The sequence below is a fragment of the Paenibacillus thalictri genome, from assembly GCF_004307995.1.
GTDB lineage: Bacteria > Bacillota > Bacilli > Paenibacillales > NBRC-103111 > Paenibacillus_AF > Paenibacillus_AF thalictri.
Window position 1 is genome coordinate 57,672 of record NZ_SIRE01000005.1, and the last position, 57,671, is coordinate 115,342.

The following is a 57,671-nucleotide window of genomic DNA, read 5'->3' on the forward strand; positions in this document are numbered from 1 at the left end:
CAAACAAACGTCCAAAGAAATCCGCAGCTGGTTTGAAGAAACGTTGTTTCCGCTGTATTCCTGGCTGACCCGCAAAGACAGGGAAGCGGCGTCGGACACCGCGGTCCAGCAGGTGTGCCAGTATATCCGCGCGAACTGCGGCAATGATCTGTCGCTGGTGCAATGCGCCGAAATTGCAGGCGTCAGCCCATCTTATTTAAGCCGTATTTTCAAGAAGAAAACGGGCACCAATTTTTTGGAATATGTGGTTGAAACGAAGATGCTTGAAGCCAAACGGCTGCTCAAAGAAACCGACCACGGGATCAGTGAAATTGCCGCGGCGGTCGGCTATTCGGAGCGCAACTTTATTCGCATTTTTCAGCGCAATGCACAGATGACCCCCGGCACATTCCGAACGCAGCACCGATAGAGGAGGGGGGGAGGCCCGCTTCGCCAATTTTGCAAAAACCAACTGTAGCCTGTACCGCGTATTTACTTCATCACATATATTAACCTGGCGAAACTGAGGAGGTTGAAGGTGTGAAGAAAGTAAAGTACAGAATGGGCAAATTAGGAAAGTATAATTTTATGAAAAAGTTCAGCCAAATCAATACATTCCTCCCCGATACCCGGCTGGCCACCAAATCCAATATCAAAGCGATGCTGGAATTGTATGATTCGCTTTATGTCAAACCGGACGAAGGTACGGGCGGTCACGGCATATTGAAAATAACGAAACTCCAGAACGGCTATTCGCTAAAAGGCGGGAAATCCACCAGAACGTTTCATTCCATCGACGCGTTATACGGTTCGCTGCGAACCGTCTTATCCAAACATAAGTTTGTCGCTCAACGGGGCATCGATTTGTTGAAACATAACAAACGGGCGTTTGATATCAGGGTTATGGTGCAGAAGAATCGCAACAAACAATTGGTTCCCACGGGGATTATCGGAAGATTGGGGAAGGCAAACAAGATCGTAACCAATTATCATTCCGGGGGGACCCCGCTGCCCTTGGATACGCTGCTCAAATCTCACCTGCAAGGAGAAGCTAGGAAGGAATATATTCGCAGGATGAAGGAGCTGGGGAAAAAAGCAAGCAGCGTCTTGCGGAAAAGCTATAAAAGCAAGCCGGCCTTTGGCGTCGATATCGCCATCGATTCCAACATGAAACCGTGGATTCTGGAAATCAACACCGGACCCGATATGTCGATTTTTAACACGTTAAAAGATAAAACGATGTATAGAAGGATTCTAAGGTATGCCAAATTAAAAAGATAGTTTCATGCTGCATGACGATCAAAATCTTGGCTGCGCCCTGCCAAGGTTTTTTCTTTTTGCTGGGGTATGGTAAACTTGAATTCAGCCATATGTTCAGATTGATTTAAGAAGGGAGTTTTGCCTGATGCAAATATGCGATTTTTTGTTCCCCAAGGAAAAGGTGTCTTACATCAATTCATCCGCCAACATGCTGGAGGCAATGAATAAGTTGGAGCAGACCCAATACACGGCTATTCCCGTTATTGACGGCGAAGGCAGATACGTGGGTACGCTCTCTGAAGGCGATTTATTGTGGAAGATGAAATGCACCCCCGGATTAACTTTTCAGAACTTGGATACGGTGAAGGTTTGCGAAATCAAACGCCGCATTCATAACGAATGTGTATCTGTGAATGCCCACTTGGAAGATATGCTTGAACTCGCTGCCGATCAAAACTTCGTTCCTGTTGTAGACGATCAACGCATATTTATCGGAATTATCCGCCGCAAAGATATCATCGAGTATTACACGGACAATATTACCGACTGACCGCTGCGGCATGAACATGGTATGATTCCGGCCTCCATTCTCACCCAATCTTGAACCGAACATCCGCGCAGCGCCATAACGCGCTCGGGACGGACGGCGGCAAGCCGTCCATCGCTGTCTCGGTTCCAACCGTACGCCCCGTACACCCGCTGCTTTACTTTTCATTTTCATAAGCCCCGCTTATCGGTTCGATGATTGCCCGTCTTTAATGATCACACGGAGTTCACGACGGGCATGATGAGTCGACTTCCATTCCTTCACAAACATTTGGTTCCGCTTACACCGATGGTCTACGCTATTTACGGTTGTAATCCCATGCTAACATTTGCGATATTTGTATTACATATATTTTGATATATTGATTTTATCTGCGGATTATTGACTGTTTTTTTTTGTTATGCAATAATTTGTATAACAACTTTGAGTGAGTATGGCGATAATCTGGAGATGAACTATGGCTGAGAAAGAAAAAGTATCACAAACGATTTCCCGCGAGCTGCTGCAAAGAATTGAATCCGGCGAATTTCCTCCCGGCTCCAAGCTCCCTACGGAAATGGAACTCACGGCACAGTTTGGCGTAAGCCGGGTGCCGATCCGCGAGGCGCTTAGCGTGCTGCGGGCAGCTGGTGTGATCAGCTCGCGCCAGGGCGGGGGAAGTTACGTCGAGGAGCGGTCGGGAGGTTCGGCTTTGCTGCATCAGATTCGCATTGAAAGCGACGATGTGGAAGCCATCAAACATTTGTTTGAAATGAGGAAAATTTTGGAGCCGGAAGCGGCTTATTTGGCTGCGCTCAGACGCACGCCGGAGCAGCTGGAGATGATGAACCGGGCGCTGCAATGGCTGGAAAGCGAATCCGCCGATACCGGCAAGTTAGGATCGGAGGCCGACATCGAATTCCACCGTCTCATCATGCTGGCGACCCAAAACCCGATTATGATTCAAATGGCGGAGAGCTTATCCGCCTTATATGAACGGGCGCTGAAGATTACGCTCCGGCCCAATCTGGGATTAATCGAAAAACGCAAAGCGGTGCATCAAGAACACCGGGACATTTTATCCGCAATCGAAAGGGAAGAGCCGGAGCTCGCCAAAATTCAATGCGCCATTCATTTGAAAAATGCGGAGAAAAAATTAAGCTTATATTTCTAAGCGTCTTGTATTAGCGAACGAAGGGGAGGAACGGAACCCGTGACGAAGATGACAACATCCCATATTCAAGAAATGAAAACGATCGTCAAAACCGGCCGTGTGTTGACCGATGAAAGCGACCGTTACAGCTATTCGTTTGACGCTTCGTTTGGCACTTATTTGCCGGATGTGGTGATTCAGACGAAAAACGCGGAAGAGCTGGCTACGCTTGTGAAAATGGCCAACCGCGAGCGTATCCCGGTATACCCGCGTGGTCAAGCGACCAGCTTAAGCGGCGGGCCGCTTCCGGTTCACGGCGGCATAGTTTTGGATTTGTCGGTGATGAACGACGTGCTTGAGATTCACGACGATGATCTGGTTGCCGTCGTGTCCCCCGGAGTGCTCACTTCAAACATACATAAAGCGGCCGAGCAAAAAGGGCTGATGTACCCTCCCGATCCGAGCAGCTCCCACGTATCTACGATCGGCGGCAATTTGGCGGAAAATTCCGGAGGCCCGCGCGGCCTGAAATATGGAGTGACCAAAGATTACGTGATCGGGCTGGAAGTCATTACGCCGCAAGGAGAGCTGATCCGCACGGGCGGCCGCACCGTAAAAAACGTCACCGGCTACGATTTGACCAAGCTGATCGTTGGTTCCGAAGGCACGCTGGGCATCATTACGAAGGCGATTTTACGTCTGATCCCTAAGCCTCCGGCGGCGGAAACGGTAATGGCGGTTTTCGACAGTCTTGTCGATGCGGGAACGGCGATTTCGAAAATATTAACGTCCGGCATTTTGCCTGCCAAAATGGAGCTGATGGATCAGGCTTCCATCGTCGCTGTGGAGAATTACGAGCCTTCAGGATTGCCACGCGATGCGGCAGCGATGATAATGATCGAGCTGGACGGGCATCCCTTGGCCGTCAAAGACGAAGCCGAGCAAGTATCGCGGGTATGCAAAGAAGCGGGAGCACGAGAAGTCCGCGTGCCGCGGACACAAGCGGAAAAAGACGAAGTATGGAAAGCGCGCAAGCTTGTATCTCCCGCCATCGTGCGGATCAAACCGACCAAAATATCCGAAGACGCGACCGTGCCGCGCAGCCAAATTCCCGAAATGTGCCGCCGCTTGCAGGAAATCAAAGCCAAATACAACCTCGAGCTTGTCGTTTTTGGCCATGCCGGCGACGGGAATTTGCATCCGAACATTTTGGCCGACAAATCGGATAAAGAGGAAATGCGGCGTGTGGAGCAGGCGGTTGCGGAAATTTTCGAAACGGCCGTGCAGTTGGGGGGGACGTTGTCCGGCGAGCATGGCATCGGCACGATGAAGGCGCCGTTTATGGAAATGGAGCTTGGAGCGGAAGGGCTGGATATGATGAAACGCATCAAGGACGCTTGGGATCCGAACCATATTATGAACCCCGGAAAAATTTTTCCCGAGCCGGGCCAAAAGTTGGTGCTTAGCGAATGAACGACAAGCTGAAAGCGCTGCGCGAAGAACTGAAATATGACAAAACCGATTCGTGTGTGCAATGCGGATATTGTTTGCCGGCCTGTCCGACATATGCCACGATGGGCAAGGAAACGCATTCGCCGCGCGGCCGGATCAATCTGGTGAAGATGGTCGGCGAAGGGAAAATTACGGATCTTTCCGTGTTGGAAGAACCGATGGATCTGTGTCTCGGCTGCCGGGCTTGCGAAACGGTCTGCCCCACGGGGGTGGAATACGGCTCCATCTTGGAGGCGGCACGCGCCGCTATTACGCGCAGAAAGACTTATTCCGCTCCGGTGAGGATTTTACGCCATACGTTATTCAAGAGAGTATTTCCCAGCCGTCAAGCGATGAATCTGATCGGCAACGCCAAGTGGTTTTATGAAAAAAGCGGCGTGCAAAAGCTGGCGCGCAAAAGTGGCGTCATTGCCAAGTTGCCTTCGCACTTGGGCGATTTCGAAGTGATCGCGCCGCCGGCGGTATCTCCGCTGGAACGTTCCAGGCTGCCGCGGTTCACGGCGGCCCGGGGAGCGAAGAAGTACACGGTCGCTTTTTTCACAGGTTGTGTTATGGATGCGATGTTCAGACGCATCAATCATTTGTCCGTGAAGCTGCTTGCCGCCGCCGGCTGCGACGTTGTCGTGATCGATAATCAGACATGCTGCGGAGCGCTGCATGCCCATTCCGGCGAACTGGACGAAAGCAAGCGGCTGGCCAAACGAAATATCGCCGCTTTTGAACAGGTCGAAGCGGATTTCATCGTTAATAACGCCGGAGGCTGCGGGGCGCTGCTGGTTGAATACGGCCATCTGTTGGCGGACGAACCGGAGTGGAAGGAGCGTGCCAAACGGTTTGCGGAGAAATCGAAGGACATTTCTCAAGTGCTTGTATGGTGCGGCGGCGTTTCGGTTGCCAAGCATTCGGCGGAGCGGGTGACGTACCAGCGTTCCTGCCATATGACCAACGTTCAGAAGGTGAACAAAGAACCGCTCCAGCTCATTCGCAGCATCCCAAACGTCGAATTCGTCGAGATGAAGGAAGCCGAGATGTGCTGCGGTTCGGCGGGCATTTACAATATCGTCAACTTTGATGCTTCCATGGACATTTTGGACCGGAAGATGGAGTATGTAAACGATACGTTGGCGGCTACGATTATCACCACTAACCCCGGATGTTTGCTGCAGATGAAATTGGGCGTAGAAAGGGAACAGAAATCGGGGCAAGTTCGGGTGCTTCATCTTGTGGAATTTTTGGCGGAAGCAGCGGGGATCGAATAAGACGCAGAGGAACGTAACCGGTATTCGATATCGTTGACAAGCGGGCCTGATGTAAATTATATTTACGTGGCAGGCAGCGGGATTTATGAATTTCAATATGTGAGATCTTCTACGAAACCGTTGAGATAATGCAGACGGAAAAGCATCCGAGAGGATGCTTTTTTTGTTCATTTTTTTCAAAGCGATGTGACGTAAACTTATGTTCTCTGACGGGTTGCATACAAATGCGACAAATTAAGTTGCAAACGGTCAACGCTAAAGTGACAAGCTTCTCGTGCGAATTTGTGTACAATCAGGTTAACTTGTCTTCTACTTCGTTTTTTGTGGAATAAACAGGGTACTAACGTTATATATTACTAGGGTGGTATGACAAGCAAATACAAGGATGTGTAAAAAAATCAACAAACGAAAGGGTGCCCTACATGCGTAATCCACTTAAACAGTACATATTCGTTTATCTGCTATGCGTGACGCTACTCTTTACCATGGGATTTGATATGGATACTTGGACGAACAGTCATACGAAGACAGCTGCCCGTAACATCTTGGATCACGACTCGAAGCAACACACCTCAATGGTTAACAAATCGTTCATAGATCAGCCGGAACCGCTTGCTTTTGTCACATATGAAGAACCGGCAGCGCTTTCCGAAGTAAAAGACGAAAACCCACTCATGGCCGAACTTGCGAAGGAACCGGAGAATACGGATCCGGTCGAATCTCAATCAGCGCATATCGCCCCCACTGAAGCCCAATCTGCGAGTATTGACCCCATCGAAGCCAAATACGAAGTAACGGCGTATTATTTAAATGTGCGTGAACAAGCGGATAGTACGTCCAAAATTATCAATGTCGTGCAGAAAGGCAGCATTCTTGATGTGCTAAGCGAAACCGGCAACGGGTGGCTCCAATTAAAAAACGAAGGATACATCCATGGTAGCTATGCCAAAAAGCTCAGCGAAGACGCCAACAGGCCTCCTGTGCAAGTCGCTCAGACAGCCGATAAACAGGCCGCAGAGCAAGCAGTCGCTGCCATACCATCCCCTCCACAGCCTGCCCTGCAAGCAGAGCTGCAAGTCAAATCCACCGAACCCAAAAAACCAAATGCTACGGTAAAATCCGATTCCGGCCTGACTGAAGAACAAATTTCCAAAATTATCCAAAACACTGCTCTGGAAGGCGAAGGGCTGGAACAAGCGATTTTGGAAATCGAAAAAACGTACGGAATCAACTCGTATTTTACGATTGCGGTGATGAAACTGGAAAGCGGCCACGGAAAAAGCCAATTGGCCCGAAATAAAAACAATTTGTTTGGTCTTAACGCGATCGACAACGATTCGTACAATAGCGCGCTCAGCTTCACAACAAAAGGGGAGAGCGTCAAGGAATTCGGCCACATCATCTCCGAGTTTTATATCGAACAAGGTTTTACAAGCATTGAGAAGATTGCACGTAAATATTGCGGGGCCAATTCCAATTGGCCGTCTCTGGTGATGAGCATTATGAACGGCGATTATAAGAAGGTCATTTGACCAGACGTCTTTGATGCCATTTGCGGAAAACCACACCATGTGTCGGTGAGAAGAGCAAGGCGATGAGGAAGAAACCGCCTGCTGCGCAAATCATGCTTCCGGCAATCGAAGCGTCCAGTACGCGAGCTGCAAAATAACCGGCCACGGAGCTGAGACAGCCAATGGCGACACTTAACAAGATCATCCGGCTTAATCTCTCTGTGAGCAGATAAGCTGTGGCGGGCGGAACGACAAGCATGCCAACGACCAGAATGGCCCCGACGCTTTCGAAAGAAGCGACCGTACTGACGGAAACAAGCCCCATCAGCAAGTAATGAAACAAAGCGACAGGAATGCCGGCCGCAGCAGCCATAGCCGGATCGAACGAGCAAATTTTAAATTGCTTGTAAAACGCGGAAATCACAACGACACACAACAGCAGCGCCATACCGACACCCCAGACCGCTTTTGGTCCGATATCCATGCCGGCTACATGAAGCGTATTCCAGGGAACATAAGCAATTTCGCCGTACAGCACGCAATCCAGATCCAAATCGATATTTCTCGTATACATACTGATCAGGACAACGCCAACCGCAAACAGGGCGGTGAATACGACGCCGATTGACGCATCCGACTGGACGCCGCTTTGGTGGAACAGTTGTATCAAGAACACGGTAATAAGGCCGATGGCGGCTGCGCCAAGCAGCATAAACAAGGAATCTCGCGACCCGCTGATCAGAAAAGCGATGACGATGCCCGGCAACACGGAGTGGCTTATGGCATCTCCGATCATCGCCATTTTGCGCAAGACAAGAAAGCAGCCCACAATGCCGCAGGCGCTCGCCACGAGTGCACCGGTTAAGATGATCCATAGTGTGCTCATAGCGCATTCTCCTTTTGTTCCGCTTGGAGCACGGATTTTTCCATGCGTATTTTATGGCGGACGGAAGCGTGCAGCAGTACTTTGGATAAAATGCCCCGGCGGGGAGCGGCGATGACCGATACAACAAACAAGCAAGTAGCGACAAGTACGGTCAAGGGTCCGGTTGGCAAATTATTGCCGCTTGCGCTGATCAACGTACCGATAGAGCCGCTGAGAGCGCCGAACAATCCGGAAAGCACGACCATAAGTCCCAGTTTATCCGTCCAATATCGGGCCGACACGGCAGGGGTGATCAGCAGAGCCGCCATTAACACGACGCCGACCGCTTGAATGCCGGCGACAACGGCTATGACGATGAGAAACATCATGAGCTGGTCCATGACAGCAACGGGATAACCTATTCCGCGCGCAAAACCGGGATCGAAGCTGAGCAGCTTGAATTCCTTGAACAGCAGACTGCAAATGCCAACCAGCACGATGGAAATGACAGCCATGATCATGACGTCGGATTGCATCATGGAAGCGGCTTGCCCAAAAAGGAACTTATCCAGCCCGCTCTGATTGCCGCTGCCGGAATGCTGGATTTGGGTAAGCAGTACGATGCCGAGACCAAAAAATACGGTGAGAACGATGGCCAACGCGGAATCCTGCTTGATTCTTGTATGGCGCGTAATGAAGCCGATTCCAAAGGTGGCCGTTATGCCTGCGGCAGCAGCTCCGAGCAGAAACAGAAAGATCGATTTTGAACCGCTGAGCATAAAGGCGATGCAAACACCAGGCAGAGCGGCATGCGACAATGCGTCGCCCATCAAGGACTGCTTGCGCAAATAGGCGAAGCTGCCGATCACTCCACTGCTTAAACCTAGGAGCATGCAGCCGAAAAGTATCCACCGCGCATTGGGGTCATGGAGAACGTTAAACCATTCGAGCATCTGTGTCACCTCCCGTTGGTGATAAGGGCTGACGGATGATCCCGATCCAGAATCGTTAATCTGCCGCCATACGTTTGCTGCAGTTTGTAGGTCGTGAATGTTTGCTCCGTTGGTCCGAAATCGATAAGCTCTATGTTCAGCAGCATCAGCCAATCAAAATATTCTTTGACCGTGGCGAGGTCATGATGAACGACCAGCACGGTTTTGCCTTGCTTTTTCAGTTCGTTAAGCAGTGTGATGATCGCTTTTTCGGTAGCGGCATCGACGCCGACAAACGGTTCATCCATAAAATACAGCTTGGCGTCCTGCGCCAGCGCTCTTGCCAAAAAAATCCGCTGCTGCTGTCCGCCGGACAGCTGGCTGATCTGCCTGCCGGCAAAATCCGCCATGCCGACCTTCGCCAGGCACTCCATGGCGATTCTTTTTTCGGCGTTCCCTGGGCGTTTGAACCAGCCCAAATGTCCGTACCGTCCCATCATCACCACATCCAGCGCATTGGTGGGAAAATCCCAATCGACGGATTCCCGCTGCGGCACGTAACCAACCAGTTTACGCTGCTCGGTGTATGGTTTTCCATAGATGGTTACATTGCCGGATAACCGGGGAATGAGGCCTAACGCCGCTTTAATTAAAGTGGATTTTCCGGCTCCGTTCGGACCGACGATACCAATCAGCTGTCCTTCCGGCACCTGAAACGTAATGTCTCGCAGCACCGGTTTTTTCTGATAAGCAACGGACAGATCTTGGATAATCAAAGGATATTTGTGCATGATGTACATCTCCTCTTGTTTACTTAAGGGCATTTACAATCGTATCGACATTATGGCGAACCATCCCGATATACGTACCTTCCGGCGTTCCTTCTTCGCCCATGGCATCGGAGAACAATTCGCCGCCGATCTGCATCATATGGCCTTTTTCCTTGGCGCCTCCGATGACGGCATCAATGGCTTTACGGGGAACGCTGGACTCGATAAACACCGCTTTGATTTTGTTTTCAACCAGAAAATCGCGCAAATCCGTGACATCTTTTGTACCCGCTTCGGAAGCGGTGCTGATGCCCTGCAAACCCATAACCTTGAGACCGTACGCATCGCCGAAATAACCAAAAGCATCGTGCGCCGTCACCAATACCCGGCTTTTCTCTGGAATGGTCTTAACTTTCTGTGCCACTTCTTCATCAAGCTGCTGCAATTGCTTCAGGTAGGCGTCGGCATTTTTACGGTAATCTTCAGCGTGGTTCGGATCATGTTGGACAAGCGTGTCTCTAATTGACTCCGCAGCCTTCATCCAATGCTTAACATTAAACCAAATATGCGGATCGTATTCGGTGTCCATCCCGTTTTGGGCTCCGGATCTCAGCGTGTTATGGGGAATGTTGTCCGATACGGCGACAGTTGTCTTCTTTTTGGCCATTTTTTCAAAAATTTCAACCATTTTTCCTTCCAGATGAAGCCCGTTGTAAAAAATAATATCCGCCTTATCCAGCTTAGCGATATCTCCTTGTGAAGCTTTATATAGATGAGGGTCAACGCCCGCTTTCATAAGCCCCGTTACTTCTACGTGTTCTCCGCCAATGTGCTTGACCACATCGGTGATCATTCCGACTGTAGTTGTCACTTTAATTTTTCCCGATTCGCTTGGTGAAGCGTTTGGGCTGCCGCCGCATGCGGACATAACGGCAAGACTGCCGACAATTAGGATCATAAAAAGCAACCGTTGAACCCGACTTGTTAATCTTAAAGATGATTGGACACGCATCGTTTATCTCTCCTCTTTTTAAATAGTTAGCCTTGCTCAAGTCTTACAACGGGTTCTTGACATCTATCAACTCTCTTTCCTTAGAGTAAGAATGTTTCCTTAAGGAAACATTCGGGGCAAAAAAATAAGCGGCCCTTGTATCGCCTACTACCACATTATTATCCTACACCAAAATAATTGCCTGTACAACAAAAAATTTACCCTATGCAAAATTGTTCTTCGGTTTAACAACGCCGCAGCAAGTCTTAAACAGCTTGTTTCCTCATATGATGACAACAACCATGTCCTAATCGAGGAGGCGTTCATGAATACCATTCTGCTTGGAGCCGCAGCCTCATCGCTGTGTACGGTGCTAGGCGCTCTGCCTGCGATGTTATTTACCCATGTAACGCACCGCGGAAGAGACATTCTTTTAGCATTTACAGCGGGAGTTATGGTGTCGGCATCTACGTATGGACTCATTCCATCGGCTTTAAAAATTTCCAACCTCGTTGTATTAACGATCGGCATTTTATTAGGGACGATCATACTGACTTTAATGGAACTGATTGTGCCTCATGAGGATCCCGAACACGCGAAAACAAAATCTCCCCATGCGGCAAGCACATTTCTGTTTCTGTCTGCGATGGCGCTTCATAATCTTCCAGAAGGGCTGTCCGTAGGCGTCAGTTATGGAAGCGCGGATCAGGATTTAGGCGCTATCGTTGCGTTAAGTATCGGACTGCAGAACATTCCCGAAGGGTTTCTGATCGCGTTATTTCTCATTACACATCGTGTAAATAAATGGGTGGCCGTCTTGTTGGCAACGATCACCGGCATGCTGGAATTGCTTTTTTGCTGGATTGGTTATCTTTTTACCGGACTCTTCTCGGGTGTTGTTCCGTATGGCCTAGCGTTTGCCGCAGGAGCGATGCTTTTTGTCGTTTACAAGGAGCTGATCCCGGAAAGTCATGGGGACGGAAACGAGAGGGCGTCGACCTTTTCGTTTATTTTTGGGTTGTTGACGATGATCTGCTTGACGCATTTGTTGAGGTAGGGTGGGGGTAAAGTAAATCGGTCAGAAAAGGGGAGCTTCAATCAATTGCTTGGCGCTTGAATACATACCGGCATTGGTGATGTCGAAGTGATCTGGCGGAAGAGAGGCTTCTGCCGCCGCCGATATTGCGAGAGTCGGTTGATAGATTTGGTGCGAACCTGAAGCTCACATGCAAACCCCAAGGGATTCGCACCTTGCTTCTTTTCAGGAACTGTTACATAATTAAATGCATAAACTGGTCGTTTTTGGAAGTATAGTATCGATTCGCACTTTTGGGGCTTGCATGCCTTGATATATAAGGCTTGGAACCACCCGCCGTCGCTCCTTACGTAGGAGCGTGGATTGAAATCAGGCAATCGAACTTATAACGATCGACATTATAAAGTCGCTCTTTACGTAGGAGCGTGGATTGAAATATCGAGTACATTCAGATGTTTGCCTTCTTTATCTCGGTCGCTCTTTACGTAGGAGCGTGGATTGAAATGTTGAGGAGGTGAACAAAATGTTGAGTCGCCAGAGTCGCTCTTTACGTAGGGGCGTGGATTGAAATTACCGATGAGCAGCCCATATGGTCACAATTATGCGTCGCTCCTTACGTAGGAGCGTGGATTGAAATAAAGGATCGAATGCAGTAAAACAACTGGCTTAGATAAGTCGCCCCTTACACAGGGGCGCGAATTAAAATAAATGATATTACGACGGAAGGGCAGACGACCTTGACGATGTCTCTCCTCACGTAAATGCTGTGAGCAATGTTGTCCCAAGGAGGCACTTTATGACACAATTCAATTTAAACGGCATTCCATCTCCTATTTTACTCCAGGGCAATGAACGTATTGCGTATCGCGACCCTGCGGTTATTTACCATGACGGAGTGTTTCGACTCTACTGTACATTGACCGAAACGGAGCCTGACGGAACTGTATATATGTATACGGCGATGTGTGAAAGCCATAATCTGATCCAATGGACCTCACCCAAAAAATTGACACCCAGGGATCGTAGCCTGAACTTCTCCAGTCCGGGAAACATTATCCGTTTTAGGGACAAATGGGTGATGTGTCTTCAGACTTATCCGCGGCCAAACGAAGAGAAATACGGTAACCAGACCTCACGTATTTGGACGATGGAAAGCACTGACCTTGATTGTTGGTCGGCGCCCGAACTGCTTAAGGTAAAGGGGGATGACGTGCCTGTGGAGCAGATGGGCCGCATGATCGACCCTTATCTAATTGAAAGCAAGGAAGAGCCAGGGAAATGGTATTGTTTCTACAAGCAGAATGGAGTCAGCGTGTCGTGCTCTTACGATTTAAAGAAATGGACGTTTTGTGGAAACGAAAATGCTGGTGAAAACGTTTGTATTCTGAACATCGAGGATCAATACGTCATGTTTCATTCGCCAGAAAACGGAATTGGGATCATGAGGTCATCCGATCTGCGCCATTGGACGCATGATGATGTGCTGCTGACATTTGGCCAGCGGGAATGGGATTGGGCGAGAGGCAGAATAACTGCAAGTTTTGTGTTGGATTGCAGACAAGTACAGGGCATCGAGAAGTTCCTGATGTTTTTCCACGGAAGCGGCCCGGAAGATGAGCATGTTATATTTGATACACATGCTTGCATCGGCTTAGCATGGAGCGACGATCTTCGCGAGTGGAGTTGGCCGAAATGACGATAACAAATCGATGCATAGCGTCCGTATGCATTGTGAGCTAGTTGAATCTTAAGGTGACGGAAGGCTGTCCTGGCTGTCCGGTATTTTCGAACCTATCTTGATCATGGTACCGGAAATTAGTCTCCGCGAATTCCAGTTGAGGCGTATGTTTTGGATGACATGGTAACAATTCCCATAACAATGCCGTGAAGTGCGAACCCCAAGCTCACATGAATTTTCTGGGAGATTCGCACCAAGCGTCATATGTGGAAATCTGCCTGTTTGTTCGGGTAAAATGAGATAAGATTAGGACCTTTTTATCCGGTTCGCACTTTTGAGGCTCGCAAGCCTTACGCAGCAAGGCCTGCCGAGACTCGCTGTCGCTCCTCACGTAGGAGCGTGGATTGAAATCCGATTGATCGGGGCATTTATCGCTAAGGAAAAAGTCGCTCCTCACGTAGGAGCGTGGATTGAAATAGCCTTGCAGTCGCAGATAGCGACGCTGGAAATGACGTCGCTCCTCACGTAGGAGCGTGGATTGAAATTTTTGCCGGAGACAGCGGCCGCGTGTCCCAATTGGCGTCGCTCCTCACGTAGGAGCGTGGATTGAAATTCGTTGTAAACATGTAGCCACTCTCCCATGGCTACAGTCGCTCCTCACGTAGGAGCGTGGATTGAAATAATGAATGGATATCCAAAAGGTATAATTGTGCCCGTCGCTCCTCACGTAGGAGCGTGGATTGAAATCAGTCTGCGAAGTAATTTGCAAATCGCCGACAGTGTCGCTCCTCACGTAGGAGCGTGGATTGAAATTAGCAGGGCTCAAAAACAATTATTCCGATAACGGTCGCTCCTCACGTAGGAGCGTGGATTGAAATTGAATTTGCAGTATCCGAGCCCGGCCAGCGATCGGTGTCGCTCCTCACGTAGGAGCGCGGATTGAAATTGTTATATACGTCGGCTTCGGGTGTTGGTAAAAGTGTCGCTCCTCACGTAGGAGCGTGGATTGAAATCGCTAGAACGTCCTTGATTTGTGTCAATAGATTGTCGCTCCTCACGTAGGAGCGTGGATTGAAATGTTTTCTGAAATCTCAAGGCGCAGTTGATGTTCAGTCGCTCCTCACGTAGGAGCGTGGATTGAAATCTGGTACATCTTCAATAGATCGCCCGGAAAATCTTGTCGCTCCTCACGTAGGAGCGTGGATTGAAATCGCAAACGACGGGTATTCTTGTTGAAATTGCTTCGTCGCTCCTCACGTAGGAGCGTGGATTGAAATAAGCATATGGCAAATAGCGGTACGATGCAAATTAAGTCGCTCCTCACGTAGGAGCGTGGATTGAAATTTTTCTGGGGGTTTCAGTCAGCACTCTTAAGAGATGTCGCTCCTCACGTAAGAGCGTCCGGTTCCCGTTTTCCCGGATGTCGTTTGATGTAAATTTCTGGAAGTACCCCCTCCTGTTTGACTCCCCATTCCCAGGACAACTCAGGAAACAGCACATACTCGAACAATTCTCCGAGCATAGCAGACCTCATACAACTGGCCTATAAAAAAACTACGACTGACCAATTAACTAACAAGGATTTCCATATGCCTCTGTCGAAGTAGTAACTACCCACTTTGATGGAGGTTTCTTTTTTATGCCACTGCCGAAAAATCGAATTGTTCCAAAAGATAAGATGTACTTCAGACCCGAGTTTGAACATTGCCTGCACTGTGGTGCAAAACTAAAGAGAAGCCATACAGCTTGGAAAAAGAACATCTCTACTCTCCACGGAGTTATCCAGGCTTGGAGCATGGCTTATGTCTGTTCCAATGTAAATTGCGAATTTCCCAACACCTATTACAAGTCCGCAGAAGCGGATCTGCTCGCTATGAAACATACTTCTTACGGTTTCGACGTGCTCGCCCTTGTTGGTCAACTCCGTTTCAAGCAACATATGACCATTGCCGAAATAACCGAGGAGCTTTCAGGCCGCGGTGTTGCTACATCCGAACGTAATTCCCAACGTTTGTATGAGCGGTATTTAACATTGTTGCGTTCTAGCGTAACGGATTATGTGAAAGAAGAACTCAAGCAAGTGGTAAACTCGCACGGAGGAATCATGATCTCCATGGACGGTGTTCAACCCGAGAAAGGAAATGAGACGCTTTATGTTGTCCGAGAGGTGTTTAGTGGCACTATTTTGGTTGCTAAAAGCCTAAAGAGCAGCGGGGCAGAAGAACTGAAAGAGCTCATCCAACCCGTCATCGATCTCGGTTTCCCCGTCATCGGCATTGTTACGGATGGTCAGCAATCTATCCGTATGGCCATGGAGTCGTTGCTTCCCGATGTCCCGTATCAGTACTGCCAGTATCACTACTTAAAGGATATCGCTAAGCCCATCGTCGATCTGGACCGTAAACTCAAAACCGGCATAAAGAAAAGTCTGCGCGGCATTCGAGAGATCGAAAGGAAACTCGACAAGAGTGCTTTCGAAGAATCCGAAGTTGTGCAGGATTATTTGGCAGCCGTTCGTTCTGTGCTCCTCGAGGATGGTAACCCACCATTGGACTTGCCCGGAATTCAGATTTACGAAACCGCCGAAGTCATTCAGGCATCTCTACAAACATGCCTGGATAAAAAAGGGGCCCTCGCAACTTCAAAACGTTTTCAGAATATTCAACAAACTGACTGAATTTCGCGGGCTCTACGAAGAAGTAAAGCGCTGGTCACAACCTTTACATCACGTAGCTAACATCTTGAATCCAGCACTCGATCAATCTAGTGAGTCTGTGCAGTTACAAATGAATTACCTTTTGAAGTGGTTAGAGCAAACGTACAATGAAGAGGCTGACCAGCCGATGGTTAAAAATTTCATGAGCTACACAAAAGGCTTTTGGAAAGGGCTCTTCACTTGTTACGACCACCCACACGTTCCTCGTACCAACAACGACCACGAGCGATTTTTCCGTAAAACCAAAACACGTCATCGACGAATGACAGGACTGAGAAGCTGGAACGAATGCATCATTCGGTCTGGGGAGTTTGTTGTGTTCGTCGATGATGCTCTTCGCCAAAATGATCTCCTTAGACGACTCCAGAGTGTTAGTTACGAAGCGTTTCGCGAAGAACGCTCCAGATGGTCTAACCGTTTGGAAGAAACAACAAAACGTCGTCGATTCCGCCGCGACCCGCAAAAGTACCTACAAGAGACTGAATCTAAGTATTGTGCGTTAATTGGCCAGTCGTAGAAAAAAAACATCATGCGACGTGCTTCTGCGGGCGGAATAAGCAAAGGAAACCGGTCGTGGACCCGGTTTCTGTGTAGTGAAATCATTTTCTCCACATCTCCCGGATCGATGATACGCTCCCAATTTCATCCTGCACACTGAGTAAAAGGGTCCAGTCCGTTCGCCTCCGCAGTAAACAACATTCCCGGATGCAAATGAATGAACGCCATGCTTGTGTAGCCCTTAAGAGATTGTATGATCTGAAAATACGAGCCGGATACAAGGGGACAGAATCTTGGAAGGACATTGATAAGCAATTTCTGCTATAATAGTTGCAAGTTTGAAATGTACGTACAATTCTTGTATCGTGCAGGGAAGCTTGAGTCCGGAGCAAACAAACGGTGTTTTGATTCGAAGTTTGCGTGAATCGGGATAGTTTCAGCGACTTTAGTTGGAGGCGTTGCAGAGTGGAGCGGCGTATATTCAGGTTGTTTTCATCAAAATATTTGGTACGGTTATTGCTGTTGACTTTGTTGATAGGGACGATTCCCGTAGTCACCTTAGGCAGCTTGTCGTTTATTCGCGCAAAAAACAGCGTGCAGGAAAAAGTGAATGACAGCAACATGCAGCTATTGCAGCAAACCCAGTTAAATGTGGAACAGGTTCTGCAACTGTTCGAAAACTTGATGACTCAGTACATTTCAACGTCAACTGTTAATGAAGCTTTACAGACGCCATTTTCGCCCAAAAACTTTGTATTGATGAACGAGCTTGCCGTCGGTCTGAACAAAATGCAGCCCTATGAGCTCGGCATCCAAAACGTATATTTGGCGAATCTGGAGCATGGATGGGTATTGTCCAATCAGGGGTACGGAGTTTTGGATGAATCACAAATGAAAGACATCATTCGGGAATACGCCAAATCGGATAAACCTTCATTTTGGGCGACGATCTCCTCGGAGCCCGGTGACACCGGGGCGGCCTCCGGAGTCCGTCTTGTCAAAAGGCTGCCGTTATACAGAATCTCCGGCTCCGGGCTTATTATAGGCGTAATTTCTCACAACAAATTGGAAAAGCTCGTATTTAACGAGGGAGAGAAGCGGGAGACGGTCATTTTGGATGCCCAATATAACCCGCTTACCCAGCCGTTCGGCAGCGTGATGAAGTCTGCCGACGAACTTGCGCAAGCGGTCGAACGGATTCAGCAGTCTCCAGATATGCAGAGTGGATATTTTACATTTAACGCCAATCATGAAACGGTCAGTGTGATTTTTTCCAAATCAAGTTATAACGGTTGGTATTATTTATCCTTTTCTTCCTTGAACGATATTACCCGGGATTCCCGCTCGATCGGATGGTACACACTATATATTTCGGCAGGGACGTTTACTTTCATTTTGCTCATGGCTTGGATTGGTTCCAAGAGGATGTACCTGCCGATTCGTCGCGTCGTTTCCGTGGCGATAGGTGGCGATTCGGAGAATCAACGTGAGCATAAGGACGAATTTCAGGTCATCGGAGAACAAATTAACCGGCTCAGGACTTCTCAGACTCATATGAAAGACCAGCTTCGCATCCACTCCAAGCAATTGGAAGCGTTTTTTATACGCAGGTTGCTGCAGGGGGAAATCAGGCCCAGCGAAACGAGGGAACGTTGGAGCCAATTCGCTTACGATCCGGGCCCCGCCATGTTTGCCGTCCTCACCGTTCAAATCGATACCTTAGAGCATACGAGATATGGCGATCAGGATATCGATCTGCTGATGTTTGCTATCAATAATATTGCCGGCGAGCTGATTCAGCCCGAGCGGAGGCTGGAACCGGTGGTCATGGTGGACAACCAGGTAACGATATGCCGCGGCGAAGAACAGTTGGCTCCGAATTTCGAAGCAATGCTGTTCGAATATGCCGAGCAAGTACAACAAACGGTTGATGACCTGCTCGGATTAAAAATCAGCATTGGCATAAGCCGTCTTTATTCCGATATTAACCAGACGCATCAAGCTTACAAGGAGAGCTTGGAATCATTGAAGTACCGGGTGCGCTTCGGAGAGCAAGCGATATTGCCGTTCATGCATGTATTGCCGGCTACCTCCATTACGGCCGCTTACCCGGATTGGCTGGAAAAGGAACTACTTGATGCCGTCAAAATGGAAGACCGGGCCCGCTCCAAGGAGTTGCTAAATGAGTTTATCCAGAAGGTCATCGCAGATTATCCGCGTTATGATGATCTTCAAATGGTATTGACGCGATTCCTGATCGACCTGCTGAGAGAATGGCAGGAGGCTGGGGAGAGAGGCAATTCCCTGCGAGTGATGGATAAACCTATTCACGAACATCTGCTGGGATTGCGAACCGCTGAAGACATCGAGATGTGGTTTTTCCGAAATGTCATTGAACCGATGATCGACTCGCTTCATCACAAGTGGGAAAGCCAAAATAAGACAATATCCAACCGGATGCTGGACATGATTCATGATGAGTTTGCTTCGAATTTAACGCTGGAGCTTTGCGCGTCGCGATTGAATTACCACCCGAATTATATCAAGACCGTCTTCCGTAAAGAGACCGGCGTCAATTTCAGCGACTATTTATCTCAGTATCGGCTCACCATAGCCAAGAAGTGGCTGGTGGAGAGCGACATGAAGATCAATGAAATCGCCGAGAGGCTGCAGTACCAGAATTCGCAAAATTTCATAAGGTACTTCCGCAAAATGGAAAATATGACTCCGGGGCAATACCGCGAAAAGCACCGGTAATTCAACGAACAAAAGCCTGGCTCAAGGGCTTTTTTTTCCGAGAAGATGCTCACGCCTCGATAAGCGGGCCTTGAATCAGGTGGGGGAGAGTCCCTATCCGATGTTCAGCAAAGCTGAAGCGAGTTCACTCGGCGATCCATCGCATAGGCAACGAAAAAGCTTGGGAAACCAGGCTTTTTTGCTTATATGCCACAATGATTATCCGGATATGCCCTTTGGATTATCCCCTGTCGAAAGACGGGGGTTTTCCTCTATGAAGCCATCATCTGCTATGGAGATTATCGACAGGAATCCGCAATATAAGTACATTGGAGTCACCCGAATAAATACCGGAACAAAGGGGACAAAAGATAAGGAGGAGAATCGCCCTGGAGATGACATTTACAAATAAAACGTTCGCCCGCCGGTTGAAGCGTCACCGCTGGTTGTATATCATGCTTTTACCGGGTCTGCTTTATTTTCTCGTTTACAAATATTTGCCCATGTGGGGAATATTGATTGCTTTTCAAGATTACCAGCCGTTTCAGGGGTTTTTCGGAAGCAGTTGGGTCGGTTTCAAGCATTTTGAAACGTTTTTTACGAACGATGCGTTTTGGATGCTGTTTCGCAACACGTTTATACTTGCGGTGTACAACATCGTGTTTTTTTTCCCGCTTCCTATCGTCATATCGCTGCTGCTGAATGAAGTACGCAAAGAGTTTTTCAAACGTTTTGTCCAAACGCTGATCTATATTCCGCATTTCGTATCCTGGGTTGTTGTCGTTGGGATCAGCTTTCTGTTTTTCTCCACGGAAGGCGGCATCGTCAACACGATGCTGAACAGCGTGGGCAAAGAGCCGGTCAACTTTCTGCTTAGCCGCGATTGGTTCCGGACGATCGTTACGTCGCAGGTTATTTGGAAGGAGACCGGTTGGGGTACGATCATTTTTCTCGCTGCATTGGCCGGGGTTGACCCGCAGTTATACGAGGCCGCACGAATTGACGGGGCAGGGCGCTGGAGACAAATGTGGCATATTACGTTGCCGGCCATCCGCAGCACGATCATTATTTTGTTGATTTTACGGATCGGACATTTTCTGGATTCCGGCTTCGAACAGATTTTCCTGATGGTGAATCCGATGAACCGGGAGGTAGGGGAAGTGTTTGATACTTATGTATACAGCACGGGCATTACCCAGGGAAAATTCAGCTACAGCACCGCGGTCGGCATGTTTAAATCGGTCGTCGGACTTGTGCTTGTCGTTTTCGCCAACAAGCTGGCCAAAAAATTCGGCGAAGAAGGCATTTATTAAGGAAGGAGGGAGCCATGTTATGCCGGATAGAACTTTATCCAGCCGGTTGCTGGATGGAATCAACTACTTGCTATTGTCGCTTGTTGCCGCAGCTTGCGTATTGCCGTTCATCTATATTTTGGCGGCATCTGTCACGGAACCGACGGAGCTGATCAAAAAAGGGTTTCTTTTATTTCCTACCCGGTTTTCGTTGATCGGGTATGAGTATATTTTGTCCACAGATACGATTTTGTCCAGCTTGGGCGTGTCCATTTTCATTACGGTAGCCGGAACGCTGGCGAATTTGTTATTTACCGCCTTGATGGCTTACCCGCTTGCGCAAAGGGATTTAATGGGCGTCAGCTTCGTTATGAGGCTTGTTGTATTCTCGATGCTGTTTAGCGGCGGAATGATCCCGACGTATCTGGTCGTCAAGGAGACGGGACTGCTTGACAGCCCGGCTTCCCTGATCGTGCCGGGCCTGATCAGCGCCTTTAACCTGATTATTATGCGAAGCTTTTTTCAGCAGCTCCCCGATGGGCTGGAGGAAGCGGCAAGGATTGACGGCTGCAGCGATGTAGGCATTCTTTTTCGTATCGTGCTCCCGCTGTCGGCGCCGGTTCTTGCTTCGCTTGCTTTGTTTTATGCGGTAGGGCACTGGAATACTTATTTTAACGCGATTCTTTATATCAACGACAGCACTTACTGGCCTATCCAGGTTTGGTTGAGGCAAATTGTGATATTAGCGCAAGGGGGGATCGGCGATTCAACGCAATTCAGCGAGGACTTTGTTCCGCCGCCGGCGGAAACGATCAAGATGGCGGTCATTGTCATTTCGACGCTGCCCATATTGATTGTGTATCCGTTTTTGCAAAAGCACTTTGCCAAAGGTGCGCTTTTGGGGTCAGTGAAAGGCTAAATGAACTAAAGAAGAGGAGATTGAATATGAAAAATCATGCATCCCGCAAGTCTATCCAACTGCTCAGCGTTATTTGCATCACTTGTTTATCCGCTTCTCTGCTTGCAGCGTGCACATCGTCCAAGAAAGAACCTTCGGCTGCACAGCAGCCCGGGGGGACTCCGGCCGCAGCGGCCAAGCCGCTTGAACTGAAAGTGATGATGATCCAGCAACTCGCGGAGCCGCCGAAAAAAGACAGCCCGTTTTTGAAAAAAATCGAAGAATATACGAATACAAAGCTGGATATTACTTGGGTTCCGGGAGCGGGAACCGCTTATGACGACAAGGTCAGCGCAACCGTCGCTTCCGGCAATATGCCGGATGTGATTCTGATTCGGAAAACAAAAGAGTCGCCTAACTTGAACGCACAGCAGTCCGGTGTGTTTTGGGAGCTCACCCCATACCTTAAGGATTACAAAAATTTAAGCAAAATGAGTCCGGTTGCCGTCCAAAATGCAAGTATCAGCGGGAAGCTGTACGGCCTTCCGCGCGAGCGCGTATTGTCCCGTTACGGCATGATTATCCGCCAGGACTGGCTGGACAATCTGGGGCTGCAGACGCCGAAAACAGCCGACGATATTTACAAGGCGGCTAAAGCGTTTACCGAAAACGACCCGGATAAAGACGGCAAAAAAAATACGTTTGGCATTCAGGAAGACGCTACGATGGAGCTGCTCAAGCAGTTGACGATCTACAATGGCGGCCCGAACGTCTGGGGACTTAAGGATGGCAAGGTAACTCCGGATTTCATGTATCCGGAATTCAAGTCCGCCCTTGACCTGTACAAGAAAATGGTCAGCGAAAAAATAATTAGCCCGGACTTCGCGATTGCCAAAAAATATGATTACTTTAACCAAGGCAAGGCCGGCATGTATTTCTCCGTCATCGATGACGGGACTACCCGCCATGCGGATATGATGAAGCAGGACCCGAAAGTGAAGATCGATGTCGCGGAAAACTTCGACGGCCCTCAAGGTCAACGTGTAAGAGGAACGACTGGATATGACTCGCTGATTGCCATTCCCAAGTCGAGTGTCAAAGATGAAGCGAAGCTGAAGCAAATTCTCACGTTTCTGGATAAAATGGGCGACGATCCGATGTTGAGCCTGATCAATGCGGGGATCGAAGGCACAGACTACAAGGCGGAAAACGGCAAAGCTCAGAAAATCGCCGGTTCGAAAGGCTCCGAAGATTGGCAAAACTTGAGATGGGGCAGTCAGTTCGGCGGAATCCAAATCGAGAAAACGCCGCTTGAGCAGAAGGTGGATAAGTTGTTCATCGACAATACGAAGATTGGTGTCGTGGATCTGAGCGCTTCTCTCCTGTCGGATACCAACTCGCAAAAAGGCGCTGAGCTGAAGAAGGCCGTTACCGACGCGCAAGTGAAATACGTGCTCGGCGAGTTGGATGAAAAAGGCTGGAACGATGTCGTTGCCAAATGGCGCACGAGCGGCGGCGACAAAATCATCGAAGAATTCACTGCAGATTACAACAAGAGCAAGGGCAAATAATGGGGGACTTATCGGAATCCGCCGAGACTTCGGCGGAATTCCTGCTTTTTGCACACTACCTACGATGGAAGGATATGAACACGATGAACAAAAATCCTGAATTGCCGGCGCATTTTAAGCCGTTATTCGATTACCCGCTGCGCGACACGTCGATTTGTCTGGGACATGACGGATATTACTACATGACCGGAACGACCGGTTTTCCCGATTGGTGGGCGGTGACCGGAGATATTCAAATATGGAAATCGGCCGACCTGCAGGAATGGACGCCAATCATTACCGAGCCGCGCAAGCGAACTGTCGTCTGGAACATTGACCGCGACGGTACGTGGGAGAAGGAAATTACGCTTCGGGACGGAGCTCCGTTTCGTCCGTTGTGGGCGCCTGAAATTCATTACTTGAAAGGCACTTATTGGCTGACGTATTGCATTCCCCGGCTTGGCAGCGGCCTGCTGCGAAGCGTTAGCGGCCGCGCGGAAGGGCCTTATGTCGATCACATTTCGATGAAATCGCCAATTAGCCCGTATATTGACGCCTCGCTTTTTCAAGACGACGATGGCAGCGTCTATTACTTGTGCGACAACGGCAAAATCGCCCGAATGACCGAAGACATGACGGCGCTGGCGGAGGAGCTGCGGCTGTTAAGTCCGTCGAACGCAGAACATGTCGGCTTCGAGGGAACGTTTTTGTTCAAGACGCAGGGGCGATATTATTTGGCCGGCGCGGAATTCGTAGACGGCGATTACCACTGTTTGGTCGCAAGCTCGGATCATCTGTACGGCCCTTACGGTGATAGGTATCTCGTTATACCGCATGGCGGGCACAATATGTTTTTCCGGGATCGGGACGGACAGTGGTGGAGCACGTTTTTCGGCAATAACGCAAATGCTCCTTTTCGTGAAAGACCGGGGATACTCAAGGTGGAGTTCGATGATGAACTGCGAATCCGGCCTAAGGAGGAGAATCTTATTGACTCGCTTCAAACTAAGTGACATTCCGTCGCCCATTCTGCTTCAAGGCAACGAACGTATCGCTTATCGAGATCCCGCGGTCATTTACCAAGATGGAGTATTTCGGCTTTACTGTACATTGACCGAGACGGAGCCGGACGGAACTGTATATATGTATACGGCGATGAGCCAGAGCCGCGATCTGTTGCGGTGGACCGAACCGAAAAAACTGACGCCGCGGGATCGTAGTCTGAACTTCTCCAGTCCGGGAAACATTATCCGTTTTAGGGACAAATGGGTGATGTGTCTTCAGACTTATCCGCGGCCAAACGGGGAGAAATACGGTAACCGGACCTCACGTATTTGGATGATGGAAAGCACTGACCTTGATCGTTGGTCGGCGCCCGAACTGCTTAAGGTAAAGGGGGATGACGTGCCTGTGGAGCAGATGGGCCGCATGATCGACCCTTACCTAATTGAAAGCAATGACGAGCCAGGAAAATGGTATTGTTTTTACAAGCAGAATGGAGTCAGCGTGTCGTGCTCTTACGATTTAGAGAAATGGACGTTTTGTGGAAACGAAAATGCCGGTGAAAACGTTTGTATTCTGAATTTAGAGGATCAATATGTCATGTTTCACTCGCCTGAAAACGGAATTGGGATCATGAGGTCGTCCGATCTGCGTCATTGGACGCATGATGATGTGCTGCTGACATTTGGCCAGCGGGAATGGGATTGGGCGAGAGGCAGAATAACTGCCGGTTTTGTATTGGATTGCAGACAAGTACAGGGCATCGAGAAGTTTCTGATGTTTTTCCACGGAAGCGGTCCGGAAGATGAGCATATTATATTTGATACACATGCTTGCATCGGCTTGGCATGGAGCGACGATCTTCGCGAGTGGAGTTGGCCGAGATAACGATAACAAATCGATGCATAGCGTCTGTATGCATTGAGAACAAGTTGAATCTAAAGATGACGGAAGGCTGTCCTGGTTGTCCGGTATTTTCGAAACTATCTTGATCATTGTACCGGAAATTGGTCTCCGCGAATTCCAGAATCCAACCGGCTATAATCGACTTGCTTTCGGCATCAAGCAAGTCGATTATAGGATGTTCTATTCCAGTTAAGACGTATGTTTGACATGGTAACAAGTGCCATAACAATGCCGTGAAGTGCGAACCCCAAGCTCACATGAATTTCCTGGGAGATTCGCACCAAACGTCATATGTGGAAATCTGCCTGATTGTTCGGTAAAATGAGATTAAGATTAGGACCTTTTTATCCGGTTCGCACTTTTGAGGCTCACAAGTCTTACGCAGCAAGGCCTACCGATGTTCGCTGTCGCTCCTCACGCAGGAGCGTGGATTGAAATCGCATCTCCTTGCGCATTCGACGCTTGAAATCAGGTCGCTCCTTACGCAGGAACGTGATTGAAGTAACCGTGTAGCCCGATAACCGGGCGTGTAAACGAAAATGCCGGTGAAAACGTTGGTATTCTGAACATTGAGGATCAATTAAACAACTGGATGGCGGTACCAGAAATCCGTCTGGCCGTGAGAAACGATGGTAGAAGCGCTAACGAGGCGTTTTATTGAAGGTAAAGATAAATGCATTCAAACAAAAATAAGCAATAACAAACGATAATTTTGCGAAATTTCGCTTTTCAATTCTCACTTATATAATAAGTTTGTGTAAATTTGTGCTTTTTTTGAACTTGCATATTGACGCGGATTTCGATTTGGCACTAGAATAGTGGTGTTGAGAGCTTGGGGATAGCGTGATGAGGATTGTCTGGATTTTCTGTGTTTGAATTTGCTCATTTTTGAAAATGGTTTGCCGAAGCGTTATCATCACTTGTTTCGGAGAATTGAAGTTGTATTAAATGCGAGTGTATGCGCTATCATGAAAGGAGGTTCATTCGTGACCATTGAGCGATTAGCCAATCTTGAGAAGTTGTTTGTGGTCGGGCACCGGGGCTACAAAGAGAAGTATCTTGAAAATACGCTGTTGTCCTTCCAAAAGTCGCTGGACATCGGGGTTGATGTCATTGAATTCGATCTTCGTCTGTCTCGTGATCATCAGCTTGTCATCATTCATGACGAGACGGTGGATAGGACAACAAACGGCAGCGGACCGGTCAGCGAGTATACGCTCCATGAGCTGCAGCAGCTTGATGCCGGAGGATGGTTCGGCAGCGTATTTGCCGGGCTGAAAATCCCGACGCTGGAGCAGCTTTGCGAATTGCTGAAGAACAGTCCCGATGTGCTGTTGAATGTAGAAATCAAACCCGGCTTTCAAGCGCTAAAGGCTGCAGATATGGCTGTTGCTGAGCTGGGGCGGCATGGATATTTGCCCAGATGTGTGTTTACTTCATTTGATGCCGATGTGGTCGCGCATATTTATGATACGTACGGATTGAAGACACAAGGTTTCCCCAGTGAAAAAATGAAAAATTTCATCCCAGAAGAGCACGGGACATATTCCAAAATGTGGTCCGTAGGCATCGCGATAAAAGACTTGACCCCGGAGCGTGTCAAGCAGTTCCGCGAGCTGGGACTGCTTGTCGGCACGTATTGCCCCGATAGCGAGGAGCAGGCCAGGTATGCGGTCAGCTGTGGCATCAACCGGATGACCTGCAACAATCCCCTGGCCGCCCTCAGCATTCGGAGCGAGCTGGAGAAGCGTGCCTAACGAAGGGGCATTTGTGAAAAAGCCGGATATTTTGTTCATACAAGCGATCAGCGGCATTGACCGGATTTCTAGATCACTCAAGAGCTGCTTCCCGACTTTTCAGTTTGGAAGGAAGCGAATGGAAGTTGGAGCTGCTGCTCAGGCTGCAATAGGCCGAACGGGGTAGAGAACCGACGCGATGCTGCGGATTTGGAAAGCTTGACCGGGCCGTATAATTGGGAGACAGGAGCATAACATGAGCAAAATCCGATTGGTAGTCAGCGATTTGGACGGCACTTTATTGACGGAGGATAGCAAGCTGACGGGTGAGGTGATTGCCGCGGTCGAGCGATTTCGTTCGTCCGGCGGATTGTTCACAATCGCTACAGGCAGATATTTAGGAAACGCAATCCGGTTTGCCGATGAACTGGATATCGATCTTCCCCTTATATTATGCAATGGCAGCGTAATGGCGAAGCGCGATCGCATTGTGGAAGCGGCTTTGCTGCCGATCGGGCCATTTGCGGCGCTGCTCAAGGATGCGGATGCTGCCGGGCTCACGGTATTGATGTATCCGGAAAGCGGCGGCATCCGCGCACTGAGCCGGACCTTGGAGGTAGAAGAGTTTGAGGCGTGCGAAAATCACCCATGTTTGCCGCCGGACGATGAATGGGAGCGGCAGCGGGTGCAAAAGCTGCTGCTGATTGGCGATATGCGGCAATTGATGGGCATCTGGAACGGCTATAGGCCGCAATTGCAGGATCAGTGCTCGATCGTACAGTCCGGGGATCATTCGCTGGAAATGATCCCTATCGGACAGAACAAAGGCAACGCACTTCAGCGGCTGATGGCACAGCTGAATGTGCATCCCGATGAGGTTATGGCGATCGGTAACCATTTGAACGATGTGGAAATGATCGAAACCGCGGGAATTGGAGTTGCTGTGGCGAACAGTCATCCCGGTTTAATCGCCAAAGCTTCCTATGTATGCCGGCAATCCTACGGAGAGGGTGTTGTCGAGGCGATGGGGCTTTTTTGCAACAACACATAATCCGAAAATCCGGACGTGGATGGATGCGTCTGGATTTTCCTTTTAACTAGGAAGTGAAAAGATTGCATATATTTGCATTGCGCAAGCAAATAAATTAAGATAAACTTATAACATCGACAATGATACTGAGGTGATGGCCGTTTTGACCAAAAACACCGGGGAACTCCGCAAACTGGCTGAAGCAACATTAAAGCTGGTCAAGGAGTTTAAACATGCACAGGACCGAAGAGCTGATCTGGATCGGGTAACGTTTGAAGTGCTTATTTTGATTAAAACGCGGCAAGAAATTCGTTTAACGGATATTGCTCAAGAGCTGCAAATGAATCCTTCTTCGATTACTAGACGTATCCAGCAATTAAAGCAATCCGGGTATATTGCTATCCATTCGGATCCGAAAGATCTACGTTCAAGTCTTATTGGTTTAACGGACTATGGAGAGCAGGCACTGTTGCAATTTTTGGAAAGAAGCGTGGAAGGATTGGCCCGTATTCTTGAAGGATGGGACGACAAAGAAGTCAAGTCGCTTGCCGACAAGTTAACCGGTTATGCCGAGGCGATGGAACAATGGAGGATTAAATCGGAGGCAGGGAGTGTGGAGCATGGAGAATAAGGGGAAACTTCAGCAAGCGCAATATGCTGATCCAGGAAAATTTAATGCGCGCATTTATTTGCACAGGAAGTTCAGCACAAATCCGTATCCATGGCCATGTTGGGTATTCGATCAATTCATGAAGAAGGAACAAGCAAGCGTTCTTGAGCTTGGGGGAGGCAACGGGCTCCTGTGGACCGTTAATGCTCAGCGCATTCCTGCCTTGTGGGATATTACGGTAACCGACCTGTCTGCGGGCATGCTTGAGGATGCCAAGTCCAATCTGCAAAGCGCAAGCGATAGATTTCGCTTCGAGGCGATGGATGCCGGGAACATTCCTTATCCTGATGGCGCCTTCGATATCGTTATTGCCAATCATATGCTGTATCATGTGGGGGACAGGGGGCGCGCTTTAGCGGAAATCAGGCGTGTGCTCAAACCCGGAGGCGTTTTCTATGCAAGTACGGTAGGTAGCCGGAACATGATGGAGATGAAGGAATGGGTCCAAGACTTTAATCCCGAATCTAATTACACTGACGCGCTGGGCTCGATCGAAAACCGTTTTTCGCTTGATAATGGGCAAGAACAACTGTCGCCTTTTTTTGAACAAGTGCAGTTGAGGCTGTATGAGGATTCGCTGCTGGTGACGGAGCCCGAGGCCATTGTGAACTATGTGTTGTCACTAAACGGCTTGGTGTCGGAACGGCTTGTCATGGATCCGCGTTTGGCCGACCGCTTTAAGGAATACATAGAAGAGAAGATGACTCTTTCCGGAGGGAAGCTCCATATACAGAAATCGTCGGGCATGTTTGTCAGCATGTAGTTCTGAGAAATGGCTTGGAGATCGAAGTCCCAATAGGTCATTATAAACTTGATACACCACCCTGAAGAGACGGAGGAGAGTATGGGTTTATTAAAAATTTGCTTATAAAACTGGGATTAGAACAACTGCAGCTGTGTACTTTGCAAGACTTAACTTATGAAATATCCGAGCTGAAGCCGATTCAGGGCTATATTCAGGTTGTCAGAATTTTGCTATTTATCATTGGAGCATTGTCGTTATCGCTAATCTGAGTGCGAATTTTAAGTTCACATGAATTTCCTGGGGGCTTCGTACCCTGCGTCTTATCCGGGAATGGGCTACAGATACTCCTTTCCCCCCGAATATACTACCATCGTGTCATAGAACCACTTCCCTTCGTCATGTTACGATTGCTTTCGGGCATTACGATAAATGATGACGAGGAGTGCATGATAAATGAGTTCGATACAGCTGCATGGGAAAGTAGCTTTGGTTTCCGGAGGGGCAAGAGGGATCGGTGCTGCGGCAGCGAAGCTGCTGGCCCAACAAGGGGCCAAAGTTGTGGTCAACTTTGCCGAGAGGGAAGACGCTGCGTTAGACGTGGTCGATCAAATCGCCCAACAAGGGGGAGACGCTGTTGCCGTACGAGCGGACGTTCGGGATGAGAAGCAGGTTCAACAAATGGTCGCGGAAACGGAGAGCAGGTTCGGAGCCATCGACATTTTGGTCAGTAACGCTAATATGCAGTTTGTGATGAAACCGATTCTTCAGATGAATTGGGAGGAATTCTCGCAAAAGCTGAATGATGAAATGAAAGCCGCATTTGTATTGACACAAGCTGTAACCCCTGTCATGATAAAAAGAAACTATGGAAGAATTATCTATGTATCCAGCTCTTCCGCCGATCTTCCCACTCCTTATTTGGGAGCGCATGGAGCCGCTAAAGCGGCTTTGAACGGATTTGTCAAGTACATTGCGCAGGAGCTAGGCCCACATGGCGTCACAGCCAATGCGGTGTCGCCCGGACTTGTACAGACAGATGCCTCCCGATATACTCCCGAGCAGGTCAAAGAACAGATCGCTATGGCAACTCCATTGGGAAGAGTAGCTGTTCCGGATGACATTTCCGGTGTAATTGCTTTCCTTGCCAGTGAAGAGAGCCGGTTTTTGACCGGGACCTGTACTCATGTCAATGGCGGTATATTGATGCTTTGACAGCGGCTTCGCCGCATGGATCCTTGCGATTTAATGGATGAGAGGTGCAAGCCGAAAGATGATGGGGAAAGAAACCGTCGGCAGCAATCAGGCGAATTTCGGAAATGAGATTGATCAGGTGGAACGACAGCATTTGGTCGGACGCGAGAAGGAAATCGCCTTTTTTCTTGACCGGCTGCTAACCCCCGGCACCAAAGGCTCCATCCTCAATTTGTACGGCACAGGTGGCGTTGGAAAAAGTTACTTGCTTGATGAATTCCGGAGATTATCAACACATCATCATGCTCAATTTCTACTTCTTGACAGCCGGGATTTTTCCCGAAACTCGCATGATTTCTGTATTCACCTCCTCAGGATGCTCCGTTACCCGCTTCCGAAACCGAATTCGCTTCATGACCCTGCCCAAGTATTAGATCTTTGTCTGGAAGTTATTACGGAACAGACACATAAAAGCAAACTGGTGTTGTCTTTTGATACGTTTGAGGAAATGGGAGAGATGGAGTATTGGCTCCGTGAAATATTTCTTCCCCGACTGCCCCAAGACACGTTTATCATCATTTCGGGCCGCTACCCGCTGCAGGGATCTTGGGCCTCATCACCGGCTTGGCGGCAGCTGATTATGCGTCTTCCTATCGTTGATCTGGATTATCTTTCTGTGCGCACCTATTTGGAGAGAATTGGAATTAAACAGGAAGAAACAATTTTTCGCATATGGAACAAGACGAGGGGGCACCCGTTAACCTTATCGTTGTTGGTTTCCACGACGCTCGCCCATCAATTCCAAGGCGTTACGGAATTAGACAGCGCCGATGTTTTCGCTTACGTGGTCCATATATGGTTGAAGGAAGTTCCTGACGAACAACTTCGGGAATTGGTGGAACTGGCTGCAGTGCTGCGTCATTTCAATCAAGAATTGCTTGCTTATGTGATGGAAAGGCCGATCCCAACGGAGCATTTCCTGAAGCTGGTCGGGTTATCGTTTGTCCGGAGGGTTGACCGCGGTTGGCTTCTTCATGATCTTATGCGGGACGCTATTTGTTTGGAACTGCGTCACCGCATGCCCGATTATTATGACCGTCTTCGCAAGCGCTGCATTTTATACTTTTACGAGAAGATCAGGGATTCGTCCAGGAACAATTCGGTCAGCTGGGAAAGCGAAGAATGGATTTATTACGCCGGAGATCAATGGATACGCGGATTTTTCTATCAGAAGTCGGCTTCGTATTATTGGGAGCCGCTGAATGCGGCCAATTGGGCGGAGGCCGAGCAATATATCCGCAATCGGCGATTGCAAGCCAAAGATACGGTCATCCATTACAGCTGCCCGGATTCGAATGAAAGTTACAAATATGTCATTACGGCGGAAGAAAACCTCTATACATTGAAGTTTATCGACTTGCACGAGCTGCACGAATTGGATCCCTTTATCGTAAAACTTATTCGCGATTCGGAAGGAACCGTTCTGGGATTGTCGGCAATCATTCCGATCAATGCGCACACGCTGGAATATTTGCGGACGAAACCATTGTCTTCCGCTTATTTTTCAAGCCTTCCGGAAGCCCGGCTTAAGGAATTCCGAGTAGCGAAGGATACCAAAGCCGGATATTTTGTAAAAACCATCGATATAGCCGATTTCAGTAATTTGATGATGCGGGAAGCGGCGGGCATTACGTTTATCAATCATATGCTGTCGCGTGGTGTATGTATTGCGGCACCTCCGGCTAATCCCATGTTCGAGCACATTCATCTTCGGCTTGGTTGCGAGCAGACAACCGTACATCGCGATTATGACGGAATCACGCCGACGCCGATGTACATGATCGACACAAGTGGGGGCAAGCTGCATCGTTTTCTGAATAAGATGATTGCTTCTTTGTCTCTGCCGCAGGAAGAAGCTCAGGAACATGACGATTTGCTTGTTTTGTCCGGCCGTGAGAAGGAAGTGGTCGAGCTGCTTGTAAAAGGGCATTCAAATTTGGAAATTGCGGCAACCCTCTACGTGAGCGAAACGACCGTCAAAAAGCATGTCAGCAACATTTTCCGAAAGCTGGATGTGAAAAGCAGAGCCCAATTGATCAATCGATATATGAGCAAAATAAACAGCCAAGGATGAAGCGAAGAGGGGCGCGTAGATGCGTGCTCCTCTTTTTTGCGTCTCCGTACCACGTACCGAATCCCTTGATTACTACTTAAATACTACTTCCGTGTAATAGCTGCTCCCTTATTCCGTAAAAACCAGTCGGTCGGAGAGCTTCGCAAATCGCTGGAGCTTTTTCAAAAATTAAACTTTTTTCCAAAAATCGGCGGCACGATTGCCGTTTTATCCGGCTTGCTGCTCGTATGGCTGGACGGCTGGGAGTTCGTTTCCTTCTGGATATTGGCGTCCTTGCTGTTGTATATTGCAATTCAGGTTATTGCCGTAGGCATAATGGGACCGGTCATGGGCCGGCTTTCCAAAGAACTTGACGGGTTTGTGCTGACACCTGAAGACGAGATTCCCAGGGAACCGGGTTCTCTTCTGGCCAAAGCGAACCGGTTGTATTACAGCGCATCCGTGCTTGGCGTTGTGCTGTTCGCATTAATGATCTTGAAGCCGTAAATCTTGGCTTGGCGTGGTTAAGACACTTAACGTAGCTACAACGTCTGCTGTTGAAGCAGATAATGGTAAATGCCTTTTTGCTCAAGCAGCTGCTCATGGGTGCCGCTTTCGACAACGGCGCCTTGATCCAATACGACGATCAAGTCCGCGTTGCGGATGGTGCTAAGCCGGTGGGCGATAATGAGCGTTGTCCTGCCATGCAGCATTTCACTCATATTCTGCTGGATGATCCGCTCCGACTCCGTATCCAGCGCACTTGTCGCTTCATCGAATACGAGAATCCGCGGATTGTTGACGAGCGCGCGTGCGATGACGATCCGTTGACGCTGGCCGCCGGACAACCGGATGCCGCCTTCGCCAATGATTGTATCGTAACCAAGCGGCAAAGCTTCGATGAACTCGTGGGCACCGGCAAGCCGGGCGGCCTGCTCAATCTCTCCGCTGGTGACGTTTTCGCCGCTTAAGGCAATATTTTCACGCACGGTGCCCCGGAATAACACGGTTTCCTGCTGTACGATGCCGACCTGCTTGCGGATGGAGGTGGCATGTACCTCGCGAAGCGGGTAACCGTCGACAAAGATGGTTCCGCCCGACGGTTCCAGAAGCTTGAGCAGCAGATGGGCGATCGTCGATTTCCCCGAACCGCTCCGCCCTATAAGCGCAACCGTTTGACCCGGTTTAAGCTCCAGATCGAGATTTTGCAAAATCATTTTGCCACCGCGGTAGTATTGAAACGATACTTTCTCAAAGCGGATATGGCCTTGAATCGCCGGAAGCATTCGCATCTTGTCGGGATGAGGGTGTTCCGGAGTCGATTCATATACATCGTTCAGCCGTTCCATGGAAATGCGCGCCTCCGAGAGTTCGCCGATCCGCTGCGAAATCATTTGCAGGGCGAACATAAAAGAGGTGAACAACACCGTATACGCAACAAGCTCACCGACACTCAGCTGACCTTCCAGAACATATCTGGAGCCAAAATAAAGCAAAGCCACATTGCTTAAGGAGCGCACTATGGCTGCGCCGGCATTGGAGATTGTTTCCAATCGATTGCCCTCCAGCCGCAATGCAAGCAAACGACTCAGTTTGTGCAGCAGCTTGCTGCGGACAACCCGTTCCATGGATACCCCTTTGACGGTAGCGATCGCATGTACAGCTTCCACAATCTGTGTCTGGGATTCGCCTTCGGCGATAAGCTGCTTGCGGAGATTGCGGCGCATTTTTGGCAAAACATAACTATAGAGGCCGGCATACAGCGGCAAGAAGGCAAACGAGATGAACGCCAGAACGGGATGGTAATAGGCCATCAGCCCTCCATACACGAACAAGGTCAACACATCAAGCAGCAGTTCAATGGCATGATCGGTCATCAATCTTCGCAGCTTCTCGTTTTCGTATACTCGTGTCAAAATATCCCCGGACGTTCGTTTCGTAAAATAGGAATAGGGGAGACGGAATAAATAACGGTAGAAGCTATCCAGCATCGAGTGATCGATGGCGTAGGCAAGTCGCCCGATCAGTGTCTGGCGAATCACGATACTCACGGTATTGAAGAGGGCGAGTGCAAGCAGAGTAACAACAATAATATGAAGCAGCGGCCAATTTGCGACATCCAATACACGGTCGAAAATTTGCTGGGTCATCACGGGAAACAGCAGGGAAACAAGTTCGATGGCTATGGATAACCCCAGGGCCGACGTAAGCAGCTTCTTAGAAGGTTGAACATAGTGGAGATAACGTTTCCACAACATTTCCTTATCGTCCAATGAAACCAACTGGTCTGTCGGCTGCATCGTGATGACAAAGCCGGTCCAATGTTTGGTAAATGCATCAAACGACATGGTGTCGATGTAACCCAGAGCAGGGTCGGCTACAACGAGGTCGTGCTCGCGCACTTCATACACAATAATGTAATGGTTGCCGTTCCAATGCGCGATGAAAGGAGCCGTCAGCTCTTTCAGAAGGCTGCCCGCGGTTTTCAGACCTTTGGCGGTAAAACCGAGCGATTCGAGGGTTTCGATAAGTCCCAGCATCGAGGTTCCCTCTGCTCCAACGTTGCAACGGTCGCGCATCCGGTTCACACTGGCGTTCATGCCGTAATAACGGACGATCATGGTGAGGCAGGTGGGGCCGCAATCCATTTCGCTTTGCTGCATGAGCACAGGAAATTTGCTTCGCCATTTCCAGGTTTTCCACGGTTTATCGAGGAGCTTGGCGGGAGGTTCCGCATCATCGTTCGCAGGAGTTCCGTTCGGGTCAGCAGCCTCGCGATCCGTTTCTTCGGGGGCTTCAACCATGATCATCGCCTTAGCCGTATAGTGGGCGGAAATACGGCGGATCGATTCCAGGATAACCGGGTATTGTTGAATCAGCTCATCAAAATCCGTCTTCGCCAGGCGGAATGCCGTTACCGTCTCGGCGGCCCGAATTGTCGCTTTGCGTGGTTCTCCCGTCAACAAAGCCAACTCCCCAAAAAAATCTCCGGGGTACAGCCGGTTGACGATCGCAGCCTCCGGTCCTTTCTCCACAAAGGCTGAGCCGGATTTCAAGATGTAGAAGGCGTCGCCGAGATCTCCTTCACGGACAAGGCTGGAGTCGGGATCGTAAGTGAATAGCTCAAGCCGGTCGAGCAGAGAGCGGAGCGCAGCATGGTCGACATGTGTCAGTACGGTGTTGTTTTTCAAAAACGTGCGGATCACATCGGAGGAAATAAACTGCCTGAAGTAGTTAGCGATGGCCGGGTACTGGTCAATCATCTCCTGAAATTGGCGGCGGCTGAGCCGCAGCACGTCCAGTGAAGTGGAAGCGCGGATGGTGACTGGAGGGCCGGACTCCCCGCCCAGCAAACTGTGTTCGCCGAAATGCTCCCCTGGCTGCAGCAAGCCCAGGTTCGTTTCTTTGCCTGCGGTGTTAGTGCCGATTTTTCTGGCTTTGCCGGTGATGATGATATAGAAGTAGTCCGACGGACTCGCAGGGTCGACGATGGTTTGCCCCATCGCATAAGTTTCCGGTTGAAACTGCTCGGCGAGCAGTTGCTTCTCTTCATTAGTAAACACGTCAAAAAGCGAAATTTGATGCAAATAATGCACGTGGTTTCCGTTCACAAGCTCATCCCTCACCTAATCTCCATACCTCTTCCTGAATGTTAAGCGTACGCTGATAATCTTCCAACTTGTATTGAAAAATCTGCTGCCGAATGTCAACTGCGATTTCTTCGCTTAGTTCCGCCGGGTACAATGCTTCTACTAAGACAAGGTTGTATTTGCGTCTTTGCTCGAATGGGCCCAATAACGATCCTTTGGTTGCGTTAAAAACGGCCGCCGCCATTTCGGGGCTCAAATCGGCTCGCCCGATTAAGCCGGCATACCCTCCGGACTTTGCGGTTTCCGCATCCGACGAATATTCACGTGCCAACGCGTGAAAATCGGAGCCTTCCTCCACCCGGAATAGCAGCTCTTGAGCTATACCGTATTCGTCCGTTGCAATCGTTGAAATTTCGGCACGGTCATACTGGTGTGCACATTCGAGAAAATACCGCTTCACTTCATCATCGCTTACAAGGTGTTGGGCGATAGACTCCTTAAGCACTTGCGGTCTGAATAGAGACGCGAGGTCTTCCAACTCCATGCCGTGGTTTGTGAGCCATTGGCTGGCCTGAGCGGAAGTAAGTAAGCCGTTTGCCCGGCGAAAACGGGTCACTGCCGTTTGCAGAGCGGCGGTGTCGGCGGTAAGCCCAAGCGATTCGGCCCAACATTCGATCGTCAAATCATCCTTGCAGCGGCTGATCGCCGCCAATGAGGCGTCTATGCGCAGTCGTTGCAGCAGTTGTTTCAAGGTTAATGTTTTATGATTAATACGGAGTGCAATGAGGGGGGCATTATCCAATATTTCACTCCTCACATTCGTTAGCTCATGGATATATCTTAGCACGCAAAACCAATATTTAGCGATTCATTTATTTTTCGTGACTTAAACAAAACTTAAACTTCATTCGTTATAATGATGCCATCACAAAAGGGAGGTTTTGGTCATGTCTGAAAATAATGAACAGCAGAAAAACGAAGTCAGTTCCGTTGAACTGACGGACTTGTCGGAGGAATTGTCCGAGCAGCAGTTGAAGGAAGTCCAAGGCGGAGATTTACAGACAAGCTCCAAGCCGATTGTTGTAAAAAAGGTTATCCGCCCGTAACCGGATGCAATGTAAGAAGCTCCAAGCTTAATCGCTTGGAGCTTTTTGCGCTATCAAGTTTGTCTGTTTTTATTTCTCTCCGCCGAATTTGTAGCCAAAGCCGCGGATGGTCAATATATATTTCGGGTTAGCCGGGTCTTTCTCGATTTTTTTGCGGAGATGATGAATATGGACCATCACCGTCCGCTCATCGCTGTCTCCGTTTAAGCTCCAGATTCTTTCGTAAAGCTGGGTTACGTTAAACACCTGCTGGGGATGTTCCAGAAGATGAAGCAGCAGCTGCAGCTCTTTGGCCGCTAAGGTGACAGATTTACCGTCCACAAATACATCCAGCCGTTTCTTATGAATGGTTAGCCATCCATCATTCCACACGTAGGCGCTGCTGTCTCCGGTATTCGCGCTAAAAGCCCGATGCTGCCTGAGCCTTGCGTGTACGCGCGCAACAAGCACCTCCGGCTCGAACGGCTTGGTTACATAGTCGTCGCCGCCGATGTTAAGCCCGGCCACGATATCCTGCGACGATTTTTTGCTTGTGATAAAAATAATCGGGATATCCGAGTAATTGCGTATGGATTGCACCAGCTTCATGCCGTCCAAGCCGGGCAGCATGATGTCCGAAATTAGCAAATCGTAATCCGAACGTCGAAACATGCCAAGTCCATCCTCCGCATTGTTGGCAATGTCAACGCGAAATCCTTCTTTCCGCAAATAAATGGCGACAATCTCGCAGATGTCGGCATCGTCTTCAATCAGCAGAATGGTCGTTTCCATGTGCTCCTCCTTCATTTATCGGGTCCGTGTCGGCTGTGAAATTCCCAAGCTGTGCAGGGAGCGTAAGAAAGAAATCGCTGCCCGCGCCCATCGTACTAGTCACACTGATTTCGCCTTGATGCCGTGCCATGATTTCTGTGCATATTGCAAGCCCCAGACCGCTTCCTGTCTTCGTCGTTTCTGTGCTGGGAATCCGATAATGGCGGTTGAAGATGTGAGGCAGCTCGGATTCGGGAATGCCTGCTCCGGAGTCGGTCACATGGATGACAACATGCCCTGTATCCGAATGGTCGTTGGGGCGGAATTCAGCCCAAATCTTGATCGTTCCTTCAGCGGGAGTGTATTTTACAGCATTGGAAATCAAGTTGGCAAATACCCGCTCAAACCGGAACCGGTCCAGCGTAACCCGAAGCTCCTTGGAAGGAGGCAGCACCCACTGCGGTTCTTCCCATAACAATGCGATCTTTTGTGACTCTGCTTCTTCGGCGTATCTGTAACTTAATTGGCGTAAGAAAGGCAACAGCGGCACTTGAGTAAACTGAAATTGGATTTCTCCCGTTTTCAATTGGCTTAACTCGATGACATTGTCGATCAGTTTTTCCAACATCAGACTGCGTTCGTAGATGCGGCCGGCGTAACGGGGGGCGTCCTCTTTGGCAATGACAGCCGTCTTCATCGCTTTGGAAAAACCTTTGATCGCCGTAATCGGCGTCGACAAGTCATGATACACTTCCGCCAGCAATGTGCTGCGAACAAGTTCGATCCGGCTTAATTCCTCGTTGCCTTGCTTCAACCTCACATTTAATTCTTGCAGGGAAGAGGTGCGCTGCCTAATGGTCTCTTCTTGTGATTCAATGACTTTGCTCAGTTGGATCGAGAGCATTTCCGATTGGGCGATAGCCCTTGTAAACAGCAGCGATAAATTCAACAGCTGAGTCAGCAGAAAAAACAACAGTCCAAACGAAACGAGCCCCCCGAACGATACGATGCCGGTATAGTACAATATCTCATGGACAACCGTGGCGAAAAAGACGAGAAAGCCAAGCATGTTCGTTCGTGATCCCGATCTTAGGCGAAGCGCAGCGCGAATGTAGATGTACATGACATAAAGAAAAGCAGGAAGCAGCAGCACGAGAATGTAGGGTACCATGTACAAGGTATACACCTTGGCAGGCGTTGCCAGCACAAAGGCTCCGAACATGCCCAAAGCGCAAACGAATAGGGGGAACAAACGCGGAATCACTTCCTGCGGATACTGTTTATTCACAAATGCCGCTAAACTGAGAATCGTGACAATCTCCGAAAGGTACTCCAGCTTGACTCCCCATTCCCAGGATAACCCCGGGAACAGCACATATACAAACGATTCTCCCAGCAGCGAAGAGCGTGTGCAGATGGCGAGGCAAATAAGTCCGAACCATAACGCGGCTTGCTCCTGCTTGCGGAAGATATACAGAAATAACGAAAACACCGTCATGAGCAGCAAACAACCTGTCAAAAAAGTCCAGACCATCACGCGGTTTCTGTGCAGTGAAGCAATCTCCTCTGCATCGCCCAAGTCGATGCCTTCCCAAATGCCCCCGGTGCGCTGAGAAAAGTTTGAAACCTGGATCACCATTTCGTTATCCCCCGAACGAGGCTGAAAGAAAAATACTTTCGGATAATTCCTCGGAACCATACTTTTCTTATCGGTGCCAACGGTCCCGTTGCCCTGCTTGAGTTCTCCATTAATCCAGAAGCGGTAAGCGGTGGCTACATTATTAAAGTACAAACCAAGCGGCTGCCCGGCCACCTCACTGGATAGGGTGAATTTCATCCGGTACGTCGCGTAACCTTCATTGGATAATGCTTGCCCGTTCATCGTATACGACTTCCATTGTGCCGGAATGGAAACGGTAAGCGCATCTGCATGTGAGCCTGCCGCGAAGTCGCCCGGAGTAAGCAGTTGGTTCCAATACAACTCCCAAGGCCCGTTCAAGGAGACGATTCCGTCTTCCCGCGGCTGCCATTGCCGCAAGTCCCGCTGATCCGCCTGTGTATTTAGTTCAAGTCCCGTTGCCCATACCGATGGCGGCATACTGCACCACACCATCAGACCGATCAGCAAGCAAGCAGCAAACTTTTTCATCTTCCCACTCCCCAGACATGGTGCATTTGAAGCATCATGCGTCGCCTCGCCGGCTTGGCCGATTGCCTCATAAGAAAAAAGAGGCTGCTATGGTGTATTATCGGAAAATACCGGGACGATTTCAAGGGGAATTTATGATTCTTTAGACCTACAATAAAATCGGCTTGGAGAGGCCGCGGCGAGCTTTTTTTATGAGGAAATTCACGCGAGGAACCCGGAGGAATAGCTATATAAATTGCATAGTGCGGAAATAAAGGATCCATACTAAGTGGTAAAAAGGAGGAAAATGACCTCCGATGAGAATTTGCAGCTCAGAATGAATTGGCTCGAGAAGAAAATCATTGGTGAAAATATTTTTCAAAATATTATTTTTGGTGAAATTAATTTACGAAATTTAAATTTTATGATACTGTTAATTGTGCCAAGCCATTATAAACATATAGGAGGGGAATTCATTGAGATTAGAAAAATTCCGTGGAATCATACCGGCTTTTTATGCATGTTATGACGATCAAGGGGACATCTCAGAAGCCCGAACCAACGCATTATGTGATTATTTGTATGAAAAAAAGGTCAATGGGGTCTATGTCGGCGGCAGCTCCGGCGAGTGTATTTACCAGAACCTAGAAGAACGTAAATCGGTACTCAGTTATGTAGCGAATCGTTTGAAAGGCAAAATGACGTTGATCGCCCATGTAGGGGCGCCTTCTACAAGAGACAGCATTGAATTGGCGAAACATGCGGCAGCTTTGGGATACGATGCTTTATCTGCCATTCCGCCCATTTATTTCAAACTGCCTGACAGCTCGGTTTATAAATATTGGAGCGAGATTATCGAGGCAACTCCGCTGGACTTTATTATATATAACATTCCCCAGACAACAGGATACACATTGACGCCGTCGTTGTTCGAGAAGATGCTTGCCAACAAAAAGGTTATCGGCGTGAAAAATTCTTCGATGCCCACGATGGATATCGAACGGTTCAAAAAAGTCGGCGGCGACGATGTTGTAGTTTTTAATGGTCCTGACGAACAGTTCGTCGCGGGACGGATCATGGGCGCGGATGGCGGAATCGGCGGCACGTATGCAGCGATGCCGGAGTTGTTCCTGCAGGCGGACGAATTCCTTCTGCAAGGCAAGTTTGAGGATGCGAAACTCATTCAAAGCCAAATCAACGACATCATTATCGCGTTATGTTCGCAGAACGGGTCCATGTATGCCGTAATCAAAGAGGTTCTGCAGCGTAGAGGCGTCAACGTTGGCGGGGTAAGAGCGCCGCTCGAAGGAATTAGTGAAGAGGATAAGGGACGAATTGACGGCATTGTTCAAATGATCGATAAGGCGATTCAACGGTTTTGCAAATGAAGCAAGCGCTCACCAAGACCATTGTATGTTTTGGGGATTCCAACACATGGGGTTACAACGCGGAAACAGGTTCGAGATTTGATGAGAAGACAAGATGGACGGGCCTTCTCGCCTCTGATCTCGGCAGCTCGTACCGTGTGATAGAAGAAGGCCTCAGTGGTAGAACCAGCGTTTGTGAGGACCCGTTATTCGAAGGATTGTCAGGGATATCTTATATTCATCCATGTCTGATGTCGCATTCGCCGTTGGATTTGGTGGTGATCATGCTCGGAACAAACGATACGAAGGATCGTTTCGGCCTGACTTCTTTTAATATAGCTCAAGGTATTGTGAGGCTCGCGAGGAAAGCCAAGGCGACGGAAGCGGGAATCGGCGGCCAGCCACCCGAAGTTCTAGTTATTGCTCCGCCTCCGATTGGAGAGAAGTACATCGATACGGCCGTAGGCAAACCGATGGGAACACAGTGCAGCGTAAAATCGTTGGAGCTGGCGGATCATTTGGCGCAGCTGCTTCAAGGGACAGGCATTCATTTTGCGGACTCCAAAGAGCATGTCGCCATGAATGAGGTTGACTACATGCATTTGGATACCGAAGGGCATCTTATAATGGCGAAGTTTATACGGGATCGGGTTGCAAATATATTAAAGGGGTAGGTTCATATGATGAAAAAGCGTTTTCCTATTGCTGTTATCGCTATGACGATATTGGCTTCCATTGTTTCGGGCTGCACAAGCGGAAATAATGAAGCGAAAAATACAACTGGTGCCGAACAAGGAACTCCGGGGAAAAAAGTAGAACTCAAGGTTTGGCTTACACCGCAATGGAAAGGTGTCATGGATGCGACGGAGCCAGGCGCTGATTATGACAGCTTCATGAAAGCGGCGGCGGATAAATTCGCAAAGCAATACAAGAAATATGACGCAAAGATTAAAGTGGAGGTTATTGCCGGAGACCAGCGCGACCAGCTTCTTAACGTGAATCTGAGCAGCGGAACAGCGCCGGATGTTTTCTTTGAAAGCGTTTTTGCCATGGGGGATTATGTTCATCGCGGAGCTTTGGCACCGTTAACCGATATTGTTGATGACGCAGCCAAAGCGGACATTCCGAAAAGCTACTGGGATGCGGTGACTTTCGGCAAAGATATTTATTTCTACCCGTTCCAGCATAATCCGGGAACTTTGGTATATAACGCGGATATGCTTAAAGCAGCCGGCCTGGAGAAATACCTCGGCGGAGAAAATGAGATTAAAACATGGACATTAGCGGAATACGAGCAAATTTTGAAAGGCCTTAAAGATAATTTGCCTAAAGACAAGTATTCCAATGCATACCCGATGGCTATGTTTGCGGTGAATAATCAAGGGGATACATGGAACCTTGCGTATTTGAGAATGTTCGGCAACAAATTTTTCGACGATCAAGGGAACATTGTTCTGAATGACGAGAAGGGTGCTAAAGCTGCAGCCTGGTTGAAAAAAGTCAAGGATGCCGGTTACACGAATCCAGGACCTGAATCCGTATCTTCCAACGATGCAAACGGCATGTTCCGCAATCAGCAGCTGGCGATCAGCTTTATTAATCCGGTCTTGTTCAACAATATGAAAGCGGATATGGCTAGTGGCAAAAGCGCAAAATTTGACGTGCGTCTAGCCAACATTCCGTCCGAGAGCGGCGATCCGTTGTCCTTCACTTATGTAGTCGGAGCCAGCGTATTCCAAAACAAAGACCAAACAAAAGTGGAAGTAGCCAAAGATTTCGTTAAGTTCATGTCCACTGATCCGGAATTGGTCAAATCGTCCAAGAATGGTATCCCGGTAAGAAGCTCTGTTGTTAAAGAACTGAAAGACGTTAACCCGCTTTTCGCAGCATATGAAGCCAATTCCAAATATTTGTTTAACTTCAGCGGCAACGTTCCAGGCTACAGCCAATTAAGGGAAGTTCTTTATCCGGAGCTTCAAGCCCTGTTCACACAAGCTAAGACACCGGAGCAGGTCGTTAACGATTATCAAACTAAAGGCAATAAGGTCATTCAGACCAATAGAGAAAGCTCGGTCATTAGCCAAAAGAAATAACACAATAACCAATACACGATTAACGGCCTTGGGATCAGTTGATCCTGAGGCTGCTAATTAGAAAGGTAATCCGATATGAGAATACGTAATCAATCTATCAAAGATAGTATCACCGGTTATTTGTTTATTTCTCCGCAGATACTGATATTTTTAATTTTCTTGGTATATCCGATTATTGAAGGCATCAGGCTTAGCTTGTATCGGATCAATTATCAAACCGAAAAGTTTGTTGGACTGGACAACTACGTTACACTTTTTACCGATCCCGTATTTTTTAAGGCGCTCATTAACACGGTAGTGTTTGTCGTTTTTATTGTCATCCTTACGGTTGGATTTTCATTGTTTGTTGCTGCAGCTGTATTTGACAAGAATGCCAAGTACGTTTCATTTATTAGAGCCAGCTATTATATACCCGTTATGGTATCCATGGTTGTCATGAGTATGGTGTGGAGTTTCTTGCTGAATCCTGCCAATGGGCTTATTTCATACTTTTCACAGGAAATGGGTTTCGGTACGGTTAATTTATTGGGGAAAACAACCACGGTTATGCCGGTTATTATATTCGTAACGTTTGTGACCAATGTTGGACAAGCGATCATCCTTTATATTGCCGCAATGCTTGGCGTATCCAAAGATTTGTTTGAAGCGGCGGAAGTAGACGGGGCCAGCAGATGGCATGTGATTACCAAAATACTGATTCCTTCGGTCCAATCAACTACGATTTATATTACGATCATTAATATTATCGCCGTTCTGAAGATTTTTGTCGTAATCCAGCTCTTAACGGGCGGAGGACCCAACAATGCATCTGTAACGCTGATGTACTACCTCTATAATAATGCCTTTAAATATAATCAGCTCGGTGTTGCTTCAGCTGTAGGGGTTATTATGTTCATCATTACGATGCTGCTGTCGGTGCCTCAGTTAAGAAGCTTAATCAAGGAGAAGTGAGGGGGGATTCACCATGTCGAAGTCCAAAAACAAGAAGAAGCTGGAGCGATTTGATGTCATATCCAATGTGATTATATTCCTCCTCGCTATTATAAACTTATTCCCGTTGTATTGGTTATTTACAAGTTCGCTAAAGAACAGTTCGGATGTTGTGAAGATGCCGCCGGACTGGTGGCCGACTACCATTACGTTCTCCAACTATGCCGATGTTTTTCAAAGCCAACCGGCATTGCGCTGGGCTTTTAATAGTGTGTACGTTTCCGGGGTCACGACGATTGTGGTCATCATCGTAGGAGCGATGGCCGCTTACGCGTTCTCAAAAATCAATTTCAAAGGCAGCACGGTGATCTTTATCATTTTTGTTTCGAGTTTGATGATTCCTAAAGAAATTATGATCGTACCTTTATTCCGCATCATCCAGCAATTTGGCATGGTCAACACGTACAGCGGCATGATCTGGCCGAACGCCGCCACCGCTTTTGGCGTGTTTTTGCTGAAAGGTTTCTTTGACGCAACTCCGAATGCCTTAAGAGAAGCGGCCAGAATCGATGGGGCAGGGGAATGGAAAACATTCACCCGAATTATGCTGCCTATTGTGAAACCGGGTATCGGCGCATTATTTATTCTGAACTTCGTGCAAGTTTGGAACGATTACTTGTGGCAATCCGTCGTAGGACAAGAGAAAAATATGAAGACGTTGATGGTAGGTACCGCAACCTTAATGCAGGACCTCAATCCGAATTTTGCATATAAAATGGCCGGAGCTACGGTAGCTGCCATTCCGATGCTGTTGATTTTCTTAGTATTCCAACGGTATTTTACCCAAGGAATGACGGCTGGAGCCGTCAAAGAGTAAAAATAAGAGGCTTGGAGTTGGATATAGATGGATACACAAAAAAATATTTTGACATTGATAAAGAGAAAGCTGGTAGTTTCTTGTCAAGCATTGCCGGAGGAGCCGCTGCACAGCCCTTATATTATGGGAAGAATGGCCTATGCGGCTTATTTGGGAGGCGCTTCGGGAATCCGGGCTAACAGCGTTGCGGATATCAGAGAAATTAAGAAACATGTGGACTTGCCGATCATCGGTATCATCAAGCAGGTGTATGACGGCTCGGATGTGTTTATTACCCCGATCGCCGAGCAGGTTGAGGATCTGTACCGCGAAGGGGTAGGCATGATCGCGATGGACGCGACGGACCGCATCAGACCGGATGGCTCGACCATTACAGAGCTGTTTCCCAAACTTAGAGCCATGTATAAAGACCAGCTCTTTATGGCGGATTGCTCCACGTATGAGGAAGCGGTTAAGGCGGTTGAGCTTGGATTTGACACGGTTGGGACGACATTAAGCGGTTATACGCAAGCAACCAGAAACAAGTCTTTACCTGACTTTGATTTAATCGAACAACTCGTGAAACATGTTTCCGTTCCCGTGATCGCTGAGGGCGGCATCTCGACACCTGAAGAATTAAAAAGAGTGTTTGACCTGGGCGTATATTCGGCAGTCGTAGGGTCCGCCATTACGAGACCGATGGATATTACTAAAAAATTCATCAAGGTTCTTTCCTAACGATGGCGATGAAGATTTTAGCGGCGGACATTGGCGGTACCAATACGAAGATGGGCATTTGCAATGAACAGGGACATGTCGATCAATTTAAGGAATATCCCACTGAAAGTGATAAGGGAGGCCCTTATGTAATAGATAAATTGCTTGTCCAGATGGCGGCGTATGAGGATTTTGACGCCATTGCCGTTAGTACCGCGGGACAAGTTAATGCGGCAGAGGGATTTATCGTTTATGCGAACGAAAATATTCCGAATTACACGGGAATGAGAATTAAGGAGATTGTCGAGAATCGCTTCCGAAAGCCCGTTAAGGTTGAAAATGATGTTAATGCAGCGGCATTGGGCGAAGCCTATTTCGGCGCAGCGAAATCGTTTGATGATTTTTTGTGCCTGACGTTTGGCACGGGGATTGGCGGAGCCATCGTCTTGAATAAACAAATATACCGTGGCGCTAACGGGGTAGCGGCGGAATTCGGCCATATTTTTACTCACCCATTGACGGAAACAAGCGGCGGCGCGGGCAAGCCGTATTATGAAACCTACGCTTCCGCTACGGCTTTGATTCGGATGGCTCAGGATGCGGATCCGGAATGTGTGGACGGGAAAGTTTTTTTTGATAAAATAAGGTTAGGAAACGATTCATTATATCGAATCTTACAGTCTTGGGCTGCAGAAGCTGCTGTCGGCTTGGCTTCGCTTATCCATATTTTTAATCCGTCCGCAATCATTGTTGGGGGCGGGGTGATGGAGCAAGAAGAGCTCGTACGTTTAGTCGAGGCGCAGACCCGAAATTTAATTATGGCAAGTTTCGCGGACGTGAACATTCTTAAGGCTTCTCTGGGGAATAAAGCCGGATTATTGGGCGCTGCCTCTTTATTCTTGAACTGAAAGAGAAGCGAAAAGATACACTGTTGCGCGTAATGTCTGAATCCTGGATTAAAGAAGGTGCTAGCTTGGGCGCAATTAATATTTTTACAACGATTCATTCCAAATACAATAACCTGACGAATACTGAGAAAAAAGTGGCGGATTACGTACTGGAAAATCCGAAAAGTGTCGTCTACATGTCGATAACGGACCTCGCGGACATTTGCGGCGTCGGCGAATCCAGCATATTCAGGTTTTGCAAGTCGTTGAGTTATAAGGGTTATCAGGATTTCAAAATTGCAATCGCACACAGCATTACGGTGGAGAATGAAATTCCGCAGCTGACCGATAAAGTTCTGATGAACGATTCGATCGGGCAGGTCGCGTCCAAGGTGCTGGCAACTAACATCAGCGCGTTAAACGAAACGTATAATTTAATCGATAGTGCCAAAATCGACCAAGCCATTGAACTGCTGCTTCAAGCAGAGAAAATCATATTTTTCGGCGTCGGCTCCTCGTTAATGACGGCTATGGAAGCAAAGATTAAATTCATGCGCATCACCAACAAAACGGAATGTACGATCGATTCGCATCTTCAAATGATGTCGGCGGCATTGATGACCAAGCGGGATGTCGCCGTGATCATTTCGTATTCCGGCTCAACCAAAGATTCCATCGAGGTGGCGAAGAAGGCGAAGGACTCCGGAGCGACCGTCATTTCCATTACCCGCTTTGAAAAGTCGCCATTAACCTCCTATTCCGATTTGACCCTGTTGTGCGGCGCAAATGAAGGCCCGCTGCAAGGCGGATCGTTGTCGGCGAAAATATCCCAGCTCTACCTGCTGGATGTGTTGTATGTAGAGTATTTCAAACGCTCCTATGAGGAATCGATTAGGAACAAGGAAAGTACCGCAGAGTCGGTGGTAGTGAAATTACTTTAAGTGGCTACTGGGGGAATAATTCGTGATTTTGGGCACAATGTCATTAGAGGAAAAACAAAGTAAGTTCGAACACGCGGTCATTGGGATAGCGTTGGAGAAACTTGGTAAAATATTGAAAGAAAATAGAACCGAAGGCCGAGTTGAGATCAACGGGGATCAGATGTACGTTTCGTTTATGGAATTCGATGCCAAACCAATGCACGATCTGCTTGCCGAAAAGCACGAATCGTATATCGATGTCCATTATCTGATTGAAGGCGAAGAAACGATTGGCTGGTCTTCGCAGCGCGAAGATGTCGATGCGGTAAAGGCCTATGACAGCGAGCAGGATTACGCCTTGTATGAGCCAGCATCCGACGAAGTCTTGCTTCATCTTAAACCCGGAATGTACGCCGTCTTTTTCCCTAACGACATCCACAGACCCGGTATGGGACACTCTGGAAAAATCAAGAAAGCCGTTGTGAAAGTTCATGTAGGGCTGTTTGCATAAAATGAAATGGAGTCCCCTTCCGGTAATACACGGATAGGGGATTTTTGATATAATGAACATAAATCATTCAAGGTAGGTGGTAGCATGCTTTGGGCGGAAGTACGGAATCTATTCCCGGATCAATTTGTACTGTTGGAAGAGTTAAAATCGCATTATGAAGACAGTAAACTTCGTATAGAGGAAGTGGCGGTTATCAAACCAATTCAAGATGATCAAGAAGCTATGAAGGAATTGTTTGCTGCGAAAAATGAACGGTTTGTTTACCATACTTCTAACGAAACCATTACCATCGAAGTCCGCTCAAAGCCAATGCTCAAGAGAAATCCCTCGCATGAATCTTGAATACATAGAGGGTCTATTGTTTTCATCAATTACTATCGTTCATCGTGGAAATTCAATTATGATAACTCATGTAGTCATTGATACCGGTGCCGCTGAATCCGTTATTTCTATCGACGCAGCTGGAACTCTTTTTAACTCCTACGAACCAGAGGATCAATTACGTTTCATGGTAGGGATTGGCGGGAGGGAAGCCTCGATACGAAGAAAGATTGATCGGGTGTTATTTGATACTTTCTCTATCTCAGACTTTCATATCGATTTTGGAAAGATTGGAGAATACCCTGGGATAAACGGTCTAATTGGTTTGGACATTTTAATTCCGGGTAGATTCATGATCGATTTATCGAGACTGCAGTTATATTCAGTAGATAAAAACAATCCGTAGTGCGATTCTCTAAATGCGCTATGCTTGTTTTTATTGTGAATTTTCAATTATGAATGAACATCAAATAATATGATTTGTGACCTGGAAGGAGGCATAGACGATATAGCTGTTTGAGACAAAGCTTCCAATTTGTAAAAACTACGAAAGGTCTTTAAATGGCGAGACATCTTGTCGCAGCTTTTCATTTTTATTTAATTCAGGTAATTCAACTTCCGATAAGTTGATTGTATTCTCTTATCGGTACGCCATGTCTACTTTTTAGTGAAAATTTGATCAATTTTACCACAGTTTAGTCTTGATCCTTCATACTTAAACATGTCTTTTTTCAGAGGTATACTAATCTTGAGTCGTAACAATAATATCCAACACCAAGGAGGTGATGCCCCATGACAACTCACAGCAAACCCAATAGATTAGCCAACGAAAAGTCGCCGTACCTGCTGCAGCACGCCCACAACCCGGTCGACTGGTTCCCTTGGTCCGAAGAAGCGTTCGAAATAGCTAAACGCGAGAACAAGCCGATCTTCCTATCAATCGGCTATTCAACATGCCATTGGTGCCATGTTATGGAACACGAATCGTTCGAAGATGAAGAAGTAGCGAAGCTGCTGAACCGTGACTTTATTGCGATAAAAGTCGACCGGGAGGAGCGGCCGGATGTCGATAACTTATATATGACGGTCTGCCAAGCGATGACGGGGCAGGGAGGGTGGCCGCTGACGATCGTGATGACGCCGGAGAAAAAGCCATTTTTTGCCGGGACGTATTTTCCGAAGAAGCGGAGGTACAACCGTGCAGGGTTGATGGAGATATTGCCGCAATTGGCGGGCAAGTGGACTGAGGATCAGGAGCGGATCAGCTTGATCGGGCAGCAGATCATCGAAGAAACGCAGAAAAGAATGTTGTCCAACTTGGAGGGCGAGCTGTCTGAGGAGACGTTGCACCAAGCGTTTTCGATCTATGAGAGCAACTTCGACGCTCAGTATGGCGGGTTCGGCAATGCGCCGAAGTTCCCGACCTCGCACAACCTGTCGTTTTTGCTGCGTTATTATAAGCGGACCGGCAAAGAAGAAGCGCTGCGCATGGTAGAAAAAACGCTGGATGCGATGAGCCGCGGCGGCGTGTATGATCATATCGGGTTCGGCTTTGCGCGGTATTCGACCGATGATCAGTGGCTTGTGCCGCATTTTGAAAAGATGCTTTATGACAATGCCCTGCTGACTATGACTTATATTGAAGCATATCAAATTACGGGGAAACGCCGTTATGCCGAAGTGGCCGAGCAAATATGCACCTATGTTCTGCGGGATATGACCGATCCGGAGGGCGGCTTTTATTGTGCGGAAGATGCCGATTCCGAAGGAGTCGAAGGGAAGTTTTATGTCTGGACGCCCGATGAGATCAAGCGGGTGCTAGGCGAAGACGACGGCGAGCTGTATTGTGACGCATACGATATTACAGCGGATGGCAATTTCGAAGGGCATAACATTCCGAATCTCATCGCTGTTTCGCTCGAATCGTTCGTCCGCTTGAAAGGCGGTGACCCCGATCAGCTGAGAAGCAGATTGGAGATTTCGCGGCAAAAACTGTTCGAGCACAGAGAGAAGCGGGTTCATCCGCATAAGGATGACAAAATATTAACGTCGTGGAACGGTCTTATGATCATGGCGTTAGCCAAAGCGGCAAAGGCGCTGCAAAAGCCGGAATACGCGCAGGCCGCGGCCAAAGCTGCCGATTTTATCGAGCAAAAGCTGCGCCGTGAGGACGGCCGGCTGCTTGCCCGTTACCGTGATGGAGAGGCTGCGTTCCTGGGTTATTTGGACGATTATGCCTTCCTGGCATGGGGCCTGACTGAGCTGTACGAAGCTACGTTTGAGCTGGTCTATTTGCAGCGGGCGATCCAGCTGTGCGAAGAGATGATTCGGTTATTTTGGGACAACGATAAAGGCGGCTTCTTTTTCTATGGGGAAGATGGCGAGCAATTGTTTACGCGGCCCAAGGAAATATATGACGGGGCGATGCCTTCCGGCAATTCCGCTGCTGCGCTGCTGCTGCTGCGCCTCGGCAAATATGCGTACAACGCTGCCTTCTCGCAAAAGGCCGACGAGCAGCTGCGTGCGTTCGCAGGAGCGGTGGAACGATACCCGGCCGGACATGCGTTGTTTTTGATGGCGCTGGACTATGCATACGGTCCGACGAAGGAAATTGTGATCGCCGGCGATCCGGCCAAAGAAGATACCCAAGCGATGCTGCAGACTGTTCAGATGAAGTTTTTGCCCAATGCGATTATCATTCTGCATCCAACGGGACCGGCTGGCAGCGAGGTTATGCGAACATGCCCGCTTGTCGAAGACAAACGTGCTTTAGGCGGACGCGCCACAGCATATGTTTGCGAGAACTTTGCCTGCCATTCGCCGACGGATGAGCTGGAAGAGCTCGAGATGCTTGAATAAACGCTCAGATCACCGTGCACGGGATTTGCTCGCGCTCGATAATTTGTAAGTGAGTAGGGTAATTAAATGAAAAGAGAGATAAGATTAAAGCCAAACAAACCTCGGTGACCCGGAAGATGTCGGAGAGCCAGTTAGGTTACAACGGATCATTTCTCTTGTATATTCGTAAATCTGTACGTTCTTACATGGTTAACTCTATAATTAACTCTTTTCACTATCAAAAAGCCGAACTATTGCTTGATTTATTCAATAATCCTATGTATTATTAAAAAAGCTAGAATATAAATTTCGGTTTAACATTATGTCGGAAGGTGAACTCATGCCCCTGATCGACTCTAATGAGAACAGGAAGAAGCTAAGTCACATCTACAATGAGATTGCGAAAGAGTTGTTTGGGTTCGGTACGACAATGCTGAAGGTGTCCATCGATCACAATATTATTACCATTCATGCCAAGCACCGCCGATCGCCGCGTTCCGATGCGCTGGAGGGTGAGATTCCTTCCTTGAAGTATGAAGTGGATTTCCACATGTCTTCGATCTACAAAAGGAAAATCCGCGAGAGGCTGGAGAAAGAGTTAAGCTTGTCCATTGAAGCGGTTTTAAGAGATTATGACCCTCCCACGCAATGGGCCATAACGAATGTTATTCTTCATGAAAACGATTAACCGATCGGCGTTTCTCTTTTGATTTATCTTAAGAGGAAACCGGATAAGCGAAACGGATGTCTCTTTACGTTGTTTACAACGAAAAGTGCTCTTGTTTAGAAGATTTTTTTCTAAAACAAGGGTACTTTTCTTTTTTCTTGGAAAAACATGGGGTAGATGTATAGTTTAGGAGCCGAGACGGATAATACCAAGTAAAAGCTTCTATTCGAAGTCTCTTCGCTGAAGATGCATTATTTTAGGAGTGGTTTCACGATTTACCATTATAGATCATTTTAAGGGGAGAAACAAAATGATGAAAAAACAATGGGTACAAGGCTTGGCTTCATTAACGATCCTGGGGCTGGTGGCCACTGGCTGCGGCGGTGGCGGCGCAAAAGAACAGGGAAATGCCAGCGCTCCGGCCGAGGCGCCAAAAGGTCAGCCGACTAAGCTGGTTATCTCCACCTGGGGCTTCTCTGACGACTTCTTTAAGAAGGAAGTGTATGCGCCATTCGAGAAGGAACATAATGTTCAGATCGTCGTCGAGGCAGGAAACAACGCGGAGCGTCTGAACAAGGTGAAACAAGGCGGCACTTCGGTAGACTTGATCTATTTATCGGATTACTACGCACAGCAAGGTATTGAAGCTGGTTTGTTCGAGAAGATCGACCGCAGCCGCATTCCGAACCTGAAGGATATTTACGATGTGGCGAAAGCTCCGCTCGGCGAGGATTACGGTCCTGCGTATACGATCGGACAATTGGGGATCGCTTATAACGCCAAAGCTACCGGCGGTAAAGAGATCAAATCATGGAACGATCTTTGGAGCCCGGAGCTGGCCAAAAAATTGACGATGCCTAATATTACATCGACCACCGGCCCGATGATATTGGATGCGGCTTCCCGTGTAGCCGGAAGCACGGCGTTTAATGAGGACCAGGCCATGGCTAAGCTGAAGGCGCTGAACCCCGGGGTCGTGAAATATTACAGCCAAACGTCCGAATTCGTCACCATGTTCTCGCAAGGTGAAATCGTCGCGGGACCGATTATGGAAATGTATGTGAAGGATTTGAAAGCAGCCGTCCCGGAAACGAAGTTCATCACGCCGCAAGAAGGCGGCTATGCGATCATGAATACGGTCAATATCGTCAAAGGCAGCAAGAACAAGCAGCTGGCGGAAGACTTCATCAACTGGCATTTGGGCAAAACGGTTCAAGAAAAATCGGCGAAAGCCAAAATCGATTCTCCGGTAAATACAACGCTGACGTTGACTCCGGAAGAAGCGACCGGAATTACGTACGGTAAAGATACCATTGCCAAGCTGAACAAGCTGGACATGAAGTTTGTCAACGCCAACCTGAAAAAATGGATCGATCGCTTTAACCGTGAAGTTACGCAATAAACGCAATAATTCGTGGCGATAGGAAGGGACAAGGGTATATGTTGCGGCATGTACCCTTGTTTCATTAATTCCGGAGGGGGAACTAACGGATGAACAAGAAGGTCATTCTTGATGTGGATACGGGAGTGGATGATGCGCTTGGCATTTTGCTGGCTATTCGCAGCGGCGAGCTGGACATTCTCGGCATTACGACGGTGAACGGCAACGTCTCTTTGGAGCAGGCGACGGTCAATACGTGCAAAATTTTGCAGCTGGCTGGAGCGGAGCATATTCCCGTCGTCAAGGGAGCGGACAGGCCGATGATACGCAGCACGTATTTCGAGCATCGGATTCACGGGAAGGACGGACTAGGCGGGGCGCTGAAGGACATGCCGGTGAATAAGCAAGTTGAGGATGGGCATGCGGTTGATTTTATCATTGATCAGGTTCGGCGGTATCCCGGAGAAGTAACGCTTGTCATGACCGCGCCGCTAACCAATCTGGCCATTGCCATCATGAAATATCCGGAGCTGGTACGGCAGGTGAAGGAGGTCGTTGTGATGGGCGGCGTCGTTCGAGATTTCGGGAATGTGACGCCGACGGCGGAGTATAACATATACGTCGATCCGGAAGCGGCCAAGCTTGTATTCAAGGCGGGATTTTCCCCTCTCACGCTTGTCGGTTTGGATGTGACACGCAAGGCATTGCTGACCGAGGAGCATATCGCTTCCTTGGGGGATTCGCCGCTTGCTCATTACGTTAAAGAAAGCACGGCCGATTATATGCAGCGCTATTATGAGCGGAATGGGGTTCGCGCCTGTGCATTGCACGATCCGCTTGCGGTTGGCGTGGCGCTGAATCGGGAGCTGGTCACCGCCAAGCCTTATTATGTCGATGTCGAGACAAGAAGCGAGCTTTGCGACGGCCAGACGGTATGCGATTTCCAGAACCGGCTGTCGCAGGCGGCAAATGTACATGTTTGTCTGGAAGTGGCGGCGGACGAATTTCTCCGGCTTTTTATCCGCGCTCTGCGCGGCTAGCGAACTAAAGGAACAGGAGAACGTGAAATGAAGAAAACATATTTGGCTTTATTGCTTGTGCCGGGTCTGCTGTTCTTGGCCGCTTTCATGGTAATACCGATTCTCCTGACGGTTGGCTCGACCTTTTACCATGAGGGCCGCTTCACGGCTGAAGGCTACCTTTACTTTTTTAAGGATCCGTATTTTTTGAAAATATTAGGGACCACTCTGCGCGTCAGCTTGGTGACGACGGTGCTGTGCATGGTGCTTGGGTTTCCTACAGCTTATTATATTTCCAGACGAAATCCGAGGCAAAAGGCGCTGCTGCTGGCGCTTGCCATCTTTCCGCTGCTGACGAGTTCGGTCGTTCGCTCGTTTAGCTGGACGATCATCTTAGGAAAAAAGGGACTGCTTAATAATACGCTTCTTTCTCTCGGGCTCATTCAGGAGCCGCTGAACATTTTGTATACACCGACGGCGATGATGATCGGTCTCGTACATTTGTTTTTGCCGCTAATTATCATTACGTTGGTCGGCGTCATGGAAAATATCGATTCCGACTTGCTCAAGGCGGCGGAAAGCTTGGGAGCGGGCCGATTCTCGGCGTTTTGCAGGGTCATCATTCCGCTCAGCGTGCCGGGGCTTATTATCGGCGGCATTCTGGTGTTCGTCGGAAGTCTCACGGCTTACACGACGCCGGCGCTTCTCGGGGGCAAGCAGCGGGTGATCTCGACATTTCTGTATCAGAACGCAATTACGCTGAACGATTGGTATTTGGCTTCGGTCATCGCCACAATCATGATGGTGATCACGTTCGTCATCATAGCGCTTATGAATAAACTGGCCACTAAATTAAATCCGAAGGGGTAGAAGGCATGCAGGAGAAGAACCGTGGGCTCGGCCTGTTTACACTTCTTATATATTTGTTTTTGCTTGGACCGCTGGTGATTATCGCCTTCGCCTCATTTGAGCCGGGAAGTGCGCTGAAATTCCCGCCCCAAGGCATTTCGTTCAAGTGGTACCAACATATTTTCGAAGTCACGATGTTCAAAACATCTTTTATTACTTCCATTTTGGTGTCGCTTGCTGGCAATTTGCTTGCGTTGCTGCTGGGCTTGCCGGCCGCTTATGCATTAAGCCGGTTTCAATTCCGGGGGAAGGAAACGCTGAACGCCATCTTTATTTCGCCGGTGCTGATCCCGGGAATCGTGCTCGGGTTTACGATGCTGAAGTATGTCATCATCACCTATCACTTGCCGATTTATGCGGCGCTGCTGCTCGGACATACCGTCATCATGCTGCCGTTTATTATCCGTGTCATCGCTTCCAGCTTGACCAATTTCGATTTTGCCGTGGAGGAAGCTTCGCTAAGTCTCGGAGGGGGAAGGCTGAAAACATTCTTCACGGTTGTCCTGCCGAACATTAAATCAGGCATTATTGCCGCGGTTCTGATCGCTTTCCTAGAATCGTTTAACAACGTCGATATTTCGGTTTTCATGACCGGTCCGGGAGTCAGCACGTTTCCCATCCAAATGCTGCTTTACGTTGAGAACAACTTTGATCCGACGGTTGCCGCGATTTCCGTGCTGCTCATGCTGTTTACTGCGGTATTGATGTTCGTCATTGAGCGTCTGATGGGATTTTCCTACTTTACCAAACGATAATGGAGGCTTGCGTCCATGGCCATGTTAACCTTGGAAAATATAGCTGTAGCCTATGATCACCAATACATTCTGAAAGACTTCAACCTGTCCGTTGAAAAAGGAAGCCTCATATCGCTGCTCGGTCCGAGCGGCTGCGGCAAAACAACAACGCTGCGCCTGATCGCCGGCTTCCTGGAAGCGAAAGAGGGCCGGTTCGCCTTAAACGGGAAAGATTACACACGTGTACCCGTGAATAAGCGCAATTTCGGCTTCGTATTCCAAAGTTATGCGCTGTTCCCGCATTTATCGGTTTATGACAACGTAGCGTTTGGCCTGCGTTTACGGAAGGTAAGCGGTGCGGACCTCGACCGCCGCGTGCGCAGCATGTTGGAAATCGTCAACTTGTCGGGTTTTGAGAAGAGGTTTCCGAAGGAACTCTCCGGTGGCCAAAGACAGCGCGTCGCCATTGCCCGGGCGCTGGTCATCGAGCCGGACCTGCTGCTATTTGACGAGCCGCTCAGCAATCTGGACGCCAATCTCCGTGTCAATATGCGGGTGGAAATCCGCCGTATTCAGCAGGAGCTGGGCATCACTACAGTGTATGTGTCACACGATCAAGAGGAGTGCTTCTCGATCTCCGATCAAGTCGCTATCATGAACAAGGGAATTATTGAACAGCTTGATCGGCCGTCGACGATATTCAAGTACCCGAAAACCGAGTTTGTTGCTCGTTTCATCGGTTTTAACAATTTTATTTCTTTTGACCGCAGGCAAGAAGACGGAGATGTGATAAAACTTCAGGCGACCGGCCACTCTTTCAATGCGCTCCAAGGGGCGGGGCGGGGGGCGCAAAAGGGCCTCAAAGGAGCCATCCGCCCGGACGACTTGAAGCTGGGTAAGCCTGAAGAACTGGCGGCGGAACCGAATGTGTTGTCCGGCCGTGTGAAGGTAAGCACCTTCCTCGGACGAAGCTACCAGTATGTCATCGAAACGGAGCTCGGGGATTTTACCGTCAACAAAGAAATGGAAGAACCTTATGTTAGCGGACAAGAGGTGCGAGTCCTCTTTCCCGTGGAGAAGTTGATTTTGGTGGAGTAGCTTACTTGGAGGTGCAGACAGCATGCGTGTGGATTTATTGATCGAAAACGTCCGGATTTTTAACAGCTATTTCAAGCGGTTTATGCCTGGAAATGCAGCTGTGCTGGACGGGAAATTCATATATATTGGCAAGCGGGGAGCCGAGAGCTTCGAACCGGGTGAAATCATCGACGGACAGGGACGTTACATGATTCCCGGCCTGATTGACATTCATCTTCATATCGAAAGCTCGATGATTACGCCTGAGGCGTTCTCCCACGCGCTCATTCGAAACGGCGTCACCACAATTGTTCC

General features: G+C 48.6%; 52 protein-coding genes and 1 CRISPR repeat array (2 of these 53 cut by a window edge). Of the genes, 44 read left to right on the top strand and 8 right to left on the bottom strand.

Translation table 11 applies throughout. The features are described from left to right. The 7 genes from EYB31_RS06795 to EYB31_RS06825 form a co-directional block, all read left to right on the top strand. On the top strand, nucleotides 1-409 hold the 3' end of the coding sequence (locus EYB31_RS06795) for a helix-turn-helix domain-containing protein (RefSeq protein WP_165452269.1). Its footprint begins 1,886 nt before the window's first position; 409 of the gene's 2,295 nt are visible here — the last part of the coding sequence; the start codon falls outside the window, past its left edge; its stop codon occupies nucleotides 407-409. 110 nt (nucleotides 410-519) lie between these two features. Beyond that, nucleotides 520-1,260, top strand: a complete 741-nt coding sequence (locus EYB31_RS06800; protein ID WP_240762153.1) for a YheC/YheD family protein — start codon at nucleotides 520-522, stop codon at nucleotides 1,258-1,260. A gap of 124 nt (nucleotides 1,261-1,384) precedes the next feature. Then, a complete protein-coding gene (locus EYB31_RS06805; protein ID WP_131012543.1) occupies nucleotides 1,385-1,789 on the top strand; it encodes a CBS domain-containing protein in 405 nt (134 codons plus the stop codon). A gap of 454 nt (nucleotides 1,790-2,243) precedes the next feature. After that, the gene (locus EYB31_RS06810) at nucleotides 2,244-2,939 is read left to right on the top strand and encodes a FadR/GntR family transcriptional regulator (RefSeq protein WP_131012544.1); all 696 of its coding nucleotides are present in this window, start codon (nucleotides 2,244-2,246) and stop codon (nucleotides 2,937-2,939) included. 48 nt (nucleotides 2,940-2,987) lie between these two features. Beyond that, nucleotides 2,988-4,391: an FAD-binding oxidoreductase gene (locus EYB31_RS06815; RefSeq protein WP_131012890.1), complete on the top strand. Its 1,404-nt coding sequence runs from the start codon at nucleotides 2,988-2,990 to the stop codon at nucleotides 4,389-4,391. Then, nucleotides 4,388-5,689, top strand: a complete 1,302-nt coding sequence (locus EYB31_RS06820) for a (Fe-S)-binding protein (RefSeq protein WP_131012545.1) — start codon at nucleotides 4,388-4,390, stop codon at nucleotides 5,687-5,689. Before EYB31_RS06815 ends, EYB31_RS06820 begins: the two co-directional genes overlap by 4 nt. Nucleotides 5,690-6,186: 497 nt before the next feature. Then, nucleotides 6,187-7,221 carry a glucosaminidase domain-containing protein gene (locus tag EYB31_RS06825; protein ID WP_165452270.1) on the top strand — a complete coding sequence of 345 codons (1,035 nt, stop codon included), beginning with the start codon at nucleotides 6,187-6,189 and terminating at the stop codon, nucleotides 7,219-7,221. Here the strand turns inward: EYB31_RS06825 and EYB31_RS06830 are convergent. Genes EYB31_RS06830 through EYB31_RS06845 form a run of 4 tightly spaced genes read right to left on the bottom strand, consistent with a single transcriptional unit; the run spans nucleotide 7,214 to nucleotide 10,779 of the window. Beyond that, on the bottom strand, nucleotides 7,214-8,086 hold the full coding sequence (locus EYB31_RS06830) for a metal ABC transporter permease (RefSeq protein ID WP_131012547.1): 873 nt from the start codon (nucleotides 8,084-8,086) through the stop codon (nucleotides 7,214-7,216). The two genes, EYB31_RS06825 and EYB31_RS06830, sit on opposite strands and share 8 nt — an antisense overlap. Continuing rightward, a complete protein-coding gene (locus EYB31_RS06835; RefSeq protein ID WP_131012548.1) occupies nucleotides 8,083-9,018 on the bottom strand; it encodes a metal ABC transporter permease in 936 nt (311 codons plus the stop codon). Before EYB31_RS06835 ends, EYB31_RS06830 begins: the two co-directional genes overlap by 4 nt. 5 nt (nucleotides 9,019-9,023) lie before the next feature. After that, nucleotides 9,024-9,788: a metal ABC transporter ATP-binding protein gene (locus EYB31_RS06840; RefSeq protein ID WP_131012549.1), complete on the bottom strand. Its 765-nt coding sequence runs from the start codon at nucleotides 9,786-9,788 to the stop codon at nucleotides 9,024-9,026. Nucleotides 9,789-9,807: 19 nt separating this feature from the next. Further along, nucleotides 9,808-10,779, bottom strand: coding sequence for a metal ABC transporter solute-binding protein, Zn/Mn family (locus EYB31_RS06845; protein ID WP_131012550.1), 972 nt, complete (start codon nucleotides 10,777-10,779; stop codon nucleotides 9,808-9,810). Nucleotides 10,780-11,083: 304 nt separating this feature from the next. Between EYB31_RS06845 and EYB31_RS06850 the strand changes: the two genes are divergently transcribed. The 17 genes from EYB31_RS06850 (at nucleotide 11,084) to EYB31_RS06935 (ending at nucleotide 33,062) form a co-directional block, all read left to right on the top strand. Then, the gene (locus EYB31_RS06850) at nucleotides 11,084-11,815 is read left to right on the top strand and encodes a ZIP family metal transporter (protein WP_131012551.1); all 732 of its coding nucleotides are present in this window, start codon (nucleotides 11,084-11,086) and stop codon (nucleotides 11,813-11,815) included. A gap of 775 nt (nucleotides 11,816-12,590) precedes the next feature. Beyond that, entirely contained in the window at nucleotides 12,591-13,490 is a 900-nt protein-coding gene (locus EYB31_RS06855) for a glycoside hydrolase family protein (RefSeq protein ID WP_131012552.1), read from the top strand. Nucleotides 13,491-13,851: 361 nt separating this feature from the next. Beyond that, nucleotides 13,852-14,816: a CRISPR direct-repeat array (repeat unit 32 nt; unit sequence GTCGCTCCTCACGTAGGAGCGTGGATTGAAAT). A gap of 295 nt (nucleotides 14,817-15,111) precedes the next feature. Continuing rightward, nucleotides 15,112-16,149: a transposase gene (locus EYB31_RS06860; protein ID WP_131012553.1), complete on the top strand. Its 1,038-nt coding sequence runs from the start codon at nucleotides 15,112-15,114 to the stop codon at nucleotides 16,147-16,149. Nucleotides 16,150-16,213: 64 nt separating this feature from the next. Continuing rightward, nucleotides 16,214-16,705, top strand: coding sequence for an IS66 family transposase (locus EYB31_RS06865; RefSeq protein WP_131012554.1), 492 nt, complete (start codon nucleotides 16,214-16,216; stop codon nucleotides 16,703-16,705). Nucleotides 16,706-17,190: 485 nt separating this feature from the next. Then, nucleotides 17,191-19,443 carry a helix-turn-helix domain-containing protein gene (locus EYB31_RS06870; RefSeq protein WP_165452271.1) on the top strand — a complete coding sequence of 751 codons (2,253 nt, stop codon included), beginning with the start codon at nucleotides 17,191-17,193 and terminating at the stop codon, nucleotides 19,441-19,443. Between the two features lie 374 nt (nucleotides 19,444-19,817). Continuing rightward, nucleotides 19,818-20,735: an ABC transporter permease gene (locus EYB31_RS06880; protein WP_240762156.1), complete on the top strand. Its 918-nt coding sequence runs from the start codon at nucleotides 19,818-19,820 to the stop codon at nucleotides 20,733-20,735. 19 nt (nucleotides 20,736-20,754) lie between these two features. Further along, on the top strand, nucleotides 20,755-21,633 hold the full coding sequence (locus EYB31_RS06885) for a carbohydrate ABC transporter permease (protein WP_131012557.1): 879 nt from the start codon (nucleotides 20,755-20,757) through the stop codon (nucleotides 21,631-21,633). A gap of 26 nt (nucleotides 21,634-21,659) precedes the next feature. Beyond that, the gene (locus EYB31_RS06890; RefSeq protein ID WP_131012558.1) at nucleotides 21,660-23,183 is read left to right on the top strand and encodes an extracellular solute-binding protein; all 1,524 of its coding nucleotides are present in this window, start codon (nucleotides 21,660-21,662) and stop codon (nucleotides 23,181-23,183) included. Between the two features lie 74 nt (nucleotides 23,184-23,257). Further along, nucleotides 23,258-24,175, top strand: a complete 918-nt coding sequence (locus tag EYB31_RS06895) for a family 43 glycosylhydrolase (RefSeq protein WP_165452272.1) — start codon at nucleotides 23,258-23,260, stop codon at nucleotides 24,173-24,175. Continuing rightward, nucleotides 24,153-25,052 (top strand): glycoside hydrolase family protein, encoded by a 900-nt coding sequence (locus EYB31_RS06900; RefSeq protein ID WP_165452273.1) that lies wholly within the window; start codon nucleotides 24,153-24,155, stop codon nucleotides 25,050-25,052. Before EYB31_RS06895 ends, EYB31_RS06900 begins: the two co-directional genes overlap by 23 nt. A gap of 1,004 nt (nucleotides 25,053-26,056) precedes the next feature. Further along, entirely contained in the window at nucleotides 26,057-26,827 is a 771-nt protein-coding gene (locus EYB31_RS06905) for a glycerophosphodiester phosphodiesterase family protein (RefSeq protein ID WP_240762159.1), read from the top strand. Between the two features lie 235 nt (nucleotides 26,828-27,062). Further along, nucleotides 27,063-27,857 (top strand): HAD family hydrolase, encoded by a 795-nt coding sequence (locus tag EYB31_RS06910; protein WP_131012562.1) that lies wholly within the window; start codon nucleotides 27,063-27,065, stop codon nucleotides 27,855-27,857. A gap of 142 nt (nucleotides 27,858-27,999) precedes the next feature. Beyond that, nucleotides 28,000-28,467 (top strand): MarR family winged helix-turn-helix transcriptional regulator, encoded by a 468-nt coding sequence (locus EYB31_RS06915; RefSeq protein WP_165452274.1) that lies wholly within the window; start codon nucleotides 28,000-28,002, stop codon nucleotides 28,465-28,467. Then, nucleotides 28,457-29,269: a class I SAM-dependent methyltransferase gene (locus EYB31_RS06920; RefSeq protein ID WP_165452275.1), complete on the top strand. Its 813-nt coding sequence runs from the start codon at nucleotides 28,457-28,459 to the stop codon at nucleotides 29,267-29,269. Before EYB31_RS06915 ends, EYB31_RS06920 begins: the two co-directional genes overlap by 11 nt. A gap of 435 nt (nucleotides 29,270-29,704) precedes the next feature. Beyond that, complete coding sequence (locus EYB31_RS06925) at nucleotides 29,705-30,463, top strand: SDR family oxidoreductase (RefSeq protein WP_131012565.1); 759 nt, start codon at nucleotides 29,705-29,707, stop codon at nucleotides 30,461-30,463. Nucleotides 30,464-30,500: 37 nt separating this feature from the next. Next, complete coding sequence (locus EYB31_RS40865; RefSeq protein ID WP_240762162.1) at nucleotides 30,501-32,576, top strand: helix-turn-helix transcriptional regulator; 2,076 nt, start codon at nucleotides 30,501-30,503, stop codon at nucleotides 32,574-32,576. A 96-nt stretch (nucleotides 32,577-32,672) separates the two neighbouring features. Next, nucleotides 32,673-33,062: a DUF2269 family protein gene (locus EYB31_RS06935; protein WP_131012566.1), complete on the top strand. Its 390-nt coding sequence runs from the start codon at nucleotides 32,673-32,675 to the stop codon at nucleotides 33,060-33,062. Nucleotides 33,063-33,097: 35 nt separating this feature from the next. Here EYB31_RS06935 and EYB31_RS06940 read toward each other — a convergent pair whose 3' ends face one another. Both EYB31_RS06940 and EYB31_RS06945 read right to left on the bottom strand, forming a co-directional pair. Next, nucleotides 33,098-36,166, bottom strand: a complete 3,069-nt coding sequence (locus EYB31_RS06940; RefSeq protein WP_131012567.1) for a peptidase domain-containing ABC transporter — start codon at nucleotides 36,164-36,166, stop codon at nucleotides 33,098-33,100. Nucleotides 36,167-36,170: 4 nt separating this feature from the next. After that, complete coding sequence (locus tag EYB31_RS06945; RefSeq protein WP_131012568.1) at nucleotides 36,171-36,896, bottom strand: peptidylprolyl isomerase; 726 nt, start codon at nucleotides 36,894-36,896, stop codon at nucleotides 36,171-36,173. 196 nt (nucleotides 36,897-37,092) lie between these two features. Between EYB31_RS06945 and EYB31_RS40100 the strand changes: the two genes are divergently transcribed. Then, nucleotides 37,093-37,251 (top strand): hypothetical protein, encoded by a 159-nt coding sequence (locus EYB31_RS40100; RefSeq protein WP_165452276.1) that lies wholly within the window; start codon nucleotides 37,093-37,095, stop codon nucleotides 37,249-37,251. Nucleotides 37,252-37,320: 69 nt separating this feature from the next. On the opposite strand, the gene EYB31_RS06950 is transcribed toward EYB31_RS40100, so the two are convergent. Continuing rightward, the gene (locus EYB31_RS06950; RefSeq protein WP_240762165.1) at nucleotides 37,321-38,022 is read right to left on the bottom strand and encodes a response regulator transcription factor; all 702 of its coding nucleotides are present in this window, start codon (nucleotides 38,020-38,022) and stop codon (nucleotides 37,321-37,323) included. After that, nucleotides 37,997-40,150, bottom strand: a complete 2,154-nt coding sequence (locus tag EYB31_RS06955; RefSeq protein ID WP_131012570.1) for a sensor histidine kinase — start codon at nucleotides 40,148-40,150, stop codon at nucleotides 37,997-37,999. The genes EYB31_RS06950 and EYB31_RS06955 overlap by 26 nt, the downstream gene beginning before the upstream one ends. Nucleotides 40,151-40,605: 455 nt before the next feature. Here EYB31_RS06955 and EYB31_RS06960 point away from each other — a divergent pair, with 455 nt between their 5' ends. From EYB31_RS06960 to EYB31_RS07050, 19 genes are all read left to right on the top strand, one after another. After that, nucleotides 40,606-41,517: a dihydrodipicolinate synthase family protein gene (locus EYB31_RS06960; RefSeq protein ID WP_131012571.1), complete on the top strand. Its 912-nt coding sequence runs from the start codon at nucleotides 40,606-40,608 to the stop codon at nucleotides 41,515-41,517. Then, nucleotides 41,514-42,170 carry a GDSL-type esterase/lipase family protein gene (locus EYB31_RS06965; protein ID WP_131012572.1) on the top strand — a complete coding sequence of 219 codons (657 nt, stop codon included), beginning with the start codon at nucleotides 41,514-41,516 and terminating at the stop codon, nucleotides 42,168-42,170. The genes EYB31_RS06960 and EYB31_RS06965 overlap by 4 nt, the downstream gene beginning before the upstream one ends. A gap of 6 nt (nucleotides 42,171-42,176) precedes the next feature. Continuing rightward, the gene (locus EYB31_RS06970) at nucleotides 42,177-43,589 is read left to right on the top strand and encodes an ABC transporter substrate-binding protein (RefSeq protein ID WP_131012573.1); all 1,413 of its coding nucleotides are present in this window, start codon (nucleotides 42,177-42,179) and stop codon (nucleotides 43,587-43,589) included. A gap of 75 nt (nucleotides 43,590-43,664) precedes the next feature. Next, nucleotides 43,665-44,540 (top strand): carbohydrate ABC transporter permease, encoded by an 876-nt coding sequence (locus EYB31_RS06975; RefSeq protein WP_131012574.1) that lies wholly within the window; start codon nucleotides 43,665-43,667, stop codon nucleotides 44,538-44,540. Nucleotides 44,541-44,553: 13 nt separating this feature from the next. After that, nucleotides 44,554-45,396 (top strand): carbohydrate ABC transporter permease, encoded by an 843-nt coding sequence (locus EYB31_RS06980; protein ID WP_131012575.1) that lies wholly within the window; start codon nucleotides 44,554-44,556, stop codon nucleotides 45,394-45,396. Nucleotides 45,397-45,423: 27 nt separating this feature from the next. Continuing rightward, nucleotides 45,424-46,113 carry an N-acetylmannosamine-6-phosphate 2-epimerase gene (locus EYB31_RS06985; RefSeq protein ID WP_131012576.1) on the top strand — a complete coding sequence of 230 codons (690 nt, stop codon included), beginning with the start codon at nucleotides 45,424-45,426 and terminating at the stop codon, nucleotides 46,111-46,113. Nucleotides 46,114-46,121: 8 nt separating this feature from the next. After that, on the top strand, nucleotides 46,122-47,000 hold the full coding sequence (locus tag EYB31_RS06990) for an ROK family protein (protein WP_131012893.1): 879 nt from the start codon (nucleotides 46,122-46,124) through the stop codon (nucleotides 46,998-47,000). A 32-nt stretch (nucleotides 47,001-47,032) separates the two neighbouring features. Then, complete coding sequence (locus EYB31_RS06995) at nucleotides 47,033-47,920, top strand: MurR/RpiR family transcriptional regulator (RefSeq protein WP_131012577.1); 888 nt, start codon at nucleotides 47,033-47,035, stop codon at nucleotides 47,918-47,920. Between the two features lie 22 nt (nucleotides 47,921-47,942). After that, on the top strand, nucleotides 47,943-48,410 hold the full coding sequence (locus tag EYB31_RS07000; protein WP_240762167.1) for a NanQ anomerase/TabA/YiaL family protein: 468 nt from the start codon (nucleotides 47,943-47,945) through the stop codon (nucleotides 48,408-48,410). An 84-nt stretch (nucleotides 48,411-48,494) separates the two neighbouring features. Next, a complete protein-coding gene (locus EYB31_RS07005) occupies nucleotides 48,495-48,752 on the top strand; it encodes a hypothetical protein (RefSeq protein ID WP_131012578.1) in 258 nt (85 codons plus the stop codon). Beyond that, complete coding sequence (locus EYB31_RS07010; protein ID WP_165452277.1) at nucleotides 48,742-49,137, top strand: aspartyl protease family protein; 396 nt, start codon at nucleotides 48,742-48,744, stop codon at nucleotides 49,135-49,137. Before EYB31_RS07005 ends, EYB31_RS07010 begins: the two co-directional genes overlap by 11 nt. A 386-nt stretch (nucleotides 49,138-49,523) precedes the next feature. Next, the gene (locus tag EYB31_RS07015) at nucleotides 49,524-51,590 is read left to right on the top strand and encodes a thioredoxin domain-containing protein (RefSeq protein ID WP_131012580.1); all 2,067 of its coding nucleotides are present in this window, start codon (nucleotides 49,524-49,526) and stop codon (nucleotides 51,588-51,590) included. Nucleotides 51,591-51,909: 319 nt separating this feature from the next. Then, on the top strand, nucleotides 51,910-52,257 hold the full coding sequence (locus EYB31_RS07020; protein ID WP_131012895.1) for a DUF2294 domain-containing protein: 348 nt from the start codon (nucleotides 51,910-51,912) through the stop codon (nucleotides 52,255-52,257). 289 nt (nucleotides 52,258-52,546) lie between these two features. Continuing rightward, the gene (locus EYB31_RS07025) at nucleotides 52,547-53,638 is read left to right on the top strand and encodes an ABC transporter substrate-binding protein (RefSeq protein ID WP_131012581.1); all 1,092 of its coding nucleotides are present in this window, start codon (nucleotides 52,547-52,549) and stop codon (nucleotides 53,636-53,638) included. Nucleotides 53,639-53,727: 89 nt separating this feature from the next. Next, nucleotides 53,728-54,657 carry a nucleoside hydrolase gene (locus tag EYB31_RS07030; RefSeq protein ID WP_131012582.1) on the top strand — a complete coding sequence of 310 codons (930 nt, stop codon included), beginning with the start codon at nucleotides 53,728-53,730 and terminating at the stop codon, nucleotides 54,655-54,657. Between the two features lie 27 nt (nucleotides 54,658-54,684). Beyond that, nucleotides 54,685-55,506, top strand: a complete 822-nt coding sequence (locus EYB31_RS07035) for an ABC transporter permease (protein WP_131012583.1) — start codon at nucleotides 54,685-54,687, stop codon at nucleotides 55,504-55,506. Between the two features lie 5 nt (nucleotides 55,507-55,511). Beyond that, nucleotides 55,512-56,300 carry an ABC transporter permease gene (locus EYB31_RS07040; RefSeq protein WP_131012584.1) on the top strand — a complete coding sequence of 263 codons (789 nt, stop codon included), beginning with the start codon at nucleotides 55,512-55,514 and terminating at the stop codon, nucleotides 56,298-56,300. Between the two features lie 15 nt (nucleotides 56,301-56,315). Continuing rightward, a complete protein-coding gene (locus EYB31_RS07045; RefSeq protein WP_131012585.1) occupies nucleotides 56,316-57,377 on the top strand; it encodes an ABC transporter ATP-binding protein in 1,062 nt (353 codons plus the stop codon). Between the two features lie 22 nt (nucleotides 57,378-57,399). Next, nucleotides 57,400-57,671: the 5' end (the start) of an adenine deaminase gene (locus EYB31_RS07050; protein WP_131012586.1), read on the top strand. The gene runs 1,447 nt beyond the window's last position; the window shows 272 of its 1,719 coding nt (coding positions 1-272); its start codon is at nucleotides 57,400-57,402; its stop codon lies off the right edge, out of view.

Coding starts and splice junctions, on each gene's coding strand:
- EYB31_RS06805 (WP_131012543.1), top strand. CDS start 1,385: ATGCAAATATGCGATTTTTTGTTCCCCAAGGAAAAGGTGTCTTACATC.
- EYB31_RS06810 (WP_131012544.1), top strand. CDS start 2,244: ATGGCTGAGAAAGAAAAAGTATCACAAACGATTTCCCGCGAGCTGCTG.
- EYB31_RS06815 (WP_131012890.1), top strand. CDS start 2,988: ATGACAACATCCCATATTCAAGAAATGAAAACGATCGTCAAAACCGGC.
- EYB31_RS06820 (WP_131012545.1), top strand. CDS start 4,388: ATGAACGACAAGCTGAAAGCGCTGCGCGAAGAACTGAAATATGACAAA.
- EYB31_RS06825 (WP_165452270.1), top strand. CDS start 6,187: ATGGATACTTGGACGAACAGTCATACGAAGACAGCTGCCCGTAACATC.
- EYB31_RS06830 (WP_131012547.1), bottom strand. CDS start 8,086: ATGAGCACACTATGGATCATCTTAACCGGTGCACTCGTGGCGAGCGCC.
- EYB31_RS06835 (WP_131012548.1), bottom strand. CDS start 9,018: ATGCTCGAATGGTTTAACGTTCTCCATGACCCCAATGCGCGGTGGATA.
- EYB31_RS06840 (WP_131012549.1), bottom strand. CDS start 9,788: ATGCACAAATATCCTTTGATTATCCAAGATCTGTCCGTTGCTTATCAG.
- EYB31_RS06845 (WP_131012550.1), bottom strand. CDS start 10,779: ATGCGTGTCCAATCATCTTTAAGATTAACAAGTCGGGTTCAACGGTTG.
- EYB31_RS06850 (WP_131012551.1), top strand. CDS start 11,084: ATGAATACCATTCTGCTTGGAGCCGCAGCCTCATCGCTGTGTACGGTG.
- EYB31_RS06855 (WP_131012552.1), top strand. CDS start 12,591: ATGACACAATTCAATTTAAACGGCATTCCATCTCCTATTTTACTCCAG.
- EYB31_RS06860 (WP_131012553.1), top strand. CDS start 15,112: ATGCCACTGCCGAAAAATCGAATTGTTCCAAAAGATAAGATGTACTTC.
- EYB31_RS06880 (WP_240762156.1), top strand. CDS start 19,818: ATGACATTTACAAATAAAACGTTCGCCCGCCGGTTGAAGCGTCACCGC.
- EYB31_RS06885 (WP_131012557.1), top strand. CDS start 20,755: ATGCCGGATAGAACTTTATCCAGCCGGTTGCTGGATGGAATCAACTAC.
- EYB31_RS06890 (WP_131012558.1), top strand. CDS start 21,660: ATGAAAAATCATGCATCCCGCAAGTCTATCCAACTGCTCAGCGTTATT.
- EYB31_RS06895 (WP_165452272.1), top strand. CDS start 23,258: ATGAACACGATGAACAAAAATCCTGAATTGCCGGCGCATTTTAAGCCG.
- EYB31_RS06910 (WP_131012562.1), top strand. CDS start 27,063: ATGAGCAAAATCCGATTGGTAGTCAGCGATTTGGACGGCACTTTATTG.
- EYB31_RS06920 (WP_165452275.1), top strand. CDS start 28,457: ATGGAGAATAAGGGGAAACTTCAGCAAGCGCAATATGCTGATCCAGGA.
- EYB31_RS06925 (WP_131012565.1), top strand. CDS start 29,705: ATGAGTTCGATACAGCTGCATGGGAAAGTAGCTTTGGTTTCCGGAGGG.
- EYB31_RS40865 (WP_240762162.1), top strand. CDS start 30,501: ATGAGAGGTGCAAGCCGAAAGATGATGGGGAAAGAAACCGTCGGCAGC.
- EYB31_RS40100 (WP_165452276.1), top strand. CDS start 37,093: ATGTCTGAAAATAATGAACAGCAGAAAAACGAAGTCAGTTCCGTTGAA.
- EYB31_RS06950 (WP_240762165.1), bottom strand. CDS start 38,022: ATGGAAACGACCATTCTGCTGATTGAAGACGATGCCGACATCTGCGAG.
- EYB31_RS06955 (WP_131012570.1), bottom strand. CDS start 40,150: ATGAAAAAGTTTGCTGCTTGCTTGCTGATCGGTCTGATGGTGTGGTGC.
- EYB31_RS06965 (WP_131012572.1), top strand. CDS start 41,514: ATGAAGCAAGCGCTCACCAAGACCATTGTATGTTTTGGGGATTCCAAC.
- EYB31_RS06970 (WP_131012573.1), top strand. CDS start 42,177: ATGATGAAAAAGCGTTTTCCTATTGCTGTTATCGCTATGACGATATTG.
- EYB31_RS06975 (WP_131012574.1), top strand. CDS start 43,665: ATGAGAATACGTAATCAATCTATCAAAGATAGTATCACCGGTTATTTG.
- EYB31_RS06980 (WP_131012575.1), top strand. CDS start 44,554: ATGTCGAAGTCCAAAAACAAGAAGAAGCTGGAGCGATTTGATGTCATA.
- EYB31_RS06985 (WP_131012576.1), top strand. CDS start 45,424: ATGGATACACAAAAAAATATTTTGACATTGATAAAGAGAAAGCTGGTA.
- EYB31_RS06990 (WP_131012893.1), top strand. CDS start 46,122: ATGAAGATTTTAGCGGCGGACATTGGCGGTACCAATACGAAGATGGGC.
- EYB31_RS06995 (WP_131012577.1), top strand. CDS start 47,033: ATGTCTGAATCCTGGATTAAAGAAGGTGCTAGCTTGGGCGCAATTAAT.
- EYB31_RS07005 (WP_131012578.1), top strand. CDS start 48,495: ATGCTTTGGGCGGAAGTACGGAATCTATTCCCGGATCAATTTGTACTG.
- EYB31_RS07010 (WP_165452277.1), top strand. CDS start 48,742: ATGAATCTTGAATACATAGAGGGTCTATTGTTTTCATCAATTACTATC.
- EYB31_RS07015 (WP_131012580.1), top strand. CDS start 49,524: ATGACAACTCACAGCAAACCCAATAGATTAGCCAACGAAAAGTCGCCG.
- EYB31_RS07020 (WP_131012895.1), top strand. CDS start 51,910: ATGCCCCTGATCGACTCTAATGAGAACAGGAAGAAGCTAAGTCACATC.
- EYB31_RS07025 (WP_131012581.1), top strand. CDS start 52,547: ATGATGAAAAAACAATGGGTACAAGGCTTGGCTTCATTAACGATCCTG.
- EYB31_RS07030 (WP_131012582.1), top strand. CDS start 53,728: ATGAACAAGAAGGTCATTCTTGATGTGGATACGGGAGTGGATGATGCG.
- EYB31_RS07035 (WP_131012583.1), top strand. CDS start 54,685: ATGAAGAAAACATATTTGGCTTTATTGCTTGTGCCGGGTCTGCTGTTC.
- EYB31_RS07040 (WP_131012584.1), top strand. CDS start 55,512: ATGCAGGAGAAGAACCGTGGGCTCGGCCTGTTTACACTTCTTATATAT.
- EYB31_RS07045 (WP_131012585.1), top strand. CDS start 56,316: ATGGCCATGTTAACCTTGGAAAATATAGCTGTAGCCTATGATCACCAA.